Annotated in this window: 37 protein-coding genes, 2 pseudogenes and 1 riboswitch (1 of these 40 cut by a window edge); of the genes and pseudogenes, 25 read left to right on the plus strand and 14 right to left on the minus strand. The window is 69.0% G+C overall.

Annotated features, from left to right (window positions below; all coding sequences use genetic code 11):
• The 4 genes from AQI88_RS31175 to AQI88_RS31190 form a co-directional block, all read left to right on the plus strand.
• Positions 1 to 182 carry the final stretch of a hypothetical protein gene (locus AQI88_RS31175; RefSeq protein WP_067005523.1) on the plus strand. Its footprint begins 3,541 nt before the window's first position, so only the last 182 of its 3,723 coding nucleotides appear in the window; its start codon lies beyond the left edge, outside the window; it ends in the stop codon at positions 180 to 182.
• 22 nt (positions 183 to 204) lie between these two features.
• A complete protein-coding gene (locus tag AQI88_RS31180; protein ID WP_067005525.1) occupies positions 205 to 1,560 on the plus strand; it encodes a hypothetical protein in 1,356 nt (451 codons plus the stop codon).
• A 408-nt stretch (positions 1,561 to 1,968) separates the two neighbouring features.
• Positions 1,969 to 2,949 carry a LysR family transcriptional regulator gene (locus AQI88_RS31185; RefSeq protein ID WP_159050450.1) on the plus strand — a complete coding sequence of 327 codons (981 nt, stop codon included), beginning with the start codon at positions 1,969 to 1,971 and terminating at the stop codon, positions 2,947 to 2,949.
• 146 nt (positions 2,950 to 3,095) lie between these two features.
• The gene (locus AQI88_RS31190; RefSeq protein WP_067005529.1) at positions 3,096 to 4,697 is read left to right on the plus strand and encodes a M4 family metallopeptidase; all 1,602 of its coding nucleotides are present in this window, start codon (positions 3,096 to 3,098) and stop codon (positions 4,695 to 4,697) included.
• 179 nt (positions 4,698 to 4,876) lie between these two features.
• Here AQI88_RS31190 and AQI88_RS31195 read toward each other — a convergent pair whose 3' ends face one another.
• Positions 4,877 to 6,049 carry a C40 family peptidase gene (locus AQI88_RS31195; protein ID WP_067005531.1) on the minus strand — a complete coding sequence of 391 codons (1,173 nt, stop codon included), beginning with the start codon at positions 6,047 to 6,049 and terminating at the stop codon, positions 4,877 to 4,879.
• An 8-nt stretch (positions 6,050 to 6,057) separates the two neighbouring features.
• A riboswitch (cyclic di-AMP (ydaO/yuaA leader) is annotated at positions 6,058 to 6,228 on the minus strand.
• A gap of 604 nt (positions 6,229 to 6,832) precedes the next feature.
• On the opposite strand from AQI88_RS31195, the gene AQI88_RS31200 reads away from it, so the two are divergent.
• Together AQI88_RS31200 and AQI88_RS31205 are read left to right on the plus strand one after the other, a co-directional pair.
• Complete coding sequence (locus tag AQI88_RS31200) at positions 6,833 to 7,075, plus strand: hypothetical protein (protein WP_067005533.1); 243 nt, start codon at positions 6,833 to 6,835, stop codon at positions 7,073 to 7,075.
• Entirely contained in the window at positions 7,068 to 8,162 is a 1,095-nt protein-coding gene (locus AQI88_RS31205; RefSeq protein WP_067005602.1) for a response regulator, read from the plus strand. The genes AQI88_RS31200 and AQI88_RS31205 overlap by 8 nt, the downstream gene beginning before the upstream one ends.
• Before the next feature lie 102 nt (positions 8,163 to 8,264).
• On the opposite strand, the gene AQI88_RS31210 is transcribed toward AQI88_RS31205, so the two are convergent.
• The 7 genes from AQI88_RS31210 to AQI88_RS31240 all read right to left on the minus strand — a co-directional run bounded on the left by AQI88_RS31210 (position 8,265) and on the right by AQI88_RS31240 (position 16,207).
• Positions 8,265 to 9,233, minus strand: a complete 969-nt coding sequence (locus tag AQI88_RS31210; protein WP_067005535.1) for a DUF8017 domain-containing protein — start codon at positions 9,231 to 9,233, stop codon at positions 8,265 to 8,267.
• A gap of 182 nt (positions 9,234 to 9,415) precedes the next feature.
• On the minus strand, positions 9,416 to 10,435 hold the full coding sequence (locus AQI88_RS31215; protein ID WP_067005537.1) for a 3-oxoacyl-ACP synthase III family protein: 1,020 nt from the start codon (positions 10,433 to 10,435) through the stop codon (positions 9,416 to 9,418).
• Complete coding sequence (locus AQI88_RS31220) at positions 10,432 to 11,085, minus strand: hypothetical protein (RefSeq protein ID WP_067005538.1); 654 nt, start codon at positions 11,083 to 11,085, stop codon at positions 10,432 to 10,434. The genes AQI88_RS31215 and AQI88_RS31220 overlap by 4 nt, the downstream gene beginning before the upstream one ends.
• On the minus strand, positions 11,057 to 12,808 hold the full coding sequence (locus tag AQI88_RS31225) for a thiamine pyrophosphate-binding protein (RefSeq protein WP_067005540.1): 1,752 nt from the start codon (positions 12,806 to 12,808) through the stop codon (positions 11,057 to 11,059). Before AQI88_RS31225 ends, AQI88_RS31220 begins: the two co-directional genes overlap by 29 nt.
• Positions 12,805 to 13,821: a GlxA family transcriptional regulator gene (locus tag AQI88_RS31230; RefSeq protein WP_244184408.1), complete on the minus strand. Its 1,017-nt coding sequence runs from the start codon at positions 13,819 to 13,821 to the stop codon at positions 12,805 to 12,807. Before AQI88_RS31230 ends, AQI88_RS31225 begins: the two co-directional genes overlap by 4 nt.
• A 227-nt stretch (positions 13,822 to 14,048) precedes the next feature.
• Positions 14,049 to 15,665 carry a sodium/solute symporter gene (locus tag AQI88_RS31235; protein WP_067005544.1) on the minus strand — a complete coding sequence of 539 codons (1,617 nt, stop codon included), beginning with the start codon at positions 15,663 to 15,665 and terminating at the stop codon, positions 14,049 to 14,051.
• Positions 15,662 to 16,207: a DUF485 domain-containing protein gene (locus AQI88_RS31240; protein WP_067005546.1), complete on the minus strand. Its 546-nt coding sequence runs from the start codon at positions 16,205 to 16,207 to the stop codon at positions 15,662 to 15,664. The genes AQI88_RS31235 and AQI88_RS31240 overlap by 4 nt, the downstream gene beginning before the upstream one ends.
• A gap of 278 nt (positions 16,208 to 16,485) precedes the next feature.
• Here AQI88_RS31240 and AQI88_RS31245 point away from each other — a divergent pair, with 278 nt between their 5' ends.
• From AQI88_RS31245 to AQI88_RS31280, 8 genes are all read left to right on the plus strand, one after another.
• The gene (locus AQI88_RS31245) at positions 16,486 to 17,493 is read left to right on the plus strand and encodes an NADP-dependent oxidoreductase (protein WP_208615946.1); all 1,008 of its coding nucleotides are present in this window, start codon (positions 16,486 to 16,488) and stop codon (positions 17,491 to 17,493) included.
• The gene (locus tag AQI88_RS31250) at positions 17,490 to 18,296 is read left to right on the plus strand and encodes an SDR family oxidoreductase (RefSeq protein WP_067005548.1); all 807 of its coding nucleotides are present in this window, start codon (positions 17,490 to 17,492) and stop codon (positions 18,294 to 18,296) included. Before AQI88_RS31245 ends, AQI88_RS31250 begins: the two co-directional genes overlap by 4 nt.
• 190 nt (positions 18,297 to 18,486) lie before the next feature.
• Positions 18,487 to 19,047: an ATP-binding protein gene (locus AQI88_RS31255; RefSeq protein WP_341849526.1), complete on the plus strand. Its 561-nt coding sequence runs from the start codon at positions 18,487 to 18,489 to the stop codon at positions 19,045 to 19,047.
• Entirely contained in the window at positions 19,044 to 19,502 is a 459-nt protein-coding gene (locus AQI88_RS31260; protein WP_167357492.1) for a Fur family transcriptional regulator, read from the plus strand. The genes AQI88_RS31255 and AQI88_RS31260 overlap by 4 nt, the downstream gene beginning before the upstream one ends.
• Positions 19,503 to 20,348: 846 nt before the next feature.
• Complete coding sequence (locus AQI88_RS31265; protein ID WP_244184409.1) at positions 20,349 to 22,322, plus strand: sensor histidine kinase; 1,974 nt, start codon at positions 20,349 to 20,351, stop codon at positions 22,320 to 22,322.
• Positions 22,319 to 22,738 (plus strand): roadblock/LC7 domain-containing protein, encoded by a 420-nt coding sequence (locus tag AQI88_RS31270; RefSeq protein ID WP_067005551.1) that lies wholly within the window; start codon positions 22,319 to 22,321, stop codon positions 22,736 to 22,738. The genes AQI88_RS31265 and AQI88_RS31270 overlap by 4 nt, the downstream gene beginning before the upstream one ends.
• Before the next feature lie 179 nt (positions 22,739 to 22,917).
• Complete coding sequence (locus tag AQI88_RS31275; RefSeq protein ID WP_067005552.1) at positions 22,918 to 23,544, plus strand: ABC transporter substrate-binding protein; 627 nt, start codon at positions 22,918 to 22,920, stop codon at positions 23,542 to 23,544.
• Between the two features lie 445 nt (positions 23,545 to 23,989).
• Positions 23,990 to 25,081 (plus strand): glutamate--cysteine ligase 2, encoded by a 1,092-nt coding sequence (locus tag AQI88_RS31280; protein ID WP_067005553.1) that lies wholly within the window; start codon positions 23,990 to 23,992, stop codon positions 25,079 to 25,081.
• A gap of 13 nt (positions 25,082 to 25,094) precedes the next feature.
• Here AQI88_RS31280 and AQI88_RS47970 read toward each other — a convergent pair whose 3' ends face one another.
• Positions 25,095 to 25,529, minus strand: coding sequence for a DUF6480 family protein (locus AQI88_RS47970; protein WP_244184411.1), 435 nt, complete (start codon positions 25,527 to 25,529; stop codon positions 25,095 to 25,097).
• A 275-nt stretch (positions 25,530 to 25,804) separates the two neighbouring features.
• Between AQI88_RS47970 and AQI88_RS31285 the strand changes: the two genes are divergently transcribed.
• The 3 genes from AQI88_RS31285 to amcB all read left to right on the plus strand — a co-directional run bounded on the left by AQI88_RS31285 (position 25,805) and on the right by amcB (position 30,762).
• On the plus strand, positions 25,805 to 26,203 hold the full coding sequence (locus AQI88_RS31285) for a rodlin (protein WP_067005554.1): 399 nt from the start codon (positions 25,805 to 25,807) through the stop codon (positions 26,201 to 26,203).
• A 1,006-nt stretch (positions 26,204 to 27,209) separates the two neighbouring features.
• On the plus strand, positions 27,210 to 29,666 hold the full coding sequence (locus AQI88_RS31290; protein ID WP_067005555.1) for a tetratricopeptide repeat protein: 2,457 nt from the start codon (positions 27,210 to 27,212) through the stop codon (positions 29,664 to 29,666).
• The gene (gene amcB, locus AQI88_RS31295; protein WP_067005556.1) at positions 29,659 to 30,762 is read left to right on the plus strand and encodes a cyclophane-forming radical SAM peptide maturase AmcB; all 1,104 of its coding nucleotides are present in this window, start codon (positions 29,659 to 29,661) and stop codon (positions 30,760 to 30,762) included. Before AQI88_RS31290 ends, amcB begins: the two co-directional genes overlap by 8 nt.
• 435 nt (positions 30,763 to 31,197) lie before the next feature.
• On the opposite strand, the gene AQI88_RS31300 is transcribed toward amcB, so the two are convergent.
• Positions 31,198 to 31,749: an SbtR family transcriptional regulator gene (locus AQI88_RS31300; protein WP_244184412.1), complete on the minus strand. Its 552-nt coding sequence runs from the start codon at positions 31,747 to 31,749 to the stop codon at positions 31,198 to 31,200.
• A gap of 12 nt (positions 31,750 to 31,761) precedes the next feature.
• Positions 31,762 to 31,827 (minus strand): annotated as a pseudogene (locus AQI88_RS49280) (TetR family transcriptional regulator); the annotation flags it as partial.
• 609 nt (positions 31,828 to 32,436) lie between these two features.
• Here AQI88_RS49280 and AQI88_RS31305 point away from each other — a divergent pair.
• From AQI88_RS31305 to AQI88_RS31330, 6 genes are all read left to right on the plus strand, one after another.
• Entirely contained in the window at positions 32,437 to 32,703 is a 267-nt protein-coding gene (locus AQI88_RS31305; protein WP_067005558.1) for an acyl carrier protein, read from the plus strand.
• Positions 32,700 to 33,683, plus strand: coding sequence for a ketoacyl-ACP synthase III (locus AQI88_RS31310; RefSeq protein WP_067005560.1), 984 nt, complete (start codon positions 32,700 to 32,702; stop codon positions 33,681 to 33,683). Before AQI88_RS31305 ends, AQI88_RS31310 begins: the two co-directional genes overlap by 4 nt.
• Positions 33,684 to 33,743: 60 nt before the next feature.
• Entirely contained in the window at positions 33,744 to 35,081 is a 1,338-nt protein-coding gene (locus AQI88_RS31315; protein WP_067005562.1) for a cytochrome P450, read from the plus strand.
• Positions 35,082 to 35,206: 125 nt separating this feature from the next.
• Positions 35,207 to 36,250, plus strand: coding sequence for a 3-oxoacyl-[acyl-carrier-protein] synthase III C-terminal domain-containing protein (locus AQI88_RS31320; protein ID WP_067005564.1), 1,044 nt, complete (start codon positions 35,207 to 35,209; stop codon positions 36,248 to 36,250).
• A gap of 21 nt (positions 36,251 to 36,271) precedes the next feature.
• Positions 36,272 to 38,893, plus strand: coding sequence for an aminotransferase class III-fold pyridoxal phosphate-dependent enzyme (locus tag AQI88_RS31325; protein WP_067005566.1), 2,622 nt, complete (start codon positions 36,272 to 36,274; stop codon positions 38,891 to 38,893).
• Positions 38,894 to 38,918: 25 nt separating this feature from the next.
• A complete protein-coding gene (locus AQI88_RS31330; protein WP_067005568.1) occupies positions 38,919 to 39,824 on the plus strand; it encodes an NAD(P)-dependent oxidoreductase in 906 nt (301 codons plus the stop codon).
• A gap of 269 nt (positions 39,825 to 40,093) precedes the next feature.
• Here AQI88_RS31330 and AQI88_RS31335 read toward each other — a convergent pair whose 3' ends face one another.
• Positions 40,094 to 40,720 carry an aminoacyl-tRNA deacylase gene (locus AQI88_RS31335; protein ID WP_067005570.1) on the minus strand — a complete coding sequence of 209 codons (627 nt, stop codon included), beginning with the start codon at positions 40,718 to 40,720 and terminating at the stop codon, positions 40,094 to 40,096.
• A 348-nt stretch (positions 40,721 to 41,068) separates the two neighbouring features.
• Positions 41,069 to 41,506 (minus strand): VOC family protein, encoded by a 438-nt coding sequence (locus tag AQI88_RS31340; protein WP_067005572.1) that lies wholly within the window; start codon positions 41,504 to 41,506, stop codon positions 41,069 to 41,071.
• A gap of 331 nt (positions 41,507 to 41,837) precedes the next feature.
• Between AQI88_RS31340 and AQI88_RS48615 the strand changes: the two genes are divergently transcribed.
• The gene (locus tag AQI88_RS48615) at positions 41,838 to 41,960 is read left to right on the plus strand and encodes a hypothetical protein (RefSeq protein WP_279616585.1); all 123 of its coding nucleotides are present in this window, start codon (positions 41,838 to 41,840) and stop codon (positions 41,958 to 41,960) included.
• Positions 41,930 to 42,071 (plus strand): annotated as a pseudogene (locus tag AQI88_RS49160) (IS256 family transposase); the annotation flags it as partial. The gene AQI88_RS48615 and the pseudogene AQI88_RS49160, both read left to right, overlap by 31 nt.
• Positions 42,072 to 42,239: 168 nt before the next feature.
• Here AQI88_RS49160 and AQI88_RS31345 read toward each other — a convergent pair.
• Positions 42,240 to 43,955: a protein-arginine deiminase family protein gene (locus AQI88_RS31345; protein ID WP_067005574.1), complete on the minus strand. Its 1,716-nt coding sequence runs from the start codon at positions 43,953 to 43,955 to the stop codon at positions 42,240 to 42,242.
• Between the last annotated feature and the right edge of the window lie 1,558 nt (positions 43,956 to 45,513).

Raw genomic sequence — 45,513 nt, forward strand, 5'->3', positions numbered from 1 at the left:
TCTGGGACTGGTCCGAGCTGGTGGTCCCCGACACCGCCGCCCGTGCCGGCGGTGCGACGGCCGCCCCGCAGTGGGCCCACCACGCGGTCGTACAGATCGACCAGAACGCCCGCCTGGACGAGGACGGCCCCGTCGTCCGCACCGGGTTCCTGCGCCTGACCAACGGCTTCGACCACGCCTGACCCCCGAAGGAGCTGCATTTTCGTGAACGAACCGCCCGTCGGCCGCTGCCTGCTGGACTACGACGTCATCAGCGACCCTTTCCCGCTGTACACGCCGACCAGTGACGACACGCCGCCCACGACCCTGCACATCGTGGTCTCCAACGGCGGCGCCGACACCGTCTACTGCCGGGAGATCCTCTTCTCCCTGCCCCAGGGCGACCTCGCCCAGAACCTGGTCGACGCCGACACGGGCGACGGCAGCGCCGACGACTGGACCGTGGAGCGGATCCAGGACAGCGCCGACATCGCGCTCCCGCCCGGGGACTACGCCAACTTCGTCGCCAAGCCCAAGGCGGCCTCGGGCGAAGCCCCCGTGGACCGCTCCGGCCTCGTCATCACCCTCACGAACCTGCGCATCACCAAGCAGCCGGGCACGGCCCGGATCGAGATCCGCGAGACCGCCACAACGGACCAGGGCCACTGGCCGGACAGCCCGGGGTTCACCACGTGCAGGATCACCAAGTTCCCGGCCCCGGCCATCCCCGTCCAGATCGTGTCCGACTTCCACGCCGAGCAGTGCGAGGTGTCCTCGGGCGGCAACGTGCGCCTGGTGTGGCGCGGCCCGGACACCGTCGAGTACAAGGTGCTGTACGGCGCGGGGGCGAAACCGCTCGACGGACAGACCGACACGCTCACCGCCTCCAAGGACCGGGACGGCGCCCCGGTAAAGGACTTCGAGTGGAAGGGAACGGTCACCCGTGACACGACCTTCCACCTCACCTACGTCATCGGCGGCGCCACCCACACCCTGTCCACGACCGTCACCGTCGCCAACCCGGAGCTCACCGGGCTCCACGTGACCGGCGACACGACGACCGACGGCGTGCTCACGGCCAACGGGAGCCTGACGACGAGTACCGCGGGCGAGACGACGTTCCACCACCCGGTGTCCGTGCTGGGCGGCAAGAAGCTGCTCGCGAGCGGCGACGTGGAGGTCAACGGGAGTGTCACGGCCAGCGGGAATTCGGTGACGATCGCCAAGGACATCTCCGCGAGCGGGAAGACGCTGACCATCGGGGCCATCTCCGGCACCTCGGTCAACGTCGGTAACGGCGTGATCCAGGGCGGCGCCATCTCAGGCAGCTCCGTCAGCGCAGGCAGTGGTCAGATCACCGGCGGCGAAATCCGCGGTAGCTCCGTCAGCGCCAGCGGCAACATCACAGCCAGTAACGGCAAGCGAGTAATCCGCGTCGGCGATCGCATTGAACTCGAGGTCAATAGCCACGACAAGCAGCTCTACCTCTACTGCGAGACCGGAAACAAGGACAACGTCTACGGCGGGAAAACGGGCTACCGTAACAGCATTTGGAGGGTCCACTACAAGGACTCGAACTAGTACTCCAGCAGTACCTCGATGGTGCCTGACCTGGGCAAACGTCGAGGGGTGGGAGTGCTGGCGGGCGGGCTGTTGCCACGGTGGCTTCTGCCCGCCCGCCCCTCGAACGAGTGCCCCGGACGGCAGTGGTGGATGTGGCGGCCGCGAGCAAGCACGGCATGAACGTGCCGATCCTCATCGGCCCGATGGCCTGTCAGGGACAAGGGCAGCCCGGTGAATCATGCCGACATATGCAGACTGGCACCGTGATGCCGGTGCAACGCCGCAGCGTTCGCACGGAGGTTTTACCGTTCCGTGGTTGCCGCTCCCACGGGTCCGTCAGATTCTTGGTCACCATGCCGTCGGGCAGCTGGTTCTGCTGGTCACGGGGGGGTGCATGGGTCCCTCCGCGCTGAGCGGGGAATGGTCATGCACCTCGAGTTCCGGCACCTCCGTGTCCTGCTCACCGTCGCCGAAGCCGGCAGCATCCGCAAGGCCGCCGCACGACTGCAGCTCTCTCAGCCGGCCACGAGCGCTCAACTGAAGCGGATCGAACACGAGCTGGGCGGCCCGCTCTTCATCCGCAGCGCCGACGGGGTGACGCCGAACGAGAACGGACAGTACGTCCTGCGCTGCGCCCGTGACCTCGTCGTCGGCTTCGACCGGCTGCGCGAGTACGCGCGCTCGGCGGCCGAGGCGGACAGACAGGCCACCGCCCCGCTGAGGGCGGGCGGAACCGCCGGCCCCCTGGTGTCCCTGCTGCTCTCCGCCCTCTTCGAACTCGTCCCGGAACGCCGGCTCACCATAGATGCCCGCCGCTCCGTGCACACCCTGCTGAAATCGCTGAGCCTGTCGAAATGCGACATCGCGGTGTTCGGTGAGTTCCCGGGCTTCCCCCTTCCGGTCGGCGAGTCGGTGGCGACGCGCACACTGCTCCGCGAACCGGTCTTCGTCCTGCTTGCCGAGGACCACCCGTTGGCGCGCCAGGAGATGGTCAGCCTCCATGAGCTGGCGGGCGAGGAGTGGGTCATGCCGGAGGCCGACGAGAGCGGTGTGCACGCGTACCTTCATCTCACCTGCCAGTCAGCGGGATTCACTCCGCGCATCGCCCATGTGACGCCGGACCTGTCCGTGGCGCAGATCCTGGTCGCCGGCCGTCGTGCCGTCTGCGGCGTGTGGCCGACCGCCGATGTCTCCGCCCATGGCACCGTGCAGCGTCCGCTCGTGGACGTCCCGTTCCACCGGCGGTTGCTGCTGGCCTGGAACACAGCATCGGTTCCGCCCGAGCTCGCCGACGCGGCGTGCGAGCGTCTGCTGGCTGCCTATCTGTCGCTGGTGCGGCAGCGGCCGCAGTATCTGACCTGGTGGGAGAACGGGGGAGAGGGATTCGCCCTCGGCGAGCGCATGTGACCGGCCGGGCCACGGGTTCCCATGCCCTATAGCTCCGCAGTTATATCCCAGATGAAGTCACGTCAGGGACATGTCACCTGTTGAACACTTCGCGTCAACGTCCAAGGACGTCGTCACCCCACGACGAGCGAAGGAATCACCCCATCATGTCCCGTCCTTTCCTTGCCCTTTCCGCGATGGTCGCCGCCGGCGTCATCACCACGGGTGCGATGGCCATACCCGCGCACTCGCAGACCGATGCAGTGCAGCACAGAACCTCCGTCCGCGACACGGCGATATCCCAGGCCAAGGCGAACGTGACCCGGCACGCCGACACCTTCGGGTTCGGCGCGGGCCAGACGCTCCACGTGAAGGACGTCGTGATCGACGCCGACGGCACCCAGCACGTCCGCTTCGAACGGACCTACCGCGGCCTCCCCGTCGTCGGCGGCGACTTCGTCGTCCACCAGAAGGCCGACGGCTCGCTCAAGGGATCCACCCGCGCCAAGGCCCACAAGGTGGCGCTCAAGTCCGTCACTCCCGCCGTCGACGCCAAGGGCAGCGCGGCCAGCGCCCTGAAGCGCTCGCACGGATTGGTGCACAACGCCAAGTCCACCCCCGAGCTGATCGTGTGGGCCGCCGACGGCACCCCCCGCCTGGCCTGGCGCACCACCGTGCAGGGCCTCGGCGACAGGGGCCAGCCGCACGGCGAGGTCTTCGTCACCGACGCCACCACCGGCGCGGCGATCGAGAACTACGACGCCGAGCGCGAAGCGACCGGCACCGGCCACTCCGAGTACACCGGTGACGTCAGCATCGACACCACCCAGCAGGCCGACGGCACCTTCGCCCTGATCGACCCGGTGCGCGGCCACATCACCAAGGACGCGCACAACCTCTCGTCCTCATCCGTGAAAAGCTCCTCCGGCACCCTGTTCACCGACGCCGACAACATCTGGGGCGACGGCAAGAAGTTCTCCACCGACCGAGCCACCGCCGCCGTCGACGCGCACGCCAACACCGCGGAGACGTTCGACTACTACAAGACGACCTTCGGCCGCAACGGCATCAAGAACGATGGCCGCGGCGCCACCGTCTTCGTCCACGTCGGCACCAACTGGGACAACGCCCAGTGGTCGGACTCCTGCTTCTGCATGATGACCGGCGACGGTGACGGCACCACCGACCCCGAACAGGTCGACCTCGACACCATGGGCCACGAGATGACCCACGGCGTCACCTCGGCCACCGCCAACCTGCGCTACAGCGGTGAGTCCGGCGGCCTGAACGAGGCCACCAGCGACATCCTCGGCACCATGGTCGAGTGGTACGCCAACAACCCGGTCGACACCCCCGACTACCTCTTCAGCGACCAGTCCACCCCGCCGTGGCTGCGCCGCTTCGACAAACCGTCCCTGGACGGCCACTCCGCCGACTGCTGGTCGAAGTCGGTCGGCCGGCTCGACGTGCACTACTCCTCGGGCGTCGGCAACCACTGGTTCTACCTCGCGAGCGAGGGCAGCGGCGCCAAGACCATCAACGGCGTCTCCTACAACAGCCCTACCTGCAACGGCTCCACCGTCACCGGTATCGGCAACCAGAAGGCCTCCGCCATCTGGTACCGGGCGCTGACCGTCTACATGACCTCCACCACGGACTACAAGGGCGCCCGTACCGCGACTCTGAACGCGGCGAAGGACCTCTACGGCGCCACCAGCCCCGAGTACGCCACCGTGGCTGCGGCCTGGAGCGCGGTCAACGTCCTCTGACCCACCGACGAACCGCCTGATCCGTTGGAGCCGGCCCGGACGACGAGGACCCCCAGCCGTCGCCCGGGCCCCGGCGTTTCCGGCGGGGCGGGGCGATACGTGCGGTCGCGAACAGGTTCGCGCGAGCCGGCCGGTCATGCGCCACGCCGACGCGTCCGGCCTTTCGCCGCCACTGGCCGTCAGGCCGGGCGGACCACACTGTGGATGATCGAGTCGCCGCCGTAGTAGATGGATTCCTCGCGGACGTAGGCACCGGGCTTCGGGGCGTGGATCATCATGCCGTTGCCGATGTAGATACCGACGTGGCTGATGTCGTCGTAGAAGAAGATGAGGTCGCCGGGCTGGGCGTCGGTCAGGGACACCGTCGTGCCCACGTTCACCTGGTCGTAGGTGGTGCGCGGCAGGGAGACGCCGGCGGCCTTCCAGGCGGCCTGGGTGAGTCCGGAGCAGTCGTAGGAGCCGGGCCCGGTCGCACCCCAAACGTACGGCTTGCCGATCTGCGCGCGGGCGAAGGCGAGCGCTTTTGCGGCCTTGGTGGCGTACGTGGAGCCCGATGAGGAGGTGGAGGTACCCGAACCCGAGGTCGAGCCCGAACCCGAGGTCGACCCCGAAGACGCACTCTGCTGCTTCGCCGCCTGCGCGGCCGCGGCCTGCTGCTTGGCGAGCTCCGCCGCCTTCCGCGCCGCCTCCTCCTGCTTCTGCTTCTCGATCGCCGCGAGGCGTGCCTTCTCCTCCGCAGTCAGCTTGGACAGCAGTTCCCGCGCGGTGGACAGCTTCTTCTGGATGGTGGACTTGGCCGTCTTGAGGTCGTTCTGCGACTGAGTCAGCGTATGGAGGCTCTTGATGGCCTTCTGTCGCGCCTTCAGGGTCGCGGACTGCTCGGTGACGTAGTCGTCGACCGCGCCCTTCTGGCGCGAGGTCAGCCGGTTCATCAGCTGCGTCTGGTCGAAGTAGTCCTGCGGGGAGTTCGAGAGCAGGAAGGTCGCGGTGTCGGAGGTGACGGCCCCGGTCCGGTACTGGGCGGCGGCGATCGAACCCAGTTCCTCACGCGCCTTGTTGAGCTTGGCCGTGCGCTTGGCCACGTCGTCGAGCAGGGTGTCGACGCGCTGGCGCTCCTTCGCGGTCTTCTCCTTGGCCGCGTCGTACTTCTCGGTCGCCGACTCGGCCTGACGGTACAGGTCGTCGACCTTCGTCCGGACCTCTTCGAGGCTCGGCTTGTCGTCGGCGGAGGGGGTGGCATTGGCGGTCTGGGACAGCAGAGCCACGGAGGTGAGGGCTGCCGTGGCGAGGACAGGGGTGCGTATGCCGACTACGCGCGGACCCGTGGGGCGCGACTTGCGGTGTGACGCCAAGGGTGGCGACTCCTTCCATGTTCCGCCTACCGAGTTAGCTGTCGGGTTCGGGCGGGTGGTTCGGAAGGGTTGCCCTACGACCCTTTCCCCGGAAGGGAGTTGGGTCGATTCACCCCAAGGTCGGTGGGTCCCCGGCTCCGGCTGCCGCTCTGGCGCGCCGGACTCGGCGGAGGTCGCACGGCCCGGCGACGTTCGCCGGTGGGGGTCGGGCGGCCTGACGGGAACGCTAGCCAACTCGTGCGGCCCCTGTGAAGGTTGGTGGGTGATATGCCCGATACATTTTCGTGACCTTTTCTCGGTGGCGTCGCCGAGTACAGTCAATCTGCCGTGATGTGGGTTGAGCTGTCCAGAATTGCGACGCCCGTGCATGTCTCCCCGCGTCCGGACGAGGGCTGCTTCGCGTCCCGGCCGGACGATTGCGGTCCGTGACCGGGCTGTGGTTGACGGTAAGGAGGTGGCGAGCGGTCGCGTTCCCAGCGGGCATGCACCGCAGGCAGTGCGCTCTTGTGGTGCGGGGCACAGGGGCAAGCAGGTGCCGGCACTGTGTCCGTGACTGTTGCGAGTGTTGCCGCAACACCTCACGGTGCACCAGTGCTGACCTGCGGATCGGGAGCGTTGCGGGCTGTCAGGTGGGATGGCAACGGGCTCGGGGTGTTGCCGGTTTGTCGATTGCCTGGCGCAACGGATTCACCAGTCGTCATTGTGTGGCTCATCGCTATGCGGGCCCATCCGCGGGCGCGCTGTCCCCGCCGGCGTCCGGCGGGACGAGGAAGGGATGGTTCGATGGATCGCTCGCTTGTGTCGGTGAGGGCGGCGCTGGTGCTGTTACTCGCCGCGCTGGCCGGTGTGAGCGCCGGCCTGCTGTCGGTGCTGGCCGGAAACGGGATCGCGGGCGCCGCGCTCGTCGGGCTCACTGCCGCGGGTGGGGCCACGCCGGTGTTCAACCAGGCGATCACCCCGGACGCCACCCCCATCAGGCCGGCCGTCCGTGGGGCGGAAGCGAAGGGCGGTGGCACGCGTGGGTGAGCTGCGCCCTCTCGCCCAGGACCTGACACCGGAATCCCGTGCGCTGGCCATGGCGCTGCGGGAGCTGTTCGAAGGCCTGGAAGTCTCGGTCCGCCGCTATGCGGCCCGCCGCGTGCGCGACGCCGGCACCTTCTCCCGCTACCTCAGCGGCACGCGCGTCCCGCCATGGGAAGTGGTGATGGACCTGTTCACCGACGTCGCCGAGCACCGCGGCATGGCCGCCACCCCAGACGCCATCGAACTGGTCCGCCGCCTTCACCGGGCAGCCGTCGAAACCAGCACCTCACCTCGCCACGCGGTCGAAGTGCTCGAGCAGCAGCTTGCCGAAGCGGACCGCGACTCACGCCGCTCCACCGCCCGCGGCGACGCACTGAGCGACGCGCTGCTGGACCGCAAACACCGCATCGCCGACCTGGAAGTGCGTCTGAACCAGCTGGAAGCCGAATGGAGCGCGGAACGCGAACGAGCTGAACGCCTGGCCGCAGCCAATCCAGACGTCACCGAGCTACTTCATGAATGCGACCAGCTGCAGGACGAAGTCACCCGCCTGTCCGCCCAGCTCCACGAAGCGCAAAAACAGCGCGACGAAGCAGAACAGCGTTGCACTCTGCTGGAACGGCAGCTTGAAGCGGTCGAACAGGTCCAGCCCGTCGCCGCCGTGCCCCCGACGGTCTCGCGGGCCATGCCCAAGGTCCTCATCGTCGACGATCAGCCGGACAATCTGATGGCCATGACCGCCGTCCTGTGCACCCTCGACCAGGAGTTGGTCGCCGTCTCCTCTGGCCGCGAAGCCCTCAAAGCCCTCCTCGACCACGATGACTTCGCCGTGATCATCATGGACGTCCAGATGCCCGATATGGATGGCTACGAGACCGCCGCCCACATCAAACGACGCCCTCGCACCCACGACGTCCCCATCATCTTCCTCACTGCCATGGGCACCGACCCCGAACACTCTGCCCGCGGTTACGCCGCCGGCGCGGTCGACTACATCGGCAAGCCCTTCGATCCCTGGGTCCTGCGCGCCAAAGTCGCGGTTTTCACCGGCATCTACCTCGAACAACGGCGCCTCGCCGGAGACCAGTGACCACAACGCCGCAGTGATGGCAAGCGACTCGCGCCCTAGGCAGTGATCTGGATGTCGGGCCTGCCGACCTGCCGTTCCCCTTCGCCGGGTTCTGGGTTGGAATCAGGAGTCCGACGGGGTCTTGTAGAGCCGCACAGTGGCGGCGATTCTCCGTAGGGTCGCGTCCGGTACCTCGTCGGACACGTTCTTGGCGCCGAAGAACGACCAAGAGACCAGACCCCCGGCAGAGTTCTTGAAGGCAAAGGTCCATGCCTTGCCGTCCGTGGCGCACTTTTTCGATTTCTTCACGCCCACGGACCAGGCAGTACCCAGACTGCCCTTGAGGCCGGAGTTCGTGGTGAACGTCTCGACGGTGCCGGTCTTCACCTTCGTCTTGTCCGGCTGGGTGTACGCCCCGTACACCCAGGTCTTCGGGTCGGAACCGGCGATCTCCTGAGTGCTTCGGTAACCGCTGTTGCCCCTCGTACCCACCTGGGCCAGAGGTACGTCCTCCAGTGCGCCGTCCCGGTCCTCGTCGGAGGAACACCACTTCTTCTGCAGCATCGCGACATTGCGTATGGCGATGAGTGGTTTGTCGTCCGGGTCCCCGTCCTTGGAGACATAGGTGACCCAGCTGGGAGACTGGATCTCCCATTGGGGCGGGACGTCCAACGCAATTCCCTGAGTCGGATTCGTCACGACCTTCCAGCCCTTGATCGTGGCGGTCCGGGTGTCGGGTCCTCGGGGGTTGGCGGAACTCTGCGACGATGATGCGGTGTCGGTCGGCTTCGGGTCGGGCCCGTCGTGCTTGTGGCCGCGGAGCACAAGGAATCCGGTGACTCCTGCCGCGAGCACGGCGGCCGCCGCAGTGATGACGGCGACGAGTGCGGTCCGGTTCCGGCCGCCACCCGTCGGCGGGGGCACGGGTGGGCCGGCGGTCGGCTGCGTGGGCATCTGCCAGTGCTGGGGCTGCTGGTAGGGGTTCGGCTGGAACGGGCCGGGACCGGGCTGCTGGTACGGGTTCGACTGATCTCCGACCGGGGGCTGCTGCGGATTCTGTCCGCCCCTCGGCGACTGCTCTCCTGGCCACATGCGCCGTAACGATACGGCAGCCGCTTCCGCGGGAGCGGCGGAGGGCAACCGGGAGGTACCGAGTTTGCCGAGTGGCGTCATTCGTGCTGGTTGATGGCCGTAGGCCTTGGAAAAGGTGCGCAGGACCGGCAGGTTGGGGTGTGCGTCCAGGAGGGGTATGCGTCGAACGTGCGCCAGGCGGCTCAGTCCCGTCCGCCGTGCCAGCGGACAGCGACGGCACCGGCGAAGTCGCCTGCGTGGGCGAATCCCCCGAGCACCATCAGGTCGCCGTCCTCCACCTGCCGGGAGCTGATCGCGCGGTCCAAGGTGATCGGGATCGCCGCTCCGAACAGATTCCCATATGCGTCGAAGGTGTTCAGGTGTCGTTCGGCCGGCAGTTGCAGCGCCTCTCGCCAATTCCGCAGGAAGGTGCGGTTGGGCTGGTTGGTGATGAGGGCGTCGATGTCGGTGGTCGCCACGCCGAGCCGCCGGCACAGATCCGTGACCACCTCGGGGACGAGACGGTTCCCGCGTGCCAGAACCTTGGCGACACTGGCGTCGGTGAACCCGATCCGCAACTGGGACTCTCCCGGCTCCCAGTACTTGCGACCGTCGTCGACCGCCAGGGTCATGTCCCCGGCGTACTCGCCGATGTGCCGGGTCTCCACGTCGAGGACCGGCGACTGCGCCGACGTCGTCACGAACGCCACACCGCACCCGTCGCCCGGGATCGCCGCCTGGGCGAGTTTGCGCACCTGGGACTGGGTGAACCATTGCCCCGCCGCGCTTTGCGCGTTGCATATCAGCGCGGTCTTCGCATCGGTGGAGGTGAGGAGCTGCCGGGCCATCTTCACCATGTACACGAAGGACGCGCAGCCCGCGTTGGCCACGTCGACGAGCCACTCCGGGTGCAGGCCCAGCCGACGCGCCACCTCGGTTCCGGCGCCCACGAACGGCAGGTCCGGCAACTGACTGTGTACCAACAGCACGTCGACGCCCCGGATCTCAGCCCCGCCGTGCCGTTCGATCAGGGGCTGCACGGCGCGCTCGACCATGTCCGCGTTGGTCTCGTCCACGGCCACGTGGTGCCGTAACGGCGGGACCTTGAACATGGGGTGGTTGCGGAGCTTGTCCTCGGCTCCGGGGAAGTCCGTGTAGAACTCCGCGGGGACCGGCTCGCCGGGCAGGTAGCTCGCGACGTCGGTGAGGCTGACCGTGGTCACTGCGCCTCCGCCCTCGCCGGAGTCACGCTGACCGGCAGGCCGCCCCGGTGCCGGTGTTCCAGGATGGCCTTGAGGTTGTGCATCTCCACGGTGTGCCCTGCGTAGAAGAGGTCCCAGTAGTCGCCCACCCAGGGCCGGTCCGGGCGGGGCGCCAGGTCGGGGTGCGGGTTGTCGTCGTAGTAGGGGTGCCGGCAGTTGGTCCAGGTGATCACCGAACCCGGCTTGTCGAGCACCAGTCGGGCCGGGACGACACGCATCAGGTAGATCATCCACAGCTTCTCGCCCTGGTCCCAGGAGCAGTGGTAGTCCACGGTCATGGCCTCGGGGTTCGCGAGCACCTTGCAGTAGATCCTGGTGTCGTCCTCGAGCCGGTCGTGACCCACCCACAGCCCCGGTGTGCCGGTCGGCGCGAAGTCCCGCAGGCTGCACGTCCACTCCTCCAGGTGGTGCCCCTGGCGCAGATAGTCGTAGGCCGCCTCCGGGGGGCAGTCGACGTACTCGTGGAGGGTGCAGTACTGCCCGTAGACCTGATGGTGGGGGTAGACCGCGTGGGTGAGCTCCATGCAGTGGGCGGTCAGTTCCTCCTTGCCGGCGTTCTCGATCCGGACCAGGCCGGGGATGTCAGCCAACGTGGACGACTCCTCGCTCATCTGAACCCTCCTTGCTCTTGGTGGCTTCGGTGAAGGACTGGAAGGGAAGGAACGGGGGGATCTCCCGTGGGTCGCAGGCCACCGCGACGAACGCCGGGCCGTCGCCCGCATTGCTGCGCAGCAGTGCCGTACGCAGGTGCGCCGCGTCGGTGGCTTCCGTGGCCTGCAAGGACGGGAAGGCGGCGGTCACTCCGGCGGCGAGGTCGGTCCGGGTGAACAGGTCGTCGCTGCGCACGCCGCCCTGGAGGAACTCCTCCCGTAGTGCGCACATGGCGTGGGCGTTGTTGTTGAAGATCACGAACGTCACGGGTGCGGCGTACTCCACGGCGGTGTGCACTTCCATCCCGTGCATGAAGAAGGCCCCGTCGCCGGCGAGGACGTAAGTGCGCCGGCCGGTGGCGAGCGCGGCGCCGATGCCGGCACCGAAGGTGTAGCCCATGCCGCCCATGCCGACCGCCACCACGAAGCGGCCGTGGCGCGGTGCCGGGAGGAGATGGACCGCGCTGGCCCCTGCGTTGCCGGCGTCCACGAAGACGTGCGCGTCCTGGGGGAGTGCCGCCGCCACCGCGGCGACCGCCTGGGCATGGGGGACGGTTCGCTCCCGGGCGTGGAAGAGCGGGCCCGGCATGGGTGTGGGAAGGGGGCCCGCGTGCGGCGGGCAGGGACGTGGGTGTGACGGCAGGCGGGCGGTGACCGCGCGCAGCGCGTCCCGCAGGTTCCCACCCAGTGCGGTGCCTGCCACGAACGGCGGTTCGGGGCCGAGGCAGACGACGTCGGTGGCGGCCAGGGCCCGGTCGAGGCCGCCGCGTGCCAGGAGCGGCAGTCGGGTACCGACCAGCAGGCACAGGTCGGCCCGACGCAGACAGTCTTCGACGTTGGCGTGGCCCATCACCCCGGCCACGCCCGCGAACCGGGGATCACGGTTGTCGAAGACGTCCTTGGCGTCCGGGGTGACCGCCACCCATGCCCCGAGGCACCGGGCCAGTTCGGCCAGATCCGCACGCGCGTCGGCGGCGGCGACATCCTCACCGGCGATGACGAGGACGCGACCGGCCCCGCGAAGGGCGTCCGACACGGCGGTCACGGCGGCTGTGTCCAGCCGCGCCGCGGATGCCGTCGCGGGGCCGCCCGGTGCCGGGGCCGTGTCGCGGGCGGGCACCTTGATGCGCGCCTGCTGCACGTCCTTGGGCAGCAACAGCACGGCCGGTCCGCGTGGATCGGCCTGTGCCGCCGCGACTGCCCGGGGCAGCAACTCCGGGAGCGCGTCCGCGTCATCGACCCGGGCGCAGAACCGGGACACGGGTGCGAAGACCTCCCGTGCGTCGAAGGAGCCGGCCTTGCCGCTGGAGTCCTGGAACGCCCCGTGCCCTTCCTGGCCGGTCGGCGGCTGGCCCACCAGGGCCAGCACGGGTACCCGGGAGGCGTACGCTTCCGCCAGACCCGGTACGAGATTCATCGCCCCACCGCCCGAGGTGGCGGCAACAACGCCGAGGCGCCTGGTGGTACGCGCGTATCCGTCGGCCATGGTGACGGCGGAGAACTCGTGTTTGGCGACGACGCCACGGACGGCGCCGCCGCGGTGCACGGCGTCGTACAGGTCCTCGATGTTCGCGCCGCCGACGCCGAACACGTGGGTGACGCCGGCCCTGGCGAGTTCCCCGGCCAGATAGTCGACCAGGCGTACCGTTTCCGCCTCGCGTAATTCCGAGGTCGTGGTGGTCATGCGGGGCTCCCCTCCCGCTCGTGGTGCCGGTCGATGAGGCCGGATGGCGAGGTGACCTGAAAGCGGTGCCGGTATTCCTTGGGGGTGAGTCCCAGGGTTCGTCCGAAGGAGCGGAAGAACGTCTCGGGAGCGGCGAATCCGCAGCGGCCGGCTATCTGGCCGATCGTCAGGTCCGTGGTCTCCAGCAGTTCGCGTGCGCGGGCGATACGCGTTCGCTCGACGTACTGGCCGGGCGTCGTGCCCACCTCGCGCCGGAAGACCCGGGCGAAGTTGCGCTGACTCATGTTGGCCTGCCGCGCGATCTCGGCCACGGGCAGCGGGTTGTCCAGGTTGTCCAGAATCCACTCCTGTGCCGCCCGGATCGGCGGATGGTCGGCCAACTGGGCGTCGAGGACGGCGCTGTACTGGGACTGTCCTCCGTGCCGCTTGAGGAACAGCACCAGAAACCGTGCCGTCTCCAGCGCGAGCGCGGCACCGTGATCGGCCTCCACCAGAGCCAGTGCCATGTCGATGCCCGTCGACACGCCCGCGGAGGTCACGAAGGGGCCGTCCCAGACGAAGATCGGTTCGGCGTCCACCGTGACCTCCGGATAGCGGCAGGCCATCGCCTCGCTGTACGCCCAGTGCGTGGTGGCGCGTCTGCCGTCGAGGAGGCCCGCCTCGGCCAGCAGAAAGGATCCGCCGCATACGGAGGCGACTCTGCGCGACCGGGCCGCTGCCCGGCCGATCCAGGACACGAGCCCCTGGTCCTGGAGGGCGTTGTCGAGACTCCATCCGCCCGGCACGAGGAGCGTGTCGATCGGTCCCTGCCCCGCCCCCAGTGGCGAGGCCCCTATCACCACTCCCGAACTCATGCGCACCAGTGGTGCGTCGGCGGAGACGAAGTCGGTCCGGTAGGGGGTGCCCGAAGGGCCCAGGAGCCGGTTCGCGGTATCGAACACTTCAATCGGTCCGGTGACGTCCAGGGCCATCGCGCCCGTGTACACCACCACAACAACACGTCGCTCCAACACGGTCACAGCCTGTATCGGATATGGCACTGGCTGCAATGACAGATTATTGACGTATCCGGCCAACCAGCCTGCTCGGGCGGGAAGGAAGGGGCGCCGGCAAGGCAGTTCGTGCGTCCGAGCGGACAGTGGTGGTGAGGCAGCTCACAGGGCGTCGGTGCGGCTGCGCGCTGCACCGACGCCCTCACCTCCGGATCACGTCCGGCTACGAGGCCTCCCGTCGCCGCGGGTCATTCGGCTGCGGCGAGCAGCCGTGCCTCGCCCTCCTCGTACAGCCGCAGGCTCTCGCGGCTGTCGGCGGCGCGGCGCCGGTGGTCCAGGCGGCTGCCGAGCCAGCCCGCCAGGTAGCCGAACGGGATGGAGACCAGTCCGGTGGACTGCATGGGGAACCAGTCGAAGTCCGAGTTCGGGAAGACTGCGGCCGGCGTGCCTGAGACGGCCTTGGAGAAGACCATCAGCACCAGCGCACAGGCCGTACCGCCGTAGAGACTCGCGAGCAGGCCGGTGCGCGTGAAGCCTCGCCAGAACAGGGAGTAGGTCAACGCGGGGGCCACGGCCGAGGCCCCGATGCAGATCGCCAGCGTGGTCAGGACGGCGACGTCCCAGTTCTGGACCAGGGTGGAGAGCGTGATGGCAACGACTCCCACGGCCACGCTCGTCCACGCCGCCACCGTCATCTCCGTACGCGGCGCCGCCCGTCCCCGCCGCACGGTGTGGGCGAACAGGTCGTGGGCGAGCGACGAGGCCGCGGCCAGGGTCATTCCCGCGACCGAGGACAGCAGGGTGATGAACACCGTGCCTGCCATGGCCGCGTAGAGAATCGTCGTGCCCACGGAGCCGGCGCCGCTGCCGAGCGCCCGGGACAGCATGAGCACCGACGTCCTGCCGTGCGGGTCGGCCGCGGTGATGTACTGCGATCCCACCAGCGCGGCCGCACCCGTACCCATGATGATCACGAGCAGGCAGAACGTGGTGACCGTGCCGACCGCCCACGACATGGAGCGGCGCACGGCGGGCACGTCCCGCGCCGAGTACAGGCGCATCGTGATGTGCGGCAGGCAGGCAGCGCCGAGGATCACGGTGATCTGGAGACTGGCGAAGTCCAGCCGGTCACCCGCCGAGGTGCCCAGTTGCAGCCCCTGCTGGAGGAAGGCGGGGCCCGCTCCGCTGCCGCGCCGGGCGGCCCGGAGCACGTCGTCGGGGCTCCAGTCGAAGCGGTTCAGGACCAGGGCGGCGACGGTGACGCTGGTGCCCAGCAGGAGCACGATCTTGATCATCTGGATGAGCGCGGTGCCCCGCATGCCGCCGATCGCCGCGTAAATGATCATCAGGCTGCCGACGAGGACGATGCACGTCGTCCTGGCGCCGGCCTCGTGCGGGATGCCCAGGATGAAGGTGAGCAGCGACCCGGCTCCGGAGAGCTGGACGACCAGGAAGGGAAGGGTCGCGCTGAGCGTCACCAGACAGGAGGCGATCCGGACCGCCCGCCCCGGCATGTTGCGGGCCAGGACGTCGCCCATGGTGAAGCTGCCGGCGTTGCGCAGCGGTTCGGCCAGCAGGAACATCAGCAGCACCAGCGACAGGGCGGTGCTGACCGCCAGGACGTAACCGTCGTATCCGGCGAGCGCGATGATGCCGGTGGTGCTCAGCACCGTGGCCGCCGAGATGTAGTCGCCCGCGATCGCCAGGCCGTTCTTGAGGGGGGTGAGCGAGAGGTAGCCGGTGTAGAAGTTCGTCAGGTCGTCGCGGTCCGGTCCCGCCATGACGCACATCAGCAGGGTGAGGGTGACCAGGGTGGTGAACAGGACCAGGACCAGAGCCTGTGTCCCCGTGCCGAAGTCGTTCATCTCGCCACCCCGGCTTCCCGGCCCGGCCGCCGCACCGCCCGCTCCCGCACGGCCTGCGCCAGCGGGTCCACGGAGCGTCGCGCGCTGCGTCCGTACCAGAGGACCGCCGCGAAGGTGACGACGAGCTGGAGGACGCCCAGGGCCATGCCCAGGCTCAGCTCACCGGCGATCCTGGACCCCATCAGGTCCGGCGCGAAGCAGGACAGCACGACGTACACCACGAAGGAGCCGAGCGCGGTGAGCGTGGAGACCCGGCGGAGCGTGCGGTAGGCCGAGCGCAGGGCGGTGAGGTCGCCGCCGTGCCGCTGGGTCTCGGGCCCGTACGGTTCGTGCCCGGGTGCCTGCCCGAACGGGTCGTACGAAGAGGCGTCGTATCCGTACCGGTTGTCCTGCGGGACGTCGTGTCCGTACGACTCCTGCCACGGATCCCGCCCGTACGGCGCGCGCCGAGGGGAGTGGCCATAGGGGTCGGTCTGCGGCTGCGGCCATCCCGGCGGTGCTGGTGGCGGGTGCGGGTACGAGTTGTCGTCGGGGTGTGTCATCGCATGGCCTTCCGGTACGGCTCGGATGCGTGGGAGGTGGGCGGTGAAACCCGGGTGGGGCGGCGCACGATACCGACTGGTTGGAATGCCTGATAAGCCTGCCGAGCGTCACGTTTCGGGTTCGATGCGGCATCCGGTCGACAGCGATCGCTCGATGAGCGACGACCACCCCGGACCGTAGGCCCCTGGACGTACGATGACTTGTGGGGAATGTCACACTCGCACGCGTACCTACTGGTCGGTATGGTCACGGGGAGCCGCGAACGACAGGAGGCGCGATGTCCGCGACCAACCGCCAGATCCGTCTGGCAGCCCGCCCCGTGGGCGAAGTGAAACCCGAAGACTGGGAGCACCGTAGCGAACCCCTCGAGGAACCGGGCCCGGGCCGGTTCACCGGCCAGACGCGCGTCATCTCCCTGGATCCGGCCATGCGGGGCTGGCTGGACGACCGCCCCTCCTACGTGCCGCCGGTGGGCATCGGCGAGGTGATGCGCGCCGGATCGGTCGTCGAGGTCACCGCATCCGACCACCCCGACTTCCAGCCGGGTGATCACGTGGTCGGTATGTTCGGCGTCCAGGAGTACGTGGTCTCCGACGGCCGGGGCGCCATGAAGATCGACACCTCGCTCGCCCCGCCGTCGACGTATCTCGGCGCGCTGGGCATGCCCGGCATGACCGCCTACTTCGGCCTGCTGGACGTCGGGGCGCTGAAGGACGGTGAGACCGTCGTGGTGTCCGGGGCCGCCGGCGCGGTCGGCACCATCGCGGGTCAGATCGCCAAGGCCAAGGGCTGCCGGGTCGTGGGCATCGCCGGAGGGCCGGAGAAGTGCGCGTTGCTCACCGACGAACTGGGATTCGACGCGGCGATCGACTACCGCGCCGACGACGTCAAAAAGGCGCTGCGCGAGCACGCCCCCGACGGCATCGACGTCTACTTCGACAACGTCGGCGGGGACATCCTCGACGCCGCGCTGACCCGGTTGGCGATGCACGCGCGCGTCGTCGTCTGCGGTGCGATCAGCCAGTACAACAACACCACGCCGGTCAAGGGCCCCTCCAACTACCTCTCGCTGCTGGTGCGGCGCGCCCGGATGGAGGGCTTCGTCGTCTTTGACTACGCCAAGCGCTACGCGCAGGCAGCGCAGGAGATCTCCGCCTGGATCGGCGCCGGCCGCATCAAGGTCAAGGAACATGTGGTGAGGGGAACCGTGGACGACTTCCCCGAGACGTTGCAGATGCTCTTCCGTGGCGAGAACGTCGGCAAGCTCGTGCTGGAGCTGTCATGACCACCGCCGAGAGCGGGGCCGCCGCCCCGCGGGGAGAACAGAGCGACGGCGGCGCGCTCCAGGGAAAGGTGGCGATCGTCACCGGCGCTGCCAGCGGGCTGGGCCGGGCCACGGCGCTGGCACTGGCGAGGGCGGGGGCGCAGGTGGTCGTCGCGGACCTCGACGCGCGCGGCGGCCGGGAAGTGGCCGACATGGTCGGTGGCCACTTCCGCGCCTGTGACGTCTCCGACCTCGACGCCAACCGCGCGCTGGTGGAGTTCACCCAGGAAATGTACGGCGGTGTCGACATCGCGCTGCTCAACGCGGGCGTGGCGACCGGATGTGGCGTCGGCGAGGATTTCGACCCGGCGCGCTACCACCGGGCGATGGGGGCCAACCTCGACGGCGTGGTCTTCGGCACCCACGCCGTGCTGCCCGCGCTGCGGGCCCGCGGCGGAGGATCGATCGTGGCGACCGCGTCTTTGGCGGGCCTGGCGGCGGTGCCGCTCGATCCGCTGTATGCGGCCAACAAGCACGCGGTCGTGGGACTCGCACGCTCCCTGGGGCCGGCTCTCGCGCCGGAGAACGTGCGCTTCAACGCGGTCTGCCCGGGGTTCGCCGAGTCGCGGATCATCGACCACCTGCGCGGCATGCTCTCCGAGCAGGGTCTGCCGGTCATCCCGGCCGAGACCGTCGCCGACACGGTGCTGCGGATCGTCACGGGTGACGGCACGGGGGAGTGCTGGTTCATTCAGGTCGGCCGCGAACCGGAGCCGTTCCGCTTCCGCAACGTCCCCGGCCCGGGCAAGCCCGTCGGCGTCTGAGACGTTTCCGGGTGGGCCCGGAGAACGACCGGGCCCACCCCCGCCGCGAGGAATCGCCCGCAAGAGCTCCAGTAGCTGGGATCCCTCACGAAAGCTGCATCTCTCCACAGTCTTGAGTGACTCCAGGGAAGGCGTACCATCGAAGGAGATGGCAATGCTCTCCACGACCTCCCTTCGAAGGTGTGTCCGCATGGACCGCGCAGTCACCCGAGAACCCTGCCAGGGCGGAACGGCTGCTGACACGGCTGTCCCTCGCTCTTTCGAGAGGGGGATCTGGTCTCTGCCGTGGACGCCGGCCGCGTGTGGTCTGGCGAGGACGGCCGTGCGCAACGTACTGCCCCGATGGGGTCTCGATGATCTCGTCCCGGCCGCCGAACTGCTGGTGAGCGAGCTCGTATGCAACGCGCTGCGGCACGGCGCAGGCCCGCTGGGGCTCACCCTTGAGCGGGTGCCCGACGTACGCTGCTCGGTCAGCGACGGTTCTTCGAAACCACCGCGCCCCACCGACGCCGGCCCCGAGGACGAGGGCGGCCGCGGACTGGCACTCGTGGACATGCTGGCCGCACGGTGGGGCTGTGAGCGCGGGCTGCCCGCGGGCAAGACCGTGTGGTTCGAGCTTTCCACCGAGGCGGACACACCGGGGCCGGACGAAACGGAAGCCCCGGACAGGCAGAACGCACCGTGGAGGGACGGTTGCGTCCCGGACGGCCTGGTCACACCGGACGGCGACTGGAAGGACGAGGCCGCATGACACCTGCGACGACAGGCGAGGAACCGATGGCGCTGGCCGCGGCGCGACTGCGCACGTCGGGCATGCGGGTGACCGCCCAGCGCATGGCCATGCTGATGGCGGTCTCCGAGTCGGCCGGCCACCTCGACGCCGACGCCTTGCGCGAGCGCGCTCAGCGGGTCACGGGCAGCCTGTCCCTGCAGGCCACCTACAACGTGCTGCGCGCCCTCACGGACGCCGGTCTGGTCCGGTGCACCCAGATCCCCGGTCATCCGGCCCGCTACGAGATCGACCACCACGACAACCACCACCATTTCGTGTGCCGCCGCTGCGGCGCCATCCGTGACGTCGAGTGCACGGTGGGTGCGGCTCCCTGCCTCGAGGCACAACTGCCGGCGGAGTACGCCATCCAGGAAGCCGCCGTGACGTTCTGGGGCCTGTGCCCCGACTGCCGGGCAGCCGCTCCGGCGTCCTGACGGAGCCGGACCCCTCCCGCACATCCTCGCGGGCCACCAGGGCGGCCCCGGACGGGCGGGCCGCAGGTGGGGCCGGGCAGCTCCTCGGTCGCCGTGGTGATGCGGGCGATGAGTGAGCGGATCGAGCGGCCTCGGTACACGGCCGGTCCGAACTCCTGGCGTGTGTCCACCGTTGCCCGAAGCGCATCCGCCTCGGAGTGGGCGAGGCTGACGATCTGCGCGGAGCCGGACGGGTCTCATCGGGTGGCACGAGAACTCGGAGACGGTGGCTCGGAAGATCGCGGACGAGGTGTGCGGCATCCTGTCCCATCTGCCGGCGCCTCCCCGTTGAGTGCCTGGCGCCGACGGTGGCACGGCCCATGGTGCGCCGCCTTTCCTGTCGGCGACGTGCGGGTCAGCCGAGGCCTTCGGCTCCCCCCGGGGTGGCTCCTGCCGCCGCTGCCCGTCGATGCGGTGTCTCTCGATCGAGGAGCGCCGGTGGGCTTGCCGGCGGCTGTCCTGACCCACTGGCACCGGGGTAAGGGCGCAATCGCGGAGTGTGACGCTGCCCAGTTCCCGAGCACAGCCGCCCGGACGTCGGATCCGCTGTCACAGTCTTTCGGCCCGCGGTGTGAGGGCGGCGCAACTGAATGTCCCACGCGGCCTAACAGGTCGGAAACCGGCCGCCACGGTGTTCGGACTAGCTTCGTGACTATGAGGGTGTGGACGCCAGTACAGTCGGCGCTCGGCAGGCTTTGCGCAGTCGGCAAGGGCGGTTTAGGCCAGGGCAGTTCGGGGCGCCGCCGCCGTGGCCGCACGTCACCCGGCCGTCGGCCGCTGCCTGGCTGGCGCAGCATCAGGGGCCGGGTGGCGGTGGTCATCACGGTCCCGATCTGCCTGCTGCTGGCGGTGGCCGGTCTCGCCGTGCACGGCCGCGCCGTGGCCCTCGGCGACGCCCGGACGACCCGTTCCGAGGTTGGCCTCAGCTTGCGCATCCAGGCCCTGGTGCATCAACTGCAACGCGAACGCGGCCTGACCAATGGTCTCCTGGGAGGCGAGGAGGAGTTCCGCTCACCGCTCACGGCCACCCGCAAACGCGTTGACACGGCGCTGCGCGGAATGCGCCACGAAAACACCGTCAAGGATGTCGTCCATCGGCACTTGCAGCACCTTGGCGACATCCGGTCCGCTACCGACACGGACACCGCAGACCGGGCCGCGACCCTGACCTTCTACACCACCGCCGTCGAGGCCCTCAACGCCGTCGACCCGGTAGCGGAGACCGCGACTGGCGCCGACCCTCAACTGCGCGACGGGCTGGGGGCGTTGCGGGAACTGGCCGCGGCGAAGGAGTCAGTCGCTCTCGAACGCGGCCTCCTCAACGGCGTGTTCGCCGAAGGCGGCTTTCACGGCCGCGAGTACCTCACGTTCACCGAGGTACGTGCCACGCGCGTCGCCGCCCTCGCCCGTTTCCGGCAGATCGCCACCGCACCCCAGCGCGCGGCCTTGAAGAACGCCTTCGGCACCGAGGACGCCCGACGAGCCACCGCCTACGAGAACCGGGCGGAAGGCGCCGACGGCGGTTCCGCGCTGCGCGCCGATGCCAGCGCCTGGTGGGATGCGATGACCGTTCTCGTCGACGATCTGTACGCCGTCCAGCAGTCGGTCGGTGACGACGTACGGGCCCGGGCCGACCGGCTCAGCCACGACGCCGAGGCGGGCCTCGCCGCCTCTCTCGGCGCAGGAATGCTGATGGCCGCCCTCGTCGCGGGCCTCGCCGCTCTTGCCTCCCGTTCCCTCACGCGCCCTCTCGGCGCGCTCGCCGAGGCCGCCCACGACGTGGCACGACACCGACTGCCCGCGACCGTCGCCCGGATCCAGCAGTCCCCGCAGGACCATGCGGAGCTCCTCCCGCCGTCGGACGTCCGGGACAACCCCGATCCACTGCCGCTGGGCGGCGCGGCGGAGATCGCCGAGGTCGCAGCGTCCCTGCACCAGGTGGAACGCACCGCTCTCCGGCTGGCTGCCCAGCAGGCCGGCCTGCGCCGCAACACCACCGAATCGCTCGCCGATCTCGGCCGCCGCAACCAGAACCTCGTGCGTCGTCAGCTCAGCCTCATCACCCGCCTGGAACGGCAGGAACTCGACCCGGACGCCCTCGCCGAGCTCTTCGAGCTCGACCACCTCGCCACCCGTATGCGGCGCAACGCCGAGAGCCTTCTGGTCCTGGCCGGGCAGAATCCGCCGCGGCCCACGGCAGCACCTGCCGACGGCCTGGAAGTCGTCCAGTCCGCCGTCGCCGAGGTGGAGCAGTACCGGCGGGTCCTGATCACCACCGTGGAGCCGGTACGGGTGCGCGGACACGCCGTCGCCGATGTCGCCCATCTCCTTGCCGAACTCATCGAGAACGGGCTGACCTTCTCGCCACCGACCGAACCGGTCGAGGTGCACGGCTGGTACGACACCGAGGACGACACTTACTGCTTCGCTGTCGTCGACCATGGCATCGGGATGTCCGAAGCAGACAAGGAACGTGCCAACGCCCGCTTCTCGGACGGCGGCGAGGAAGCTTTCCTCGCCGCGCCCACCCGGTTCCTCGGCCACCTCGTCGTCGGCCGACTCGCCCGCCGCCTCGGTGATGGCACCCAAGTCCACCTTTTCGACACCACCGGCGGCGGCCTGTCCGCACTCCTCGCCCTCCCCGGGCGCCTGCTCGCCCCCGCGGAGGGCCCCTCCGCCTCACCCCCGCCCGCCAGGCCCGCTGTCTCCTCCCTGCTCAACGGCTTCCGAGCAGGTGTCGCACGTGCCGAGGCCCGAAGCTCACAAGGAGCGTCATCGTGACCACCGCCGTCCAGAATTTCGGCTGGCTCATCTCGGAGTTCGTACGCACCGCCGACGGCGTCACCGATGCCGTCGCCGTCTCCTCCGACGGCCTGCTCATGGCCGCCTCGGACAGCCTTGGGCGAGATCGCGCCGACCATCTCGCCGCCGTCGTCTCCGGCATCACCAGCCTCGCCCAGAACGCGGCCACGGCACACGGCTTCCGCGGCATGAAACTCGTCATGATCGAAATGCTCGGGGGATTCCTCATGGTCGGCCGCATCCGCGACGGAAGCTGCCTCGGCGTCCTCGCCGCCGAGGGGTGCGACGTCGGCCTGGTCGGCTACGAGATGGCCATTCTCGCCGACCGCGCCGGAGAACTGCTCACCCCGCAGTTGGTACTCGAACTCCACTCCGCTCCCTTTGCCGCGAACTAGGTGCGGCACGCTCGGGCCCTGGCCTGGTGTTTCTCAGTGCCCCCGGCCTGCTGCGGCGCGGCCGGCACCACGGCGTGCGGCACACCGTCTCTACGTACGACGACTCCGAAGGCCGGGCGGCCGATGGCCCTCTCCGGTGATTCGGGTCCCTACGGGCAGAGCAGGAGAAGGTCTTCGCCGTGTTCCAGACCCTGGGCACCCCGTCCACGGCAGCCGTGTGGGGCTACCTCAACCAGCAGAAGGTGCCGCCGGCCCTTCATCGCCATGGGTGCGTCCGTCTGGGGCACCGACGACGACACCCCTGGACCATCGGGTGGCAGCCCGACTACGCGGCCGAGGCGCGGGTGTACGCGAAGTACTTCAGGGGCGTGAGACCGAAGGCCGAGGTTGCCGTCCTCTACCAGAACGACGACGGCAAGGACCTGCTCGGCGGGTTCAAGAAGGCCGTCGTCGGCAGCGGCATCAAGGTGGTCGCAGAGGAGAGCTACGAGGTCACCGATCCTTCTGTCTCCGCACTGTTGGCGATCCTCGCCCGCTCCGAGGCGGACGTGCTGCTGGACGTCACCACTCCGAAGTTCGACAGCCAGGCCCTGGCTGTCGATGCCAGGAACACCAGGTGGAACCCGCTGCACATCGTGAACAACGTGGCCTCGTCCGCCGCCGTGCTCCAGCCCGTCGGGTTCAAGGACGTGCAGGGCGTGGTCTCGGCGACCTGCTTCAAGGATCCCGCCGATCCGCAGTGGGCGGACGACCCCGAGATGAAGACCTACACGGACGCCACACCGGCTCGACGCCGGAAAGGATGAGCCCGGCGACCACCGGCTGATGCGCGTCGCGCCCGACGAGGAGCCGGTTGCCCGGGCAGGTCACCACCAGCATGGCGGCCTTCACCGACAGTGAACTGCCACACGTCGTGATGAACGTGTGATAGGTGACCGAGCTGCGTGTGGCCGGGCCTCCGCCACAGCTTCAGCGCGTGCTGGAGCTGACCGGAGCCGATGCAGTCGTGGATGTGCGGGCGACAGCGGAGCAGGCGGTGGCACAGCCCGCGGGGCGTCGGCTGACCGTCGAACATCCGGGTGGTACCCAAGAACCGATCGGCCACTGCCGGCCCGCCGGCTCCCCAACGCCGTGCCCTGGCTCCCGCAGGTGTCGAAGGCTCTCCTGGGGGCAGTCGGTGTTGTGCAGATCCGTGACGGGCCTGTGGGTGCCAGACGACCCCGGGCGGCACGGAAAGGAGGGCGGCACCAGGTGCGCACCGTAGGAGTGGAGGAGGAACTCCTTCTGGTCGACCCGGACAGCGGGGAGCCGAAGGCGCTCTCGGCCGCCGTGCTTGCTCATGCCGCCCAGGACGACCCCGGACAGGACGTTTTCGAGAAGGAGCTGTTCGGGCAGATGCTGGAGTTCGCCACGCACCCGCAGTCGGAGATGGCGGCCCTCGGCGCCGAGATCGTGCGCTGCCGCAAGGAGGCGGCGCGACTGGCCGGCGAGCTCGGTTGCGCGGTCGCCGCGCTCGCCACCTCTCCGCTGCCGGTCAGCCCGTCGATCAGTGTGAACGAGCGCTACCAGTGGATGGCCGAACGGTACGGGACCGCCGCCCAGGAGCAGCTGGTGTGCGGCTGCCATGTGCATGTGTCGGTGGAGTCCGACGAGGAGGCCGTGGCCGTGGTCGACCGGCTGCGTCCATGGCTTGCCGTGCTGTGCGCGCTGAGCGCCAACTCGCCGTTCTGGCAGGGCCAGGACACCGGCTACGCCGCCTACCGCAGTCGGGTGTGGGGGCGCTGGCCGTCGGCAGGGCCGACGGAGCTGTTCGGGTCTGCCGAGCGGTATCACCGGCGGGTGGCGGACATGGTGGCCACCGGGGTCATCCTGGACGAGGCGATGGCGTACTTCGACGCGCGCCCGTCCGCGCGCTATCCGACGGTGGAGATCCGGGTGGCGGATGTGTGCCTGCGAGCGGACACCGCCGTCCTCGTCGCCGCGCTGGCCCGGGCCCTGGTGGAGACGGCGACCCGCGACTGGCGGGCGGGCGGACGACCGCTCGACCACAGTGTCAGCCTGCTGAGACTGGCCGCCTGGCAGGCCGCCCGGTCGGGCCTGGACCGGGATCTGCTCGACCCTGTGACCATGCGGCCCCGGCCCGCCGCGGACGTGGTGCGCTCGTTGCTGGAGCACCTCGGGGACGCGCTGATCGAGAGCGACGACGCGGCCCGCGTCGAAGGGGCCATTGCCGAACTGCTGAGCTGGGGCAACGGCGCCCGCGAACAGAGGCTGCTCATGGAGCGCACGGGCAGCTTGCGGGACGTCGTCGCCGAGTGCGTACGGCACACCCAGGGTGAGTGACCGGTCCAGAGGATCAGAACGAGGGCGCACACGAGGAGAAGGCCACGACCAGAACGACACGAGGACCAGCGTCAAGGGAGTTCTGGCCCCGTACGTGGGTGGGTTGCGCGTCCCCCGGCGCCAGGCCTCGGCAGGCTGCTCTCGAGGTCTCGCCGGGAGGGACTCTGCCTCCGGGCTCCGGTCCAGTGCTCCGCTTGGGCTGCGGATCTGGTTCCACCGGCCGACCCGCATGTGCCCGACGAGCCCCGCTCCGGGTACGTCTGGGAAACGGGCCGGGTCGCCGGGGCCTGCCGGTCCCAGGACGCGAGCGCGGCACGGCACACAGCCTGCTGTGGTGATCTTCCAGCCGCCGACAGGAACAGGGTGTCGGCGTTGAGGCTGTTTGAGCCTGTCGGCCGTAGACCTGGTACTTCGCGCACTGAGCTCCCGTAGGACAGCTCACTCTCATGGGCCCTGCGCACCCGGAACGGCCGAAAAGGTGATGCCGCCCGTGAGCAGCGCGATCTGCCCGTCCCGCCAGGGCGTATGGCTACGGCCAGGTGACGAGTAGCGCTGAGTGACCGATGTGACGCGCCGTGATGACTCGGGCGGGTTCGTACTGAAAGCCCAAGAGCCGCCGGTACGAGAAGCGGCCGGAGGGGTACCCGGGCGGTCTCAGCGTCGATCGCGAACAATGGAGCGGGCTCTCCGTAACTGCGACCACGGCATGGCGTTGAACAGATCATGATGAAGATGATTGCCACAGCAATGCTCGCTGCCGGCCTCCTCGGTGCCGCCCCGCAAGCGATGGCCATCGGCGACCACGGCGGCACGACGAGTCTCAGTGGCAACGACGCCAAGCAGGCGTTCGGGAACTCGAAGACCGAGGGTGACATGAGTCCGCAACTGTCGCTCGTCCAGGGCACGCTGAACAAGCCATGCCTCGGTGTGCCCGTCAAGGCGAACCTGGCGTCGATCGTGGGTCTCGTCCACGTCAGCGCCCTTCAGGACGTCCCGATCCTGTCGGCCCCGCAGAACCAGCAGTGCACCGAGAACTCGACTCAGGCCAAGGGCGACGAGCCGCTGTCGCACATCCTGGATCAGATCCCCGTCCTGTCCGGCAACGGCGCAGCACATCACTGACCCCGAACGCGATGGAGCGGCGGGTACGAAAGCACCCACGACGCGCCCGTGGACGAGGTCCTGTTCCTCCGCTTCGCCCCGGCTGCGCCTGGCTCGCACCGTCTCCTGCCGCAAGGCTGTGGGGCAGGAGGACGACACCGTCTTCGGCGTGCTGCGCGGCTGGGGCTACCGCCTTGAGGCGGCGGGCAATCGATCGGTGCGCACGCTGATCGCGCACGCGATGCTCCTCAGCCGCAATCTGTTGCCGGCGGACACGGACGCGGCGTTGCCGGCGCGTCGGCGGCGCTGGGGCAGTGTGCCTCGTCCGTCGCGCGTGATGAGACGCGGCTGCGGGTCTGCGGGCCCAGCGGCGGACGGATGCGCCCGCGCCATGGGCCGAGATGGCCCGCCGGTGGTTCGACACCCCCACATTCAGTCGCAACGTCCACCTGGCTTGCCGCCAGGATCTCGCCCGCATGGGCCGGTGGCCGGCCGCCGATCACCCGCAGATCACCGGGCCCGCTCAGTGGACGAGGGCGACCTGTGCGGCCTGGGTGGCAGCGGTAGACCGGATGCGGATCGGCGGCTACGTCGAACGCACCGCCACCCGGGGCGTGTTCGGAGCCCGATGTCACCCTCCGCCAAGGACAGTGCGCTCACCGTAGGCCGCGCGTTCTTCCGTGACCTTCAGGAAGGGAGTGGATTCCACGCCGGTTCGATCCCGGGCGCGCCTGGAGACGCCCCGAAGCATCCGCGCGCTGCTGGGTCCCAACCCCCGTGTCATCGCCGACGAGGTGTGGGACAAGCCGAGTTGTAGGTGGGGTTCCTGTTCGGCCACCGTGCCAAGCGCGTTTCCGAGGACGGAACCGATGACGACCCTGTTCGAGCTGCAGGGGTGGCTCGGAAACCGGTCACGGAGCTGCTCGCCTCCATCCCGCTGAGCTCTCTCCCCGCCAATTGCCTTAATACCGCCTCCACTTGGGGCCAAACCGTATCGCTTCGGCACGAGCCCCTCCATGATGGAACCATGCGGGACAGTACGAATGCGGCCCCCGGGAGCGACGACGCCGACCAGCGCGGGGAACATCGCGTCGGCACCACTGTCGCAGCGGATCTGCTCGACTTCCGCGCGGGACAGTTCCACGGCGACGTGGTGGGCAAGGTGGAGCACCACCACCACACGACGTTCGGCCGCCGTGCACTGCGGTCGCTGCCCGGCCCGTTACGCGGCTTCGTCGGCCGCCACGACGAACTCCGCACCCTGCTGGGCATTCTCGAGCCCGCCGCGCGCTCCCACGGAACGGTCCTCATATCCGCCGTCGCCGGACTGGGCGGCGTCGGGAAAACCGCTCTCGCCCTCCAGGCGGCGCACGCGGCGCAGGACCAGGGGCTCTTCCCGGCCGGAGTGGTCTTCCTGGACCTCCACGGGTACGACGACGAGCCGCTGGCTCCGGAGCAGGCGTTGGAGCAGCTGCTGCGTGCCCTGGGAGTACCGGCCGGGCACATCCCGGCGAGCGCCGACGCGCGGGCCGGACTCTACCGCTCCGTGCTGGCCGAGACGGCCGAGGAACGCGGAGCCCTCCTCATCGTCGTTGACAACGCCTCCCACCCCTCGCAGGTACGGCACCTGCTGCCGGGCCATCCGTGCCATCGGGTGCTGGTGACCTCACGCGACACCCTCTCCCAGCTCGGCGCCCACGTGCTGCATCTCGGGGTGCTTCCGGCCGAACACGGCGTCGAGGTGCTGGTCACGGCGCTCACGACCGGCGACCCCGCCGACACACGCATCGCGCGGGAACCCGACGACGCGCGACGGCTCGGCGCCCTGTGTGGGCATCTCCCGCTCGCGCTGCACATTGCCGCCGCACTCCTCGTCAACGATCCGGGCAAGCCGGTGGCGGAGCTCGCGGACGAACTCGCCGACGCGGCCGATCTCATCGACAACCTGCACGACGGCGAGCGGGCGATCCGGGCGACCTTCGACATGTCCTACAACCGGCTGGGCTCCGGCCCGGCACGGCTGTTCCGGCTGCTGGCCCTCGCGCCCGGCCCGGAGGCCGGGACGGAGGCTCTCACAGCGCTCGGTGGTGCGGAACCGTCGCCGCGCGACGTCGACGTGCTCGTCAGGGCCCATCTGATCGAGGCCGGCAGCATGCGCCACCGGTGGCGCATGCACGATCTGGTCCGCGCCTACGGAATCGCCCGGACCATGGAGGACGCCTCGCTGACGGCGGACGCACACGCGGCGCGCGACCGGCTGCTGAGCCGCTACCAGGAGCGCGTCACCGACAGCGGTGCTCACCTCAAGCCCGCCGCGCCCCCTGCACGGCGCAGCGGCTTCGTCGACCGGGACGAGGCCCTCGGCTGGCTGGACACGGAACGCGCCGGGCTCGTGGCCGCCGCCCAGTGGGCAGTCGATCCGGCCCATGCCGAACCTGCGGTGCGCTTGGCCCTGAGCCTGTACCACTACCTCGGCTGGCGGCGTCACTTCGACGACGCGGCCGTCGTGTACCGCTACGCCGTCCAGGGCGCCCGTCTCCTGCACGACCAGGAGCACGAGGCGCTGGCGTACGACAACCTTGGCATCGCCATGCGCCAGCTGCGACGGCTCGACGAGGCCGTCGCAGCGCACCGGCGGGCCCTGGAGACCTATGGGGGTCTCGGCTCTCCACGAGGAGAGGGCAGGGCAAAGTACAACCTGGGCAACGCGTTGCTGGAGGCCCGGAGCTACGACCTCGCCCTCACCATGTTCCAGGAGGCCGGCACGCTGTTGCGGGAGGCGGGGGTGCTGAGCACCGCGGCCCTGGCCCAGAACGGAATCGGGATCGTGTACCTCAAGACAGGACGCTTCGCCGAGGCACTCCACCATCTCGACTCGGCCCAGGACGGGTTCCAGCTCCTCGGCGACACGATTCCCGAAGCCATCGCCACCAACAACCGGGGCCGCGCCCGGCGAGGACTCGGGCAGTTCGAGGCGTCGTGCCGGGACCATCGGCGAGCCATCGCCCTGTTCCGGCCGCTCGGCCAGGCCGAGCGCGTTGCCACCGCCTGCAACGACCTCGCCCTGACCCTGCGTGCGATGGGCCGGACGGCGGAAGCGCTCGAGCAACATACCGAGGCACTGAGCCTGGTCAGACGGCACCGGGAACACTATCGCGAGGCCGTGGTGCTCAATGACCTGGGAGGCACCCTGCGTCAGGCGGGCAGGAACGAGCAGGCTGCCGAGTGTCACGGGCGGGCGCTGGCGTTGTTCCGTGACCTCTTCCGCGACCCCTACGGTCAGGCCCGCTCACTCGACCTGTATGCCGCTGCGGCGGAGGGGACGGGGGCTCTGGAGGACGCACGACAGGCATGGCAGGAGGCGGTCGCGCTGTACCGGGAGGCCGGAGCCGAGGACGCTGCGGACGCGGTCACACGACGGATGGGCCACGCCGGACGGGCCCTGGCGTCCGGCGGGGGCAGTCAGGAGGGTTCCCGTGGGTGAGCTGGCGTCGACCGCGTCGGTGGTTTTCCTCCAACCCGTCACCCTGTGCAACCTCGACTGCTCGTACTGCTACCTTCCCCAACGGGCCGTCTTCCGCCGGATGTCGGTCGACGTGGCCGACGCCGTCGCACGGGCGGTGTCGGTCTGGTCCGACGCACATCCGGTGCACGTGGTGTGGCACGGCGGAGAGCCGCTCGTCCTCGGTGTCCCGGGCTTCGTGGAACTCCTCGGTCGATTCCGGGCAGGTCTGCACCGAGTCGGCCACGCGGTGCAGACCAACGGCACGCTCATCGACGACGCGTGGTGTGAGGTCTTCATCCGCCACCGGGTCGGGGTGACGGTCAGCCTCGACGGCCCCGAGCCGTTCAACCGCGACCGCGTCACTCGCGGCGGCGGCGAGAGCCTCGACCGTGCGCTCCGCGGCATCGCGGCACTGCGCCGCCATCACCTTCCCTTCGGGGCGATCGCAGTGGTCCAAGACCCCGACCCGGACCGCGCCGGCGAGCTGTACGACTGGTTCTCCGCGCTCGGGTGCCACTCGCTCGGCATCAACATCGTCGAACGCAAAGGCACCCGTGCCCAGGCGTCGGTGGACGACGAGCGGGTCACCGCCTTCTGGTCCGCTCTCGCCGTCCACTGGAGGAAGGACCAGCGGCTCCGGATACGCGAGTTCGACCATGCACTCCGCTACGTCGCTGCGGAGTTGGACGGGCGGGCCCGAGAAAGGGCCATGGCACCCCGCGACCCCTTGCCCATGATCGGCTGGAACGGCGACGTGACCATGTTCGGGCCGGACCTGCTGGGGTTCTCCTCTCCGAGGCTCGGCGCGTTCACCGTGGGCAACGTGGCCGACGCAGAACTCACGGAAATCCTGGAGCGCGCTGCGGAGTCCGGATGGGTGGAAGAGGTTCTGGACGGGATTGAGGCGTGCCGGACCGCCTGCGACCACTATGCCTACTGTTTCGGCGGGCAACCCGCCAACAAGTACTTCGAGACCGGACGGTTCGACGTCACTGAGACGACGTACTGCCGCAACAGCAAAAAACGACTCATGAAGGGACTGATGCGCGGTGTCCGAGAAGCCCGAGGAGCCTGAAACCCTGTCCGCATTCGTCGAAGCCCACCGGGACGAGTTGTCGGAGCTCGTCGCGGCCCCTGACCGGCGCGCGTCGTGCCCTCCTCCCCCCGGGGTGGAATTCCGGGCCGATGTTCTCCTCTCCGCCTGCATCGACCCCCCTAACGGCTAAGCCCTCGCGGCTACCCCGGCGACGCGAGGTCGCCGGGACAACCACGGCGTGTTCCGCAATGATCTTGCGATGGTCTGCGACCCCGATCAGGACGGTGTCCTTGCGGAACGGCTTTACGGGGCCGCAGGCCGGAAGGCAACTCCAGGCAGGTGCGTTTGTGCGTCGGGAATCTCAGCCCACGCGGCCGGCGCCGGGACAGCCTCGCTCAGCTCCACACACCACGCGTCGTCCGGCAAGGCGTAGTGGCATTGGACGGCGTCATAACGGCCTGCATGAACGCGCAGCTATGGCATGTCCGCAGGCTGCCACAGCCGCCACGTCGGAGTCTCGCGAGTATCCCGCTCGGCACCTGGTGCGCGGCCTGCCAGCGTGTGCGGGACAGCACTTGGAGCGGCTGCCAGCGCCCGACCACGTGATCGTGAGATCAAATTGGCTATGGCGCGTCCGCTATCGGCCCAACCGTGGCGAGGGAGCAGGCAGTCGAAGACGACCTCCGCCAGCCTCTCCGGCCGGTCATTTGCGCCGCGCAGGCGGCCGGCCGCCAGCGCGGCCACGACAATGGCCTGAACGTCGGCCGCGTCCACGTCATCGCGCACTGCCGCCGCCTGTTGGGCGTGGGTCAGGAGCGCGCCGAACAACTCGCGCAGCTGTGCCGCCAGTTCCTCGGCTGCGGCGCCCATGGGGCCGCCCGCCGCCGTGATGGCTTCGGTCAGATCCTGCTTCGCATCGGCCTCAGTGGTCATCCGGGCGGGGAAGGCGAAGAACGCCGGTCCGGCCTCCGGGTCGGCCAAGGCGGCGCGGACGTCGAGCGTCAGTTGCTCCAGGTGCTCACGCACGACTGCCTCGAACAGCGCCTCTTTGGTGGGGAAGTGGCGGTGGACGGCGCCCGGCCCGACCCCCGCCCGGCGGGCGATCGTCGCTGGGGCCGTCGGCGGTCAGACGAGTGCGTTCACCACTCGCTTGCCCATCACGCTCAGCGAGCCACAGGTGACGGCGGTCTGGATCCGCAAGCCACACCGCCGCAAAGCGGTCGATGAACCCGCCGCCGAGCCGGGCCCCGTCGTGCAGCAGGGAGAGGACGGGGGAGTGGCTGCGCTCGGCGCGGCTTGGCTGGGACAAGCTCATCACTGTGCAGCAGTGGTTGAGCGAACACGTCCGCGGGATCCCGTCCGCAGCCGAGGGCGAGAGGCCGAAGCCGCGCCGCACGCAGGCCGATGAAGGGGCCGCGCAGTCGTCGAGAATCAAGGGGCGCACACCAGAGGCGCATATTGCACGTTAATTATCATTTCACGCCCTAACACCCCAGTAGTCGCTCTCGAGGGGGATTATCCGGACTCCGAGTAGAGCAAGATCCCACTACCTCCGGGGCATACGCGCCTCCACACGAAACCGAGCAATGAAGCGTCACCCGCTCCCCGCTCCCAGACCTCGACCACGAGTCCGCCATAGCCTCCTGGGGCTTCGGCAGTTCGTGGAAGTCCGGCCGGCGCGATCTCCCCGTAGTCGCATCGAAGGGAAACACCATGACCCCCACTGAGCTGGAACAGATGTTGACGACCATCGTGTACGGCAACGACGCCTCGCCCGACAAGCGGATCACCCTGCCGCGGGAAGCGCAGGACCGCACGTTCGATGACCTGGAAGTGGACTCGCTGGCCAGAGCAGAGCTGGTGACCGTGATCAGCGACACTTACCTGATCGACATCAGCGACGCCCAGGCAGCCGCCCTCACCACGCCGCGCAAGGTCCTGGAGTTCGTGGCCGGCCACAAGACGGGAAGCGGTACGTGAGCACCCTGGCGGTGCGGCCCTGCCGCGTCGCGGGCGTGGGCGCCTACCGCCCCGTACCAGTGGACTCGCACAACGTCGCCGTATCCCTGGGGGAGAGCCGGGAGTGGATTCTGTCGCGGACCGGCGTGGAGACCCGGTGCGTGGCCACACCGGCCGAATCGGTGGCCCGCATGGCCCTTGCCGCCGCCCAGCAGGCGCTGGACAGCGCGCACATGCCGCCCGACAGCATCGACGCCTTGGTCGTGGCGACCTCCACCAACCCGCAGCCCTGTCCGTCCATCGCCCCTCAGGTGGCCTCGGGACTCGGCCTGAACGTCGCCGCGTTCGACGTGAACATCGCCTGCGCGGGCTTCTGTTACGCCCTGAACGTGGCCAGGTCACTGATCGCGGCCGGTAGTTGCACCACCGTCCTGGTCGCCGGTGCGGATCGCATGCTGGACCTGGTCGATGCCGCTGACAGGGCCACTGCCCCCGTCTTCGCCGACGGCGCGGGGGCGATGGTGGTCACCGCCACGGACGGCCCTGCCGGCGTGGGCCCGGTGGTGTGGGGATCGGCCGGTGAGCGGGCGGCGGCGCTGGAAGTGCGGCCCGACGTCTTGGGGGCTGCCCCCGCCGTCTCCGCGATGCCCGCACTGCGGATGGACGGCCTGGCGATCACCCGCTGGGCGTGCTCCACCGTGCCCGCCGTTGTACGCGAGGTGCTGTCGGTGACCGGGATCGGCTGGAACGACGTGGCCGCGTTCGTCCCGCATCAGGCGAACTGGAAGCTGATCCAGCGTGTCGCCAAGGGGCTCGGTCTGCCGGAGAAGGTCGTGGTCGCCGACGACGTACGGTTCACCGGCAACACCAGTTCCGCATCCGTGCCCCTTGCCCTCCACCGGCTGCTGGACACCGGGCGCGTGCCGAGCGGCCAGTGGGCCGTGCTGGTCGGATTCGGCGCCGGGCTGGCCTATGCCGGACAAGCCGTCCGCATCCCCTGAAACGCTGCCCAGGCTGTGCAGCCCCGCCTTTCCCAGCCAGGCAGAAGGAGACGGAGCACCATGCTGATCAGAACTGCCGACAGCGGTAGCGCCCCGCTACCGGCCCCGCCCGGGCCACGCCTGCCGGGCCCGGTACAGACAGCGATCTTCACGTGGTGGCGTCAGGCATGGGCGGAGCGTTTGCGCGAGAAGTACGGTGACGTGGTCGCCCTGAAGGTCTTCCCCTGGGGCCGCGTGGTCCTCATCAACGATGCCGATCACATCGCGGCCATGTTCGCCTCCCCGGCGGAGAGGTTCCATTCGGGCGAGGGCAACCGGATTCTTGCCCCGGTGTTCGGGAAGCACGGGCTCTTGACGTGCGACGGCGAGGAGCACCGGCGGCTGCGCAAGCTGATGATGCCGATGTTCGGGAAAGCCGCCGTGCGCGGCTACCAGGACACGGTGCGTGAGCTGACTGAGCGCGACGTGGAGACGTGGCCCGTCGGTCGTCCTTTCAAGAGTCTGGAGCGGATGCGTAAGCTGAGTCTGGACATCATCTGGCGGGTGATCTTCGGTCCTGGCCGTGATGTGCGTTCCGGTGAGCTGCGCGGTCTGCTGGAGCGGCTGCCGATGACGGACCTCGCGGTGCTGATGGGGCTCAACAGCACCCGCGCGCGGCGCGTCGGGCCGTGGCGGCGAGCGTCGAATCTGCTGGCCCGGATCGACACGCTGATCTACGAGACGATCGAGGAGCGCAGGTCTGCTCCGGATCTGGGGCAGCGCACCGACATCCTGTCCCGGCTGATCAGCGCCGGAGACGGCACGGAGGGGCTGAGTCCTGTCCAGGTTCGTGACCAGGCGGTCACGCTGCTGTTCGCGGGGCGCGAGCCCACCGCCACCGCGCTGGCCTGGGCACTGCACGAACTGGCCCGCCACCCCGCTGTGGCACAGCATGCCGCGCGGGCCGCGCTCGCTGGTGACAGTACCTATCTGGAGGCGGTCGTCAAGGAGTCGATGCGGCGGCGTACGGGGATCTTCGAGTCTATCTGGACACTGGCCGAGGACATCGAGCTGGGGGACTTCCGGGTGCGGAAGGGGGTCACGCTGATGCCGATGATCGGGGTCGTGCACAGGGACCCGGCGCACTACCGGCAGCCGGAGGTGTTCAGGCCCGAACGCTTCCTCCACGAAGACATCCCGCCGCACGCCTTCATTCCGTTCGGCGGTGGTGCGCGGCGCTGTATCGGCGCCCATCTGTCGGTCATGCAGTCCGCCGAGGTGCTGCGGGTGGTGCTGTCACGGCGTTCGGTCACCACGGACCGGCCGAAGCCGGAGGCGGCGGTCTGCAAGAGCGTCACCATCTCACCCGCGGGCGGTGCGCGGATCATCCTCCGGCCACTGCCCAGGACAGAACAGTAAGGCCGGGACCGGCAACGGGGGGAATCAACCGTACCGGTGACCGCGACACCGCACATCCCGTAGCCGATCAGTCGACTGCCCCGTAAGCGTCCCTGATCCTTCCCAGAGCGAATGAGCTGAGTGCCATGAAACTCCGCGCGGTCTCCTGCGCCCTTCCCTCCCGCCAGGTCACCAACGCCGACATCACGGAGCTGATCGGCAAGCACAGCGCCGGTCACTTCACCGGAGACCTGGACCACGCCCTGGGCAGGATCGGCGCCTTCCTGCGCTACAGCGGGTCAGCCACCCGGTACTGGCTGGATGTCGGCGAGCGCCCCATCGACCTGCTGCGCACCGCGGCGCACTCCGCCCTGGACCAGGCCGGCATCACGGCCGACCAGGTCGACGTCCTGATCTACACCGGGATCGGCCGTGGCTTCCTCGAACCCGGGGGTGCCTATCACGCTGCCCACGCCCTCGGCCTCGACCGTGCGCACTGCTTCGACATCATCGACGCCTGCATGAGCTGGACCAGAGCCGTCCAGGTCGCCGAATCCCTGTTCCGCACCGGCCCGTTCCGCACCGCCCTGATCGTGAACGCGGAGTTCAACCTGCGTCCCGGCGGCCCGGTCGTCCCTCACCTGTTCCGGCTGGACCGGATCGAACAACTGGAATACACCCTGCCCGCCTACACGCTCGGCGAGGCGGCCACCGCCACCGTCCTCACCGCAGAAGACAGCGAGCCGTGGCAGTTCCGTTTCATCTCGCGTCCGGATCTCGCGCCGCTGTGCAACGTCACCCTCGACGGCTACGACGGCTACTGCGAACCCTCCGACAAGCTGGCCCGCAACGGCGTTGGCGTCTTCACCTCCTTCGGCTTCGAAATGCACCGGGTCGGCAGAGGCGAGGTACATGCGGTGTTGCGGCAACTCGACCCGCCAACCACTGAGGTGGCCGCGCTGTTCACGCACGCATCGAGCAGACGCGAGTGGCAGACGATGGCCGACCAGGCCGGACTCGGAGCCGTGATCCACCACGTCTACGACCGGATGGGCAACGTGGTGTCGGCGTCGGTGCCCGCGGCCATCGCATCCGCCGTCGCCGAGGGCCGACTACGGCCTGGCCAGCTTGCCGTCGGCTGGGTAGGAAGCGCCGGCATGTCCTTCGGCGCCTTCACCTTCGTCCTCTGACAGCCGATCAGGAGTCCACGCATGCTCACACATCTCGTCAAGGCAGCGTCTTTCGCCGCCTGGGGCGCGGCGCGGTACGGGGTCACATCGCTGCGCGGGCGCGATGCGACGACCCGTGACCGGCGCCGGGCCACGTCCATCCTGTCGTTCCTGACCCGGATGGGCCCGATCTACATCAAGCTGGGCCAGATCGCCGCCACCCGGTCGGATCTGCTGCCACCGGAGTGGGTCACCACGCTGCGGGTTCTGCAGGACCAAGCCCCGTACATGGCGCCGAGCGCGGTACGCAGAGCGGTCGAGCGGGAACTGGGCGGACCGCTGGACGACACCTTCCGCACCTTCCGGATGCAGCCGGTGGCCAGCGCATCGGTGGCACAAGTGCACTGCGCCGAGCTGCGCGACGGGCGCAAGGTGGCGGTGAAGCTGGTCAAGGACGGCGTCCCCGAACAGATCGAGGAAAGCCTTCGCTCGCTGAGTGCGCTGCTGCGGCTGGTGCACCGCTGTGTGCCCAAGGTACGGGAACTGGAACTGCCCAAGCGCTTCGACGAGGTCGCCCGGCTGCTGCGCCCGCAGGCCGACATGAAGAACGAGGCACACCAGCAGCAGCGCATCCACGCCAACTTCGCCCAGCACTCCTATGTGCGGGTTCCCACCGTGCTGACCGAGCTGGTCACCGACCGGATGCTCGTCATGGACTTCATGGACGGCATCCCCGGCACCCGCGCCGAGGACGTCGCCTTCCCCCGCGAGCGCCTGGCACAGCGGCTGCAGGACGTCGTCTACACCATGCTCTACATGCACGGGATCAGCCACGGCGACCCGCACCCGGGCAACATCATGTTCACCCCCGGCGGCGAGCTGATCCTCCTCGACTTCGGCATCACCGTGGAGCTGAGCGAGGACGAGAAGTGGGGCCTGTCCTCCTTCTACTACGCCTGCAGCCGCAAGGAGTGGGACATCGCCGTCGACCGCTTCACCCGCCACTTCGTGGAAGCCGGGCCCGAACTGGCCGCCCGCCGCGCGGAATACGACGAGCAGATGGCCCAAGTGCTGCGCCACCACTTCGACCTCAGCTCCACCCGGTGGTCGACGATCGCCTACTTCAACGACGTGAACAAGGTGCTGCGCCGCTACCGTGCGCGCTACACCACCAACTTCACCAAGGTCGAGCTGGTGTTCCTGTCCGGCGAGGGCTTCGCCGCCCAACTGGACCCCGACATGGACATCTGGGGCAACGCGCGGAAGTTCACCGACCGGTATTCGCCGTACATGAGCACGGAAGTGGAAGACCGGTTCACCCAAGCCTTCACCCGGCAGATGCCTGCCTCACTGAACCTGCGCGACCGCGCCCGCCAGACACTGGTGGCCCCCACGCACGCCGACCGCTACTTCTTCCCCAGCGTCTTCCCCGTCTTCGTCCGGGAAGCCTCCGGCGGCCGTCTGCGTGACTTCGACGGCAACGAATACATCGACCTCCACGGTGGATACGGTCCCCACCTGCTCGGCTACGCGCATCCGGTCGTCACCGCGGCGATCCGCGAAGCCGCCGGCCGCGGACTGGTCAACGGCATCGGAAACACCCACGAGGTCGAACTTGCCGAACGGCTCGTCTCCGCGTTCCCCACCGCGGACAAAGCGCTGCTGTGCAACTCGGGCACCGAAGCCGTCCTGCTGGCCATCCGGATGTGCCGCGGCTACCGGCGCCGTAGCGTGGTCGCCAAGTTCGAAGGCCACTACCACGGTTTCTCCGATCAGGGCATGGTCAGCTCCTGGTTTCGCTTCTCCGGCGACCGGGCCCGCCCGACCCCCATCGCCGGATGCCTCGGCACCGCCCCCGGCGCCGTCGACGGCACGCTGGTCCTCCAGTACGGCGACATGCCCGGCCTGGCACGCCTGCGCGAGCACGCCGACGACCTGGCCTGCGTCGTTCTGGAACCGATGCCCACCTCGCTCGTCTGCCTCGACGTGCCCTTCCTCACCGAGCTGCGGGCGCTGTGCACCGAACTGGGCATCCCGCTCGTCTTCGACGAAGTCGTCAGCGGCTTCCGCGCCGCATACGGCGGCGCGCAGATCATCGCCGACGTCCATCCCGACCTCACCTGCCTCGGGAAAGTGATCGGCGGAGGGCTGCCGTGCGGCGCGGTCGTAGGCCGCACCGACCTGATCGACATGGCGAAGAGTTCCCAGGACCCGTTCTACGACTACGAGAACAAGGTCTTCGCAGGCGGAACCTTCAGCGGCAACTCGCTGACCTGCGCGGCAGGCGTGGCAACCCTGCGGCACCTCGACGAGAACCCCCACATCTACACCCAGCTGGAAGACAACACCCAACGGCTGGCCGCCATGATGCGCGAGGCAACCCAAGGGCGCGACATCGCCTGCAGGCTCAGCGCCCGCAACACGTTCTTCTCCCTCAACTTCAGCCACCGCGAAGCAGGGCTCTACCGAGAACGCATGGCGGGCAGCAACTTCAAGGCCACCATCGCGCTCGCCTACTACATGCGCAAGCACAAGATTCACCTGCCGGAGCTGCACGCATTCCTGCTCAGCGCGGCACACACCACCGAGAACCTGGACCAGATCGCGCACGCCTTCGAAGAGAGCCTTGACGACATGCTCGCCGACGGCCTCTTCGTCACCTGACCCCCACACCCTTACGGAGGCTGCAGTGGCACACACCAACGGTTCATCCCACACCCACGATGTCGCGGTCATCGGCTGCGGACTGATGGGCTCCGCTCTCGCCCGCGCACTGGCGACAAGCGGACGCTCGGTCACCGTCTGGAACCGCACCCCCCAGCGCGCACACGCACTGGCCGGCGACGCCATCACCCCGGCGGACTCAGTCACCGAAGCGGTGGGCTCGTCGCGCCTGGTCATCGCCTGCCTGGCAACCTACGAAGCCACGCTGAGCGTGCTCGAACCCGTCGCCGACTGGCACGGGAGAACCCTCGCCGTCCTCGGCAGCGGCTCCCCGGGCCAGGCCGAGCAGACACAGCAGTGGGCCGAGACGCGCGGCTCCGCATACCTGGACGGCGTCATCCTGTGCTACCCCCAGCACATCGGCTCCCCCGAGGCGGCGATCCTCTACTCGGGCCCGTCCGCCCCCTGGACGGAACACGAACAGACCCTCATGAGCCTGGCCGGCGCCTCGCGCCACGTTGCCGAACAGCCGTCTGCCGCGAACCTGCTGAACGTCGCACTGGTCGGAGAGTTCTTCATGACCGCGATGACCGCCTACATCGAAGCAGCAACCTACGTACTGCGAAAAGGGATTCCCGCCGCCGTCGTGGACGAACTCACCGCGATGGCCATCGAAGTCCTCCGCAACGAGGTCGGGGACGTCACCGCGGCGATCATGAGCGGAAAGCACGAGACGGACCAGGCGACCCTCACGACCCACGCCGAAGGAGCACGCGTCGCCCTGGCCGTTCTGCGGGAAGACGGCTACGACGGGCGCGTCCTCGCCGCGGCCATCGAAAACATGACGGCAGCCGAGCAGGCCGGTCTGGGAGAGCTCGGCTTCACCGCCCAGACCAAGATCTTCGGCGCAGGCGCTCAGGGACGTCTTTGACGCTGCCGAACTCGCCCTGCACCAAGCCGAGGCCCATCTTGCGCCCGGCCGCACGGCCGGTGCTCGGACCCGCGCCGAGACCTCGCTCGCGGCATGCACCAGCGCCGCTGCCGGCTGGGCCGCTGCTTCGCTGGTCGCTCGCGCAGACCGAGGCATCCGACGCCCCGCAGGACGCTGCTCAGCGAGCACATGATGTCCTCGACAACGTCGCCCCAGCCCGGCTCTCCGTTCCACAGCCAGGACACGGCTCTCCCGGCTGACCGGCATGCTCACTCCTCACGGCAGCACAGCCACAACCGACCTGTCGGAACGGCTGCGGACGCTACCCCCACCGATCGATGCCCATGGGCAGGCACTCCCGGACGACTCGAGGCCAGTCGGGTGACAGCCCGACAGGGACGCACCCGGGAGACCTGCGCCCGACCGGCTCCATCGGGGCCCGGCCTGGTGTCATGCCGGACGACGAGCTCCGCCGCGTCGATCTCGATGCTGCGGTCGGGCCGACCGCTGCCGCAGTGCACACGTCCCAGGCTGCTGATGGTCTCGTCGAACACCACCACCGCAGCCCGGTCTGCGGACACGGGGCAGACCCCGCCCGGCTGCATCCCTGCCCGCGCGAGCCGCCCGGCATCGGCGGGGGACAAGTCGTTGCGGCGGATCCCGGCCGCACGGGCGAGGGCACCGTACCGCAGCCGTGCGTGGCCGGGCAGTGCCGCCAGCAGGAGACGGTCCTCGGAGGTGACGAATGCCAAGGTCTTGACGGTCCGCTTCAGTGGAACACCCAACGCAGCGCACACCTCAAGGGGGCTGATCACGTCAGGGTGCTCATGCAGCCGGAAGGACGCGCCAAGCGCCGCGAGGACCTCCGGCGGACCAATGGAGGCGAGATCGTTCACCTCGCCGAGATTACCTTGCGGAAGGCGGGAGTTGATCGCTGTTTGCGGAGCAGAAGTCGGCCTTGTCTCTCGATGGGCCCTGGCCCCTCGAATGAGTCACAACGAGCTGAGGAAAACGAGAAAGGGCGGCCGATTTCACGGAGTGCCAACACCCTCGGTGGCGGGCAGTGCGAGATGCCGTCTTCATGGTTGGAGGGCCGCTTGGCGGTGGTGTTGGCTTGCACGGGCGTGGGCTTGGTGGACGCGCCGGCAGATCGACCATGCCCCCCGGGGGAGACGTCACGGTGGCTGTCCCTGGCCAGGAGTACGCCAGGGATCTGCGTCGCCTTGACCGGTCTCGGGCCGGGCTCACCCGGGGTGCTGGTCGTCCTGCAAGTCGTGCAAGGAGGGGGCGTAGGAGATCCCGACGATCAAGCCGTCCGCCGTGAGAAGTCTGGCCACCGTCTGGCCCCACGGTTCGGTGCGGGCCTGGTGCACCAGGTCGAAGCCCGCGCGCTGAAGCTCGGCACCGGCGGCTGTGACGGCTTCCGCGTTCGCCACCTCGAACTCGATCGATGCCTGCGGGACCACCCGGTCGGCGGGCCACTGGGCCGTGCCGAAGCATGCCTCGGCTGCCTGCGAGAGCGGCCACAGGCCGAAGTGTTTGCTGCCGGGGACGCTCCCGCTGGAGTAGTAGCCGTGGCCTTCCCCCTCCAGGGGGAGGCCAAGAGCCTCGATGAACAGCTTGCGGCTCAGCGGCGGGTCGGCGACGACCACCGCCACGCTCGTGATGAAGAGAACGTCCATGCCGGTGGTGGCACTCCCTGCTGCGACTGGACTGCGGGGACCGGAGATTCGGCCTCGTCGACACCGCTTTCAGCGGCCGGACCCCGCTAACCTATCCGCCTGCTCCCCAAGGGCCGAGACACCCGCGCCAACACCAGCCTTGAGTCACCCGATCGGGCTGGCTCACCTTCGCACTGCCGATCACGACCGTGCCGTCATGCCACCGATCCCCGGACGGCCTACTGGGTGCGTTCTGGCGGCACCGTGAATCGGCGCACCCGCCACCGCGGCATTTTCCGGACTTGTTCGGCCTGCGCGCCGAGTACCTGGTCTACGCTGCGGAGTGGTCGCCTTGGCCTTGCTGGCCGTCCTGCTGCCCCTCACGACGGATGCCGACACCCACCGCCTGATACTGCTGCTCGCCCTCGGCGGCGGTGCCGCCGAGGAACTGCCGGGCCGTCGGCGGCGACAGTGACCCGGCTGACCAGGCAGTGGCAGGACGACCATGCCACGTTCAGGACCGGGACCCGTGTACGTGTGGGCCGACAGCGTGCACCCGAAGGTCCGGCTCGGGCAGGCGCACTCAGCTCAAACCACCACCGAGACGGCTCCGCCATCCTCACAGTCGTAACGGGTGCCGATACCGCCACTGCGTCAAGTGCTTGGAGCACCGTTCCACCACGTTGCGCTGCTTGTAGAGTGCGCAGGCCCCGAGGGGGTGCGCTGATCAGGGCCCCGGCTCCGGGCCCCCTCCTCAGGACACCTCCCGCAGCGCATTGGTCGCGCAGTGCACCTCGCCGCCGACCATGTGCGCCCAGGAGAAGTCCTCCACCCAACGCACCCGGACACCCCGTGCGGCCAGGCGTCGGCCGGCTTCCTCCCGGAAGAGGTCGTGCCCGGTGACCCGGGGGCCATGCGGGTCGGGAGCGGCGTAGTCGCGGGCGGACAGTGAGAGGCCGTTGGCGAGTGCGGGCGAGGCGGCTATGGACCGGCGCGGCAAGCCGTCACCCGGTTCGGCCCGGATGTAGAGCACCGGCAGGCGGACGATGTCCTGTGGCCGCAGCCCGGTCGCCCGGAGCAGAACCTTCAGCTGCGTGTCGAGATGGCGGGCGGCGTCCGCGTTGTCGCCGCGCGTTGCGTCCATCCGCAGGTACTCGTCGATGGTGGGCTTCATATCGGCCTCGGTGCCGGCGAACAACCGCTGTCCGCCCTCTCCCGCGCGCTGTGCCCGCCGCAGCAGGTCGACGGCGAGCCGGGCATCGGAGACCGCGAGGGTCCAGCCGCGGGCGTTGTCTGCCCGTACGACATGCACGGTCTCATCTGCGTGCCCGACCACCAGCCATGAGGTGTCCAGCACCACCGGCGGCTGCTGCCTCTGGGCTCGCAGCATCCGTATGAACGAGGGGTCGGGGCGGCGTTGAACGCTGCTGCCGTAGAGGATGCGGCCGTGCGGAAAGCCGTCGTAGGGCGGCAGCGACTCGATGTTGCCGGTGAAGTTCAGCAACTCGTCGACGTTCGGATCGCGGTGCGTCGTGTATTGCTGGACGACGCCGGTATCTGGCCCGCGCAGATCCCGGAACAGCAGCCGCCCGGCCCGTCGGAGACTTGCGCTGCGCCCGTCGTGCGATGCCCAGTAGTTGGGTGAGCGCAGCAGGATACGGAGGGTGTGCGGGCCGTTGGGTGTGGGGCGGGTGACATAGGCGGGCTCGGCGATGTCCTGGCGCCAGATGTCCCGCCACCACTGTGAAGTGCCCTTTTGGAAGGTCAGTTGATGGTCCGGCATTCCCGCTGCCCGGGTCGCCTTGCGCAGTGAGTCAGCGAATTGCCGCCACTGGCCGGGCTGCCGGGTCGCGGCCGGTACCTCGACCGGCTGGCCCTTGCCGGGGCCCGGGGCGGCCGCGAACACCTGCTGCGCGCGCTGTAGATCGTGCTGGAGCAGGACGGGGGCGATATGCAGTGTGAGGTGGGCCGTTTGCGCCCCCGAGCCCTTGGTGACCGTCAGCGTCAGTGAGATCCGGCCGTCCCACCGCTTCGGGTCGCGCACGATGTCCCGGCCTTCGACGGCCAGCTGCGCCCCATGCCGTAGCTCCGACGCGGTCAGCTGCCCATCGCTGCCCAGCGATACGTACTTGCCGCCGCGCCGCACGAAGATCCGTACATACCTTCCCTGCTCGGCCGGTACGAAGACCCGGCCGCGGGCATGCCTCGTCGTCTTCATGGGGGACAGCCGCACCGGGGTCAGATCCGCCATGTCCCGTGGCCCGTTGACGATGTCGTCCGCGGCGTCATTGCAGTCGGCCAGCCGCGCGTCGACGGCCACGTCGAGGCGGTCCAGGTCGCCCGGCCGCAGAGTGCAGCGCCGGGAGTCGTCGTCGAGATTCGGTAAGACGACGGTGCCTTGCGGGGCCGTGAGCCGCGGGCCGGGCGGTAAGGCCGTGCTCGCCCCAGCGGCCGTCAGTTCGCCGGCCATTGACGCGATGATGGCCAAGGTCACTGCTCCGCAGGTCAAGGCTGGTTTTGTGGTCCGTAGCAGCCGGCGCTGCCGACGGTGCAGAGTGGTCATATTGGCGGGCCTCCCCCTCGCGTCCGACGGCCGTCAGCCCGCGTTGCGGACGACGGTCGATTTTCACGGTCACTACTCTCCGGCCCCGCCTCCGCGATTTCGTCAAGCTCCGGGTTGAATGTGGGTTGAATGTGGACTAGTCCCTTGGATGGAGCGCCGGGGAAGCCGTCTCCACCCTCGGTACCAGGCCGGTGGGAGCGCCGGTCGAAGAATCGGTCGCAAGGTCCGGCCCGTGGGTTGACAGGGCCCAACGAGGGTCGCCCCGGCCAAGCCCCACACAACCCGCCCGCTCACCCCGCTCCAGGCCCTCGTCTGCCTTGCAAGACGACGGGCCGACGTGCTGTTCGCCATGCTCCGCGATGGCACCTTCTATGAACCCCGACCCGTCAGGTCAGCTGCGTCGCCGGAGGCGCCGGGGACGGGTATTTTTCTGGTGAGCTGAAGTAGACCACTGGCCACGCGAGGCGGCCCTGGCCAGTGAGGGCCAGGGCCGCAATCAAGCAGGGCGGGCCAGAGGCAGTAGCTGGCGGTACCTGCGCTATGGGGAGTCAGACGCTGGGTGCCGTTGGAGCAGTCGACGAAAACGATTGCGTCAAGGGGCAGGGCCACGCACCGTCTGCCGCTGTCAATCATGGACCGTAAGGCTGCTGCTTCAGCGGCTGTCAATCCACCAATCGACCAGCGTTGCGCCGTAGTCAGCGCAATTCCAGCCGAAGGCCCAGTACCCCTTCCCGACCCATGCGCCGTGGTAGATAACACCGTTAGAGCATTGAGTCACGGCCTGGGACTCGCCGTAGTCGACGAGTACATTTGCGCTCCACTTGTAGCTGTCCCAGTGATACGTGGGGTAGTTACCCACGTGTGCCGAGGCGGGCGGCGCCGAGAGCGCAAAACTCGCAGCGATCAAAGCGGTGCCGACAGCTGGCGCTCTGAAGCGCCTGCCATACGATGCCATCCTCCGTTTGAGCCGATACATTGAGGTCCCTTCTCGTGGCCAAGGGCACGTTGCCCCGTAACCGGAGGTGAACGCTAGGGAGTTCTGTGCGCACACGACAATGGAGCGGTGTGAAGTGCACCGGCTAGTTCCGGACATTACGTGCGTTGCGGAGAGCGCAGTTGTAGTTCTTGCCGGGACTGTTGACCTGGGGTGTGCGCTCGGGGCCTGATCCACGCCCTCCCTCGAAAGGATCCGCACCCACGTTAATTTTCGTGGACTCACGTTCGGGGCCCGCGCCTGACGTCCTGCCCTGCCGCACCTCAGGTCGGCTGGCTAAGGGCTCGCAGAGAATCAACGTGTTGCTTCCCGTGATCCGGCTCGTTGTTGTGATATGAGCGTCTCCGATGAGTTCAGCGGTCAACTCGTTGTCAGGTTCGGAGTGTTGTTCCCGCATCTGAACGAGCGGCAGTGGCGGCTGATGATGGGGGCCGAGGCCCGGATCCTGGGGCACGGTGAACCGCTCCGGGT

Source organism: Streptomyces cellostaticus (assembly GCF_001513965.1).
GTDB lineage: Bacteria > Actinomycetota > Actinomycetes > Streptomycetales > Streptomycetaceae > Streptomyces > Streptomyces cellostaticus.

Excerpts from the sequence above, each read along its gene's own strand:
- AQI88_RS31250 (WP_067005548.1), top strand. The coding sequence starts at position 17,490 with ATGACCACCGCCGAGAGCGGGGCCGCCGCCCCGCGGGGAGAACAGAGC.
- AQI88_RS31220 (WP_067005538.1), bottom strand. The coding sequence starts at position 11,085 with ATGAGCGAGGAGTCGTCCACGTTGGCTGACATCCCCGGCCTGGTCCGG.
- AQI88_RS31200 (WP_067005533.1), top strand. The coding sequence starts at position 6,833 with ATGGATCGCTCGCTTGTGTCGGTGAGGGCGGCGCTGGTGCTGTTACTC.
- AQI88_RS31185 (WP_159050450.1), top strand. The coding sequence starts at position 1,969 with ATGCACCTCGAGTTCCGGCACCTCCGTGTCCTGCTCACCGTCGCCGAA.
- AQI88_RS31315 (WP_067005562.1), top strand. The coding sequence starts at position 33,744 with ATGCTGATCAGAACTGCCGACAGCGGTAGCGCCCCGCTACCGGCCCCG.
- AQI88_RS31225 (WP_067005540.1), bottom strand. The coding sequence starts at position 12,808 with ATGACCACCACGACCTCGGAATTACGCGAGGCGGAAACGGTACGCCTG.
- AQI88_RS31235 (WP_067005544.1), bottom strand. The coding sequence starts at position 15,665 with ATGAACGACTTCGGCACGGGGACACAGGCTCTGGTCCTGGTCCTGTTC.
- AQI88_RS31305 (WP_067005558.1), top strand. The coding sequence starts at position 32,437 with ATGACCCCCACTGAGCTGGAACAGATGTTGACGACCATCGTGTACGGC.
- AQI88_RS31210 (WP_067005535.1), bottom strand. The coding sequence starts at position 9,233 with ATGTGGCCAGGAGAGCAGTCGCCGAGGGGCGGACAGAATCCGCAGCAG.
- AQI88_RS31285 (WP_067005554.1), top strand. The coding sequence starts at position 25,805 with ATGATGAAGATGATTGCCACAGCAATGCTCGCTGCCGGCCTCCTCGGT.
- AQI88_RS31240 (WP_067005546.1), bottom strand. The coding sequence starts at position 16,207 with ATGACACACCCCGACGACAACTCGTACCCGCACCCGCCACCAGCACCG.
- AQI88_RS31320 (WP_067005564.1), top strand. The coding sequence starts at position 35,207 with ATGAAACTCCGCGCGGTCTCCTGCGCCCTTCCCTCCCGCCAGGTCACC.
- AQI88_RS31340 (WP_067005572.1), bottom strand. The coding sequence starts at position 41,506 with ATGGACGTTCTCTTCATCACGAGCGTGGCGGTGGTCGTCGCCGACCCG.
- AQI88_RS31290 (WP_067005555.1), top strand. The coding sequence starts at position 27,210 with ATGCGGGACAGTACGAATGCGGCCCCCGGGAGCGACGACGCCGACCAG.
- AQI88_RS31190 (WP_067005529.1), top strand. The coding sequence starts at position 3,096 with ATGTCCCGTCCTTTCCTTGCCCTTTCCGCGATGGTCGCCGCCGGCGTC.
- AQI88_RS31255 (WP_341849526.1), top strand. The coding sequence starts at position 18,487 with ATGGACCGCGCAGTCACCCGAGAACCCTGCCAGGGCGGAACGGCTGCT.
- AQI88_RS47970 (WP_244184411.1), bottom strand. The coding sequence starts at position 25,529 with ATGAGAGTGAGCTGTCCTACGGGAGCTCAGTGCGCGAAGTACCAGGTC.
- AQI88_RS31345 (WP_067005574.1), bottom strand. The coding sequence starts at position 43,955 with ATGGCCGGCGAACTGACGGCCGCTGGGGCGAGCACGGCCTTACCGCCC.
- AQI88_RS31260 (WP_167357492.1), top strand. The coding sequence starts at position 19,044 with ATGACACCTGCGACGACAGGCGAGGAACCGATGGCGCTGGCCGCGGCG.
- AQI88_RS31325 (WP_067005566.1), top strand. The coding sequence starts at position 36,272 with ATGCTCACACATCTCGTCAAGGCAGCGTCTTTCGCCGCCTGGGGCGCG.
- AQI88_RS31245 (WP_208615946.1), top strand. The coding sequence starts at position 16,486 with ATGTCCGCGACCAACCGCCAGATCCGTCTGGCAGCCCGCCCCGTGGGC.